The organism is Hymenobacter taeanensis (genome assembly GCF_013137895.1).
GTDB lineage: Bacteria > Bacteroidota > Bacteroidia > Cytophagales > Hymenobacteraceae > Hymenobacter > Hymenobacter taeanensis.
This window is the reverse complement of the sequence record NZ_CP053538.1, coordinates 707944-765614: the sequence shown is the minus strand read 5'-3', so window position 1 is coordinate 765614 and position 57671 is coordinate 707944. Positions and strand designations below refer to the sequence as shown.

At 55.8% G+C, this 57671-nt stretch carries 47 protein-coding genes and 1 tRNA gene (2 of these 48 only partly in view); 22 read left to right on the top strand and 26 right to left on the bottom strand.

The annotated features are described in order from the left end of the window. From HMJ29_RS03200 to HMJ29_RS03190, 3 genes are all read right to left on the bottom strand, one after another. Window positions 1–609 carry the 5' portion of an ABC transporter permease gene (locus HMJ29_RS03200; protein WP_171590128.1) on the bottom strand. 432 nt of this gene lie to the left of the window's left edge, so the window shows 609 of its 1041 coding nt (coding positions 1–609); the start codon lies at window positions 607–609; its stop codon lies off the left edge, out of view. Between the two features lie 19 nt (window positions 610–628). Further along, a complete protein-coding gene (locus HMJ29_RS03195; RefSeq protein WP_171590127.1) occupies window positions 629–2356 on the bottom strand; it encodes an ABC transporter substrate-binding protein in 1728 nt (575 codons plus the stop codon). Between the two features lie 95 nt (window positions 2357–2451). Further along, window positions 2452–2928, bottom strand: a complete 477-nt coding sequence (locus tag HMJ29_RS03190; RefSeq protein WP_171590126.1) for a hypothetical protein — start codon at window positions 2926–2928, stop codon at window positions 2452–2454. Between the two features lie 367 nt (window positions 2929–3295). Between HMJ29_RS03190 and HMJ29_RS03185 the strand changes: the two genes are divergently transcribed. After that, window positions 3296–4837: a phospholipase D-like domain-containing protein gene (locus tag HMJ29_RS03185; RefSeq protein ID WP_171590125.1), complete on the top strand. Its 1542-nt coding sequence runs from the start codon at window positions 3296–3298 to the stop codon at window positions 4835–4837. A 103-nt stretch (window positions 4838–4940) separates the two neighbouring features. Here the strand turns inward: HMJ29_RS03185 and HMJ29_RS03180 are convergent, their stop codons facing one another. The 3 genes from HMJ29_RS03180 to HMJ29_RS03170 form a co-directional block, all read right to left on the bottom strand. Further along, window positions 4941–6977: an OmpA family protein gene (locus HMJ29_RS03180; RefSeq protein ID WP_171590124.1), complete on the bottom strand. Its 2037-nt coding sequence runs from the start codon at window positions 6975–6977 to the stop codon at window positions 4941–4943. A gap of 107 nt (window positions 6978–7084) precedes the next feature. Then, the gene (locus HMJ29_RS03175; protein ID WP_171590123.1) at window positions 7085–8119 is read right to left on the bottom strand and encodes a tetratricopeptide repeat protein; all 1035 of its coding nucleotides are present in this window, start codon (window positions 8117–8119) and stop codon (window positions 7085–7087) included. Window positions 8120–8291: 172 nt separating this feature from the next. Beyond that, window positions 8292–8567, bottom strand: coding sequence for a hypothetical protein (locus tag HMJ29_RS03170; RefSeq protein ID WP_244678750.1), 276 nt, complete (start codon window positions 8565–8567; stop codon window positions 8292–8294). A gap of 269 nt (window positions 8568–8836) precedes the next feature. Between HMJ29_RS03170 and HMJ29_RS03165 the strand changes: the two genes are divergently transcribed. Continuing rightward, entirely contained in the window at window positions 8837–9259 is a 423-nt protein-coding gene (locus tag HMJ29_RS03165) for a BrxA/BrxB family bacilliredoxin (protein ID WP_088844132.1), read from the top strand. Window positions 9260–9367: 108 nt separating this feature from the next. Beyond that, window positions 9368–10084 (top strand): GNAT family N-acetyltransferase, encoded by a 717-nt coding sequence (locus HMJ29_RS03160; protein ID WP_171590121.1) that lies wholly within the window; start codon window positions 9368–9370, stop codon window positions 10082–10084. A gap of 89 nt (window positions 10085–10173) precedes the next feature. On the opposite strand, the gene recQ is transcribed toward HMJ29_RS03160, so the two are convergent. Beyond that, window positions 10174–12375: a DNA helicase RecQ gene (gene recQ, locus HMJ29_RS03155; RefSeq protein ID WP_171593244.1), complete on the bottom strand. Its 2202-nt coding sequence runs from the start codon at window positions 12373–12375 to the stop codon at window positions 10174–10176. A gap of 164 nt (window positions 12376–12539) precedes the next feature. Here recQ and HMJ29_RS03150 point away from each other — a divergent pair, with 164 nt between their 5' ends. The 3 genes from HMJ29_RS03150 (at window position 12540) to HMJ29_RS03140 (ending at window position 15346) form a co-directional block, all read left to right on the top strand. Continuing rightward, window positions 12540–13517 carry a KpsF/GutQ family sugar-phosphate isomerase gene (locus HMJ29_RS03150; protein WP_244678749.1) on the top strand — a complete coding sequence of 326 codons (978 nt, stop codon included), beginning with the start codon at window positions 12540–12542 and terminating at the stop codon, window positions 13515–13517. Between the two features lie 168 nt (window positions 13518–13685). Next, complete coding sequence (locus HMJ29_RS03145; RefSeq protein ID WP_171590120.1) at window positions 13686–14813, top strand: mannose-1-phosphate guanylyltransferase; 1128 nt, start codon at window positions 13686–13688, stop codon at window positions 14811–14813. Continuing rightward, window positions 14813–15346 (top strand): hypothetical protein, encoded by a 534-nt coding sequence (locus HMJ29_RS03140; RefSeq protein ID WP_171590119.1) that lies wholly within the window; start codon window positions 14813–14815, stop codon window positions 15344–15346. Before HMJ29_RS03145 ends, HMJ29_RS03140 begins: the two co-directional genes overlap by 1 nt. Before the next feature lie 68 nt (window positions 15347–15414). Here HMJ29_RS03140 and rlmB read toward each other — a convergent pair whose 3' ends face one another. From rlmB to HMJ29_RS03115, 5 genes are all read right to left on the bottom strand, one after another. After that, window positions 15415–16353, bottom strand: coding sequence for a 23S rRNA (guanosine(2251)-2'-O)-methyltransferase RlmB (rlmB, locus tag HMJ29_RS03135; protein WP_366671037.1), 939 nt, complete (start codon window positions 16351–16353; stop codon window positions 15415–15417). Next, window positions 16317–17591, bottom strand: coding sequence for a GWxTD domain-containing protein (locus tag HMJ29_RS03130; protein WP_171590118.1), 1275 nt, complete (start codon window positions 17589–17591; stop codon window positions 16317–16319). Before HMJ29_RS03130 ends, rlmB begins: the two co-directional genes overlap by 37 nt. Window positions 17592–17787: 196 nt before the next feature. Further along, window positions 17788–20772 (bottom strand): protein O-mannosyl-transferase family, encoded by a 2985-nt coding sequence (locus HMJ29_RS03125; RefSeq protein ID WP_171590117.1) that lies wholly within the window; start codon window positions 20770–20772, stop codon window positions 17788–17790. Between the two features lie 292 nt (window positions 20773–21064). After that, window positions 21065–21592: a T9SS type A sorting domain-containing protein gene (locus HMJ29_RS03120; RefSeq protein WP_171590116.1), complete on the bottom strand. Its 528-nt coding sequence runs from the start codon at window positions 21590–21592 to the stop codon at window positions 21065–21067. Window positions 21593–21880: 288 nt separating this feature from the next. Then, on the bottom strand, window positions 21881–22642 hold the full coding sequence (locus HMJ29_RS03115; RefSeq protein WP_244678742.1) for a biotin--[acetyl-CoA-carboxylase] ligase: 762 nt from the start codon (window positions 22640–22642) through the stop codon (window positions 21881–21883). Between the two features lie 42 nt (window positions 22643–22684). Between HMJ29_RS03115 and rsfS the strand changes: the two genes are divergently transcribed. Further along, window positions 22685–23077 (top strand): ribosome silencing factor, encoded by a 393-nt coding sequence (gene rsfS / locus HMJ29_RS03110; RefSeq protein WP_171590114.1) that lies wholly within the window; start codon window positions 22685–22687, stop codon window positions 23075–23077. Window positions 23078–23177: 100 nt separating this feature from the next. After that, window positions 23178–25298 (top strand): ATP-dependent zinc metalloprotease FtsH, encoded by a 2121-nt coding sequence (ftsH, locus tag HMJ29_RS03105; protein WP_171590113.1) that lies wholly within the window; start codon window positions 23178–23180, stop codon window positions 25296–25298. Between the two features lie 113 nt (window positions 25299–25411). Here ftsH and HMJ29_RS03100 read toward each other — a convergent pair whose 3' ends face one another. Together HMJ29_RS03100 and HMJ29_RS03095 are read right to left on the bottom strand one after the other, a co-directional pair. Beyond that, window positions 25412–26518 (bottom strand): hypothetical protein, encoded by a 1107-nt coding sequence (locus HMJ29_RS03100; protein ID WP_171590112.1) that lies wholly within the window; start codon window positions 26516–26518, stop codon window positions 25412–25414. Between the two features lie 117 nt (window positions 26519–26635). Then, window positions 26636–27622, bottom strand: coding sequence for an alkaline phosphatase family protein (locus HMJ29_RS03095; protein WP_171590111.1), 987 nt, complete (start codon window positions 27620–27622; stop codon window positions 26636–26638). A gap of 161 nt (window positions 27623–27783) precedes the next feature. Here HMJ29_RS03095 and HMJ29_RS03090 point away from each other — a divergent pair, with 161 nt between their 5' ends. From HMJ29_RS03090 to HMJ29_RS03070, 5 genes are all read left to right on the top strand, one after another. After that, entirely contained in the window at window positions 27784–28446 is a 663-nt protein-coding gene (locus HMJ29_RS03090; RefSeq protein WP_171590110.1) for a LutC/YkgG family protein, read from the top strand. Then, window positions 28421–29218, top strand: a complete 798-nt coding sequence (locus HMJ29_RS03085; protein ID WP_171590109.1) for a UDP-2,3-diacylglucosamine diphosphatase — start codon at window positions 28421–28423, stop codon at window positions 29216–29218. The genes HMJ29_RS03090 and HMJ29_RS03085 overlap by 26 nt, the downstream gene beginning before the upstream one ends. Before the next feature lie 76 nt (window positions 29219–29294). Then, window positions 29295–30149 carry an SMP-30/gluconolactonase/LRE family protein gene (locus HMJ29_RS03080; RefSeq protein ID WP_171590108.1) on the top strand — a complete coding sequence of 285 codons (855 nt, stop codon included), beginning with the start codon at window positions 29295–29297 and terminating at the stop codon, window positions 30147–30149. Between the two features lie 199 nt (window positions 30150–30348). Beyond that, on the top strand, window positions 30349–31512 hold the full coding sequence (locus tag HMJ29_RS03075; RefSeq protein WP_171590107.1) for a zinc-dependent alcohol dehydrogenase: 1164 nt from the start codon (window positions 30349–30351) through the stop codon (window positions 31510–31512). A 170-nt stretch (window positions 31513–31682) separates the two neighbouring features. Further along, window positions 31683–34322: a S8 family serine peptidase gene (locus HMJ29_RS03070; RefSeq protein ID WP_171590106.1), complete on the top strand. Its 2640-nt coding sequence runs from the start codon at window positions 31683–31685 to the stop codon at window positions 34320–34322. Window positions 34323–34684: 362 nt separating this feature from the next. On the opposite strand, the gene HMJ29_RS03065 is transcribed toward HMJ29_RS03070, so the two are convergent. Continuing rightward, entirely contained in the window at window positions 34685–35488 is an 804-nt protein-coding gene (locus HMJ29_RS03065) for a M57 family metalloprotease (RefSeq protein ID WP_171590105.1), read from the bottom strand. Window positions 35489–35863: 375 nt separating this feature from the next. Between HMJ29_RS03065 and HMJ29_RS03060 the strand changes: the two genes are divergently transcribed. Beyond that, entirely contained in the window at window positions 35864–37429 is a 1566-nt protein-coding gene (locus tag HMJ29_RS03060) for a PSP1 domain-containing protein (protein WP_216634084.1), read from the top strand. A gap of 4 nt (window positions 37430–37433) precedes the next feature. After that, entirely contained in the window at window positions 37434–37940 is a 507-nt protein-coding gene (locus HMJ29_RS03055; RefSeq protein WP_244678740.1) for a gliding motility lipoprotein GldH, read from the top strand. Between the two features lie 230 nt (window positions 37941–38170). Here the strand turns inward: HMJ29_RS03055 and HMJ29_RS03050 are convergent, their stop codons facing one another. Further along, window positions 38171–38362, bottom strand: coding sequence for a cold-shock protein (locus HMJ29_RS03050; RefSeq protein WP_135431636.1), 192 nt, complete (start codon window positions 38360–38362; stop codon window positions 38171–38173). A gap of 145 nt (window positions 38363–38507) precedes the next feature. Between HMJ29_RS03050 and HMJ29_RS03045 the strand changes: the two genes are divergently transcribed. After that, window positions 38508–39500 (top strand): hypothetical protein, encoded by a 993-nt coding sequence (locus HMJ29_RS03045; RefSeq protein ID WP_171590104.1) that lies wholly within the window; start codon window positions 38508–38510, stop codon window positions 39498–39500. A gap of 66 nt (window positions 39501–39566) precedes the next feature. On the opposite strand, the gene HMJ29_RS03040 is transcribed toward HMJ29_RS03045, so the two are convergent. Then, a complete protein-coding gene (locus tag HMJ29_RS03040) occupies window positions 39567–40388 on the bottom strand; it encodes a hypothetical protein (protein WP_171590103.1) in 822 nt (273 codons plus the stop codon). A 206-nt stretch (window positions 40389–40594) separates the two neighbouring features. On the opposite strand from HMJ29_RS03040, the gene HMJ29_RS03035 reads away from it, so the two are divergent. Further along, window positions 40595–41398 (top strand): phosphatase PAP2 family protein, encoded by an 804-nt coding sequence (locus HMJ29_RS03035; protein ID WP_171590102.1) that lies wholly within the window; start codon window positions 40595–40597, stop codon window positions 41396–41398. A gap of 31 nt (window positions 41399–41429) precedes the next feature. On the opposite strand, the gene HMJ29_RS03030 is transcribed toward HMJ29_RS03035, so the two are convergent. Beyond that, the gene (locus HMJ29_RS03030; protein ID WP_171590101.1) at window positions 41430–42476 is read right to left on the bottom strand and encodes a ComEA family DNA-binding protein; all 1047 of its coding nucleotides are present in this window, start codon (window positions 42474–42476) and stop codon (window positions 41430–41432) included. Between the two features lie 297 nt (window positions 42477–42773). Here HMJ29_RS03030 and HMJ29_RS03025 point away from each other — a divergent pair, with 297 nt between their 5' ends. After that, a complete protein-coding gene (locus tag HMJ29_RS03025) occupies window positions 42774–43358 on the top strand; it encodes a DinB family protein (protein ID WP_171590100.1) in 585 nt (194 codons plus the stop codon). Between the two features lie 38 nt (window positions 43359–43396). Here HMJ29_RS03025 and HMJ29_RS03020 read toward each other — a convergent pair whose 3' ends face one another. After that, window positions 43397–44161 carry a fatty acid desaturase family protein gene (locus HMJ29_RS03020; protein ID WP_171590099.1) on the bottom strand — a complete coding sequence of 255 codons (765 nt, stop codon included), beginning with the start codon at window positions 44159–44161 and terminating at the stop codon, window positions 43397–43399. A 227-nt stretch (window positions 44162–44388) separates the two neighbouring features. On the opposite strand from HMJ29_RS03020, the gene HMJ29_RS03015 reads away from it, so the two are divergent. Beyond that, entirely contained in the window at window positions 44389–50691 is a 6303-nt protein-coding gene (locus HMJ29_RS03015; RefSeq protein WP_171590098.1) for an alpha-2-macroglobulin family protein, read from the top strand. A 212-nt stretch (window positions 50692–50903) separates the two neighbouring features. Further along, window positions 50904–51374, top strand: coding sequence for a DUF1373 domain-containing protein (locus tag HMJ29_RS03010; RefSeq protein ID WP_171590097.1), 471 nt, complete (start codon window positions 50904–50906; stop codon window positions 51372–51374). Between the two features lie 98 nt (window positions 51375–51472). Here HMJ29_RS03010 and HMJ29_RS03005 read toward each other — a convergent pair whose 3' ends face one another. The 7 genes from HMJ29_RS03005 to HMJ29_RS02975 form a co-directional block, all read right to left on the bottom strand. Continuing rightward, window positions 51473–51799, bottom strand: coding sequence for a 2Fe-2S iron-sulfur cluster-binding protein (locus HMJ29_RS03005; RefSeq protein WP_171590096.1), 327 nt, complete (start codon window positions 51797–51799; stop codon window positions 51473–51475). 72 nt (window positions 51800–51871) lie between these two features. Continuing rightward, window positions 51872–52885: an NAD(P)/FAD-dependent oxidoreductase gene (locus HMJ29_RS03000; RefSeq protein ID WP_171590095.1), complete on the bottom strand. Its 1014-nt coding sequence runs from the start codon at window positions 52883–52885 to the stop codon at window positions 51872–51874. A gap of 423 nt (window positions 52886–53308) precedes the next feature. Next, a complete protein-coding gene (locus HMJ29_RS02995; RefSeq protein ID WP_171590094.1) occupies window positions 53309–53716 on the bottom strand; it encodes a hypothetical protein in 408 nt (135 codons plus the stop codon). Between the two features lie 211 nt (window positions 53717–53927). Further along, window positions 53928–54001 (bottom strand) — tRNA-Arg (locus tag HMJ29_RS02990). Window positions 54002–54146: 145 nt separating this feature from the next. Beyond that, window positions 54147–54857 (bottom strand): TVP38/TMEM64 family protein, encoded by a 711-nt coding sequence (locus HMJ29_RS02985; protein ID WP_171590093.1) that lies wholly within the window; start codon window positions 54855–54857, stop codon window positions 54147–54149. 71 nt (window positions 54858–54928) lie between these two features. Next, window positions 54929–55273 (bottom strand): DUF2167 domain-containing protein, encoded by a 345-nt coding sequence (locus tag HMJ29_RS02980; RefSeq protein WP_171590092.1) that lies wholly within the window; start codon window positions 55271–55273, stop codon window positions 54929–54931. Window positions 55274–55290: 17 nt separating this feature from the next. Continuing rightward, window positions 55291–55761 (bottom strand): DUF2167 domain-containing protein, encoded by a 471-nt coding sequence (locus tag HMJ29_RS02975; protein WP_171590091.1) that lies wholly within the window; start codon window positions 55759–55761, stop codon window positions 55291–55293. A gap of 307 nt (window positions 55762–56068) precedes the next feature. Here HMJ29_RS02975 and HMJ29_RS02970 point away from each other — a divergent pair, with 307 nt between their 5' ends. Together HMJ29_RS02970 and HMJ29_RS02965 are read left to right on the top strand one after the other, a co-directional pair. Further along, a complete protein-coding gene (locus HMJ29_RS02970; protein ID WP_171590090.1) occupies window positions 56069–57208 on the top strand; it encodes a cystathionine gamma-synthase in 1140 nt (379 codons plus the stop codon). Window positions 57209–57420: 212 nt separating this feature from the next. Beyond that, a protein-coding gene (locus HMJ29_RS02965; RefSeq protein WP_244678738.1) for an SGNH/GDSL hydrolase family protein crosses the window boundary here: on the top strand, window positions 57421–57671 show its beginning. Its footprint extends 481 nt past the window's final position; only the first 251 of its 732 coding nucleotides appear in the window; the start codon lies at window positions 57421–57423; its stop codon lies off the right edge, out of view.

The following is a 57671-nucleotide window of genomic DNA, read 5'->3' as shown; positions in this document are numbered from 1 at the left end:
ATCTGCCCACGAAGAAACAGTTTCCTGATTAGCCAAGCCATACGCCGGAAACCAAGCCAAGGCATCGGGGTTGGCCAATAGCAGCAGTAGCCCTAGCGCCACCACAAAAAGAGGTACTGACTGCAGGGCGTGCATAAGTGCTAGTACCACGCCGCGCCACTTAAGGTGATAACCCAGCCAGCTACTAAGCTCCAGGGTAAAAACAATGGCAAGAAATGCCGCTAACATGGTAAGCGGAAGAGTGTAGCGCAAGGCGGCGCTCAGAAGCTCCGTTACGGCAGTGCCCTCCCGGTAAGAAGTGCCTAAATCACCGTGTAATAGCCCTTGTAGCCATATGTGGTACTGGTTGGAAGTACCATGCCACTGCCACCCCGTGGCGGGGGGAGAAGTAGAGAAGGAAACATAAAACAAGGGCACATCCAGGCCATAGCGGTGGCGCAAGGCTGTTTCAGTAGCACTCAGGCCTGCGTTGCTGATAGTTGCCTGGGAGCTGAGCTCATCAAGGGCCGATTGAATAACGGCGTTGCCGGAAGTCAGGCGTGTAAGCAGAAAGATGCACGAGACGATAGCCCAGGCCGCCACGGCGGTTCTGCCAAGCCGAAGAAACAAGAATCGGCTTAACTGCATATCAGCGTTCCTGAGCCACAGAATCTGAATGAATGCTGGTAACGATATACCCAGGTTTCAGACCCGATACCGCAATTTTACCCAAACGCCGTGCTGCGGCTATCCGGTATTGTAGGAAATACAGCACCGTAAGTGGCCGCTCCTCATAAATCAGCTGCTGAAACCTACGGAGCAAACGAGCCTTCGCCACCGGGTTGTCTTCCTTAGCAATGGCTTCAATGAGTCGGTCACTCGATGGCGTGCCAAAGCCTGATATGTTATATAGCCCTGTGCTTTGAGAGTGCAGAATAGGGGTGAAGTCGTAGGCAAATGGGTTGCCGCTCAGGTTAAGCAAACTAATCTGAGTGCTCCCTTGCTGTTGCTGCCGGTTAAGCAAAGAGGCCTCCGTAGGGCGCAACTCAATAGGGATACCAACGGCGGCAGCAGCGGCCTGAAACTGTAAGGCCGCTGTTTCAAAGGAAGGCTCGCCGGCACGGTAACTCACGCTGAGCCGCAGTTGCTGCTGAGTGCCGGCCTCGGTAATGCGAGACCAGTTACGTTCGGGTTGCTGCTGCCACCCCGCTTGCCGCAGTAATTGGGCAGTTTGCTCTGGGCTGTACTTAAGCAGGGGCAGACTATCATTATAGAACTGCTTTACACGAGGACTAATGAGGCCAACGCTAGCGTAAGCGTGGCCTAGTTGCGTAGCCTGAATGAGCGCCGGAACGTTGAATAAATGCGTAAGGGCCTGCCGGGTGAGCCTATCTTGTAATAACGGAGCCCTGGTATTGAAATGGGCTGCCAAAAACTCGTAAGAGTCGGCGGTAAGAAACTGCAGGTGCCGCCGGTCAGCGGGCGACTGCTGCAAGCGGGCAAACTCTGTGGCCGGAATCAAGGGGTATAAATCAATATTACCCCGGCGCAGGGCTAATACGGCAGTGGCAGCATCAGGAATGATCTGGTAGTTGATGCCGTGCGGGTAGGCCTGCAGCTGCGGAGGTTGCGGCGATACTCGGTCGGCCCACCACTTTGGTTTTCGGGTAAGAGTGAGCTGCCGGCCGGGTTGCCAACTCGCTAAATTGTAAGGCCCACAGCCCGGAACACGCTCTGGGTGACGGGAAAACTGCGCCGCTAAATACCGCTTCGCGAAGGCTTGCACCACCGGTAGGGGCTTGTGCATTTCGGCTACTGAGACGGCCCGCAATGTATGTTTGGGGTCTAGCGCATACTCAGGCAAAATGCTGAAGTCGCCGGAGCTACGGATGTAGTCAATAGACTGCCCCCGACACAGCAGCGAAAAACGGCGGGGGCTGCCGGGGGTTGGAATTACATCTTCTACGAAACCAAAGCGGGCTTGCGCCAGCTCGATGGGGAGACCCTGGCAGTGCATCAGCTTCACGGTAAATACCACGTCGCTGGCTGATACCGGAGTGCCGTTGTCCCAGGTGGCTTCCGGACGAATCTGGTAAGTAACCAGCATCAGGGAGTCGCCGAGGCGTTTAACGCTCGGAAACTCCTGGGCCAGCCAGGGTAGAAACTCCCCTTTCGCTTCGCTGGGCTGCAACAGACTGCAGTGCAGCAAGCTAATTACCTCAAGTGCCCCTGAAGTTTTGACAATCAGTGGATCGAGGTTTTCTGGGTCACGAGCCCAGCGGATGCGCACCGCATCAGGTGGAGATGAAACTGTTGTGGAGCAGCCTACCAGACCACTCCACAACAGCAGAAACAAACCAAGTATACTTCTTTTCATGAACGGACAACTGTGCAAGCACTGCTGCCGGGCAAGTTACCACGTTTTAGGAGACAACTCGTGCGTGAGAAAAGCACCACAGGTGAAAGAAGATTTTAGGCCGTGAGGTAGCCATCGCCCCAGCCGCTGGTGCCGTGGTCGTTAGCCGCTAAGTAACCATCACCCCAGCCGCTGGTGCCATGGTCGGCCACTGTTAAGTAGCCATCGCCCCAGCCGCTGGTGCCGTGCTCACCACTAACAGCTATGTCGCTTTCGCCCCAGCCGCTTTTGCCGTGGTCAAGGAGGGCTAAATAACCGTCACCCCAGCCGCTGGTACCGTGGTCGTTAGCCGCTAAGTAACCATCACCCCAGCCGCTGGTGCCATGGTCAGCTACTGTTAAGTAGCCATCGCCCCAGCCGCTGGTGCCGTGCTCTCCGGCTGCCAGGTAACCATCGCCCCAGCCGCTCGTGCCATGCTCAGTAGTGCGTGCGGTCTGAACTGTAGTAGCTTGCTCGCTCCGGGCCTGTGAAGGCGTGCTGAACGAAGTGAGGCTGGAAAACTGCAGAAGAGCGAGGGCGAGTAGGTTCAACATGGTATGGAAAATATTTGTGGTTCAAGTGGTTGACTGACACAAATGTGGGGACCAAACCAGCCAGCGTAAAGGAAAGAAGCTGGGTAAACGTGACGTGAAATTCTGCCCTGTCTTGAGCTGTAAAATAAATATAAATGCTTTTTAGACTTAAGAAAGTAAGATCGAGAAAGGAAAAACTATAAATAATCCGGTCGTTTTGCGCCATTGTTGTGACATAGAACGGGTTATTTGAGCAAAATCTATCTGGTACAAAGATGAGTGGAAGTTCATAGTAGCGAAAGGATAGTAATGCTGTTTTTGTGACATGCCTATTACCTCAACTTATATTAGTATAATAGCCGCTATTATCTAAAAAGAGCCTTTTCAAATGGACGAATTAACTACACTGGTAAAAATTGTGACAGATAGGCGCCTGGCCGTGTTACCATTTTTAGACTTTTCTGACCGAAATGGGACTAGCAAAGACTTGCAGTTAGTGCGCTTATTGGAAAGCGACCCTACCATTACTCAGAACAAGATAGTTAAAACCTTATATGGGAGCACGGAAGCAAAAAGCCAGACGACTTTCCGGAAGCTTAAGTCGAGGGTACAGCAGAAACTGTTGAACCATCTGTATTTCCTGGATCATACTGATGCGCGCCACGTGGTGTCTCGCCGCCATGAGCAGCACTGCCTGGGCCTGTTGCACCAGGCCAAAATTTTGAGTGGGGAAGCTGAATATAAGCTGGCGGAAAGACTATACCGCAAAGCGCTAACCCTGGCCACGGAAGCTGAGCTGACCCAGTACGCGGTAATGTGCGCACGTACACTGCGCATTTTATACGCGGAAATGCGTAATCCAGCCCGCTTTAAGGTCATGAACAAGCAGCTCAATGAGCTGCAGAAACTGCTAGAGCTGGAAGATGAGGCGGAACAACTTTACTATGAGATAAAGGTGTTTTCTCAGCACAAGGTGCGCTGGCGGCAGTTTATTCTGAAACAACTTCCTGATTACCTGGAGCGGCTAGAGTTATTGCACAAAAAGGCTAAAAGCTACAATACGTTCTACTTCCTGTACGTGACTAAAATGTCGAGGGAGGAGCTAACCGGGAATTACGAAGAAATCATTCGGCTGACTACCGCCACTGAAAAAGCCCTTAAGCAGGGGAAAATTAACGAAAAGCGGTTTGACAAACGCTTCAACAACTACATGAGCGTGTATGCGCACTTGCAATGCCGAAGAGCTGAAAAGGGCCTGCAGCTTGCCGAGGAGTATTTCAAAGATTTCCATTACTCATCTGGTAACTGGTTTTATTACCTCGAGATTTACCTGTTGCTGGCCATGCACGCGGCGCAGTACGGACAGGCCTACGACCTGTTGCAGCAGGCCCGGCGCAACCCCTATTATCGTAAGCAACGCCCCGCGGCTCAGCAGCGCTGGGAGCTCTATGAAGCCTACATTCAACTGATTCAGCCCGAGCAGTCGCCGCTCAAGATGCGGCACTTTGCGCAGTTGGTGCAAACCGTGCCCGACTACAGCCGGGACAAGCAAGGGTATAACGTGGCCATACTCATTCTGCAGTTCCTGTACTTTCTGCGACGCCGGGATATTGAAGGATTGCTGGCGCGTTTGGAAGGCTTGCGTAAGTACGAGCAACGGCATTTGCGCAACCCCGCTACGCTCCGCAGTCAACTCTTCTTTCGGATGCTGCTGCTGACGGTGAAAGAAAACTTCATGTCGCAGGCTTGTGAGCAAAAGGCACTGCCACTGCTGGAACGGCTCAAAGTTGCGCCGCAGCCGGGAGAGGCCTACGGCGAAATCGAAATCATTCCTTACGAGAATCTGTGGCAGTACACGCTTGATATTTTACGTAAACTGGAAGCGGAACAAACGGCCGCTGAGCACGCTGGCCGCAACTACGTTGGCTAGCCATATTGCTTGGTAAGATGTAGCCATGAGCAAGTAATAGCAAAGAGGCCTAGAAGCAGCTTACACTGCTTCTAGGCCTCTTTGCTGTGATGCATGGGGCGCGTTACTTGCCCGTGACTTTAAACTCAGTGCGCCGGTTGAGCTGGCGGCCTCCTTTTGTGGTATTAGGGGCTACGGGTTGAGTGTCGCCGTACCCCGCAAACGTGAGCCGGTCTTTGGTGATGCCCTTCTGCACCAGGTAATCTACTACCGCTTTAGCCCGACGCTGGCTTAGGTCCTTGTTATAGGCGGCATTGCCTACATTATCAGTATGTCCCGAAATTTCCAGGCGCAGGGCAGGAGTTTCAGTCAACAGCTTCTGGAGGCGCTCCAACTCACTGGTGCTTTCGGCGCGCAGTGTGGCTTTATCAAAGTCAAAGAAGATGTTGTTCAGTACCACCTTCACCCCAATATCAAGCTTCTTCAGGGCAATGTCCTTCACTACTTCAGAGTAAGTGGCGCCAGCAGGCAGGTCAAAATTCTCGGAGTGGAAGAGGTAGCCTTCCTGCCGAACAACAATGCCATAATTAACACCCGAGGGCAACGACACTAAATAGCGCCCCGACTGCGCATTGGCCCTGAACGAAGCAATAACCTCGTTACGTGAGTTGTCAATTACGTCAAGGGTTGCCTCCAGCGGTTCCTTGGTTTTTTCGTCGGTAACCGTACCCTTAAGAATTGTAACCTGGGCCGAGGCAATAGCTACTGGCGGGGCCAGCAGGGTCTCTTTTACTGGCTGCACCCGGGAGGCCAATAACTGGTCCTCCTGGCTTAGCAGGGGCTGCTTCTCGGGGCCCAGGAAAGTAATCTGGTAGATGTCCTTAGAGCCCAGGCCATCGTCGCGGAAGGAAGAGTAATAGCCGTGACGCCCCGATGCCGAAATCACAAAGAATACATCATCATCGGGGGTATTAATGGGCCAACCGAGGTTTTCGGGGGCGCTCCATTTGCCATTTTCATACACCGATTTGAAAATGTCGTACCCGCCCATGGAGTTATGGCCTTCTGACGAGAAGTACATGGTTTTACCATCGGGGTGCAGGAATACGCCTTCCTCACCGTATTGGGTATTGATAACCGGACCTAAGTTTTGGGCTTGGCCGCGGCCGTCAATCTCAATTTTGTAAATGTCGCGGCTACCCAGGCCACCCTCTTTGTCGGTCACAAAATACAGGCTGCGGCCATCGGGTGTGTAGGCTGCTGATGACTCGTGCGAGCGGCTATTGATGCGGGAGCCCAGCTTCTGGGGCTTGCGCCACTGGGCCCCACGCAGGTCTGCCTCGTGCAGGTCGCCGCCGTTGTCTTCCATATACATCAGCATCCGCTGTCCATCGGGCGAGAGGCCTACGGTGGCATCGTGGCCCTCAGTATTCACGGGGTCACCGAGGTTACGGGCCGCCGACCATTCGCTAGGCCCCGTGCGGGTGCTTTGGTAAATGTCTTCGAAAAAACCGCCGGTTTCCGGGTCGCGTTGCCCACCCGTGGAGTTATCTCGCCGAGAAGTGAAGAGAATTACGGATTCATCGGCGGTAATTACGGGGCCGTAGTCGGGGTAGGGGGAGTTTACGCCCGGTCCGGCATTGTCAATGAATACCCGGGTGGGTTTAGCCGCTAGTTTCTGACCGTTTTCGCACTCCCGAATTTTCTTTTGAATATCCTCGGTGAAGGCCGCCGTATTTTTAGAACCGCTGGCCGGAGTAGCCCGCTTATACTCGGCAATAGCCTCCTGCCATTTAGCATTGAGGTGCAAGCCACGGCCCAGCAGGTAATGTATCCGTGGGTCTACATCGGGGTTAAGCTGGTAAGCCTTCTGCAGATAAGCGAGGGCCCGGGGCTTAAACCCAGAGTGCAGGTAGCTGTCTCCGATGCGGAGATTAAGCTCGGCATTATTGGGGTTGAACTTCTGAGCCATCAGGTAGTGCCCCAGAGCCTGCTCATAGCGCGGAGGGTCCATTTCGTACCACTCATTGCCCGCTTTCACCTCCTTAAGGGCTGCCTTAAGACCTTCCTTATCATTGCCAAACCGGTCTTTGCTGAACTCAACATTCTGCGCGTGCGCGGCAGTAGTGAGTAGCAGGAAGGCGAGTAGGTATTTATGCATGGATAGTGTAATGAGAAGTTAGGGTAGGCTTGCGTGCCGATAACTGTGGTGCGCTGCGACTGAGAATGAAGAATGTTTTTGCGCCGCTTTTCCCTTCGCAACGAGGCCTATTGTGCCCCGCAGCCCGAGTTAGCCGCGTACGTGTTGCCTACTTCCAAGCCTAGGTCAGCGGCTTTGCGCCAATCCTGACAGGCTTGGTCGGGGTGGCGCAGCATCTCGCGAGCGTGGCCCCGGTTGAGGTAGGCCTCTGCGTATTGGGCATTCAGACTAATAGCTTTTGAGGCATCGGCCTCCGCTTTGGCAAAGTCCTCCAGCTTGAGATAAGCGGCGGCGCGGTTATTCCAGGCGTAAGCATAATCAGGTTGCAGGGTAACGGCTTTTGAAAAGTCTTCTACCGCCCCCTTAAAGTCGCCTTGTTCAAAGCGGGTGGCACCCCGGTTTGTAAAGGCCAGAGCGTTATCCTGCTTTTTGCTCAAGTAGTCGTTGTAATCCTGGAGGGCGCCTTTTAGGTCACCGGCGCGGCGCTTGGTAGCAGCCCGGTTTAGCAGGGCAGGCAGCAACTCAGGCTGCAGGCTCAGGGCTTTGCTGTAGTCCTGGATGGCGGCAGGTAAATTGTTGAGCTGGCGCTGGGCGCTTCCCCGGTCGTGCCAGGCGTATGCGTAAGCGGGGTCAGCCTTAATGGCCTGATCAAAATCGGCTTTTGCATCTTGATAACTGCCTTTTTCAAACCGCAAAGCCCCGCGGTAATACCAGGAGGGAGCATAATCTGCTTTCAACTCTGCCGCTTTGGTGTAGTCCTGCTCCGCCTCCGCCGACTGACCCAGCGCCTCCCGAGCCTGACCACGCCCGAAATAAGGGCCAAAAGTGGCGGCATCGAGCTTAATGGCGGCGTCGTAGTCCTGCACCGCCGACTGATACTCCTTCAGCTCATAGCGCGTGGTAGCCCGATTGTAATAGGCCTTGGCAAAGTCAGGCTTGGCAGCCAAAGCCTTGTCAAAGTCCAGGATAGCGGCCCGGTAGCTTTTCTGGTTGTACTTCGCCACTCCGCTGTTATAGAGCTTTTCGGCCAGCTGAGCAGGTGGCAGCGTGGTAGCCTTAACAGTATCTACCTGCGCATGAGCAGTGCTGGCAACAGAGGCCATAACTATAACGGCCAGAACATTCCTTAGCATAGCATCCCGCTGATTTGATTTGTGCGGGTAAATATAATTTTTATTAACACAATATGGACCGAAATCCTATTGAATAGCTATGTAATTGAATTAATTGAATAATTAACAGGCCTGTTAGAGGGCCTGACTTCAACCTGCGTGTTTAGGCCGGTAATTGGGTCCTGACCATTTCTTGCCATTCTTCCCGGAGGCCACCAGAATAAACGGTGCGGTTAGCGCGCCGGTACCAGTAGGCGGCATTGCCAAAATCACCTTCTTGGCGGTGCAAAAAGGCGTGCAGCCAGTTGTGCATCGGGTCATGCTCGTTATCCTGGGCAATATCATGAGCGCGGTGCCATTCATCTCGGCCAGCATACCAGAGGGCTTCCAGCAAGGGAGTAAGATGAGCAGGCGCTTCTAACTGGGTCTGAGAATCCATAAATTCTTTGTAAGTCATAACCGGCAACTTGAGCGGAGTAAAAAGGGCACATGACCTATACGGAACCCCGGCGCAGAGGGCTTAAGCGCTTGGCGCACTACCAGCGAGCAGGTATTCATTTGCAAAAAATAGCCTAACCGCAAACTTCCGGCCGCTTATGGGGGTTGATGGGCTGATTGATGGTCTGCCGGAAGAGTTTGCGTATTTTTGCACTCCTGATGGGCTTGATGTCTAGCCCTCGTTTTTACTTAAAAGCCTAGCTTTCTCCTATGGCCACGTACCCAGAATACATGGTAGCCCCGATTCGTCAGGACCTCGTTGAGGCCGGTTTCGAGCAGTTAATGACCCCCGAAGAAGTGGATGCTGTGCTCAATGAGCAGAGCGGCACTGTATTGGTAGCGGTAAACTCAGTGTGTGGTTGCGCCGCCGGTAAGGCCCGCCCCGCCCTGAAAATGGCTGTTTCCAGCTCCGATAAGAAGCCCAACAAGCTGGTAACCGTATTTGCCGGCATGGAAACCGAAGCCGTAGCGAAGGTGCGGGAGCACCTGTTGCCTTACCCACCCAGCAGCCCTTGCATTGCGCTGTTCAAAGATGGTGAGCTGGTGCACATGATTGAGCGCTACCACATTGAAGGCAATGACCTGATGCGCATTGCCAACAACCTGCAGGGCGCATTCGAGGAGTACTGCTAAAAGTGGTAGTGGCCTAGGGCCAAGCTGCCAAGCACCACGTACAAAAGCCGGTCATCCTGTTAAGTGATGACCGGCTTTTATGCTATTTAGTCACGCCTCTTTTGCAGTATGAATTCCATTATCGAGCCACTGGCTTGGGATAGTCGCTTTTTAGGGTTTCCGGTCGGACGCCTCATCAGCCTAAACATGCCGGAGCAGCAGTTGCGCTCTACCATTTGTGGGGCCTGGCAGGAAGGCTGGCGGCTTCTGTACTGGGCCGTAGACCCCGATGATAAGACCTCAAACCAAAGTGCTCAGGTGGTAGGGGCAGTACTAGCCGACCAGAAAGTACGCTTTGTACTTGATGTTGAGTTAACTGCTCAGCCGTTGCCACCTGCCATTCAAGCGGCCACTACCCTAACGCCGGCTTTACATGAACTAGCGCAGCAGAGTGGTATGCACTCGCGCTTTCGCCTTGATCCTCATTTTGCCCCAGGAGTGTACGAACGCCTCTATCGGGAGTGGATTGAGAAGAGCATACAGGGTGAAAGAGCACGCATAGTCCTGCAGTACCAGCCCACACCCACTGCTAATGCCACGGGCCTCTTAACCCTGGGTGTGCGCCCCGGCCGGGCCGATATTGGGCTGCTGGCGGTAGATGCAGGTATGCGCAGGCAAGGTATTGGGCATCAGCTGATACAGGGCGCTAAACATTATGCTGCTGCCTGGTACTTACCCCAACTGCAAGTGGTAACACAACGAGCCAACACAAGTGCGTATCAGTTCTATGAGAGCGAGGGCTTCCGGCTAGAGCATGAGGAGTTAATTTATCATCTGTGGTTGTAACGGCAGTGGCCTAGACATAAGAAGGGGCCTTTCTCACTGGTAGAAAGGCCCCTTCTTATGTCTAGGCCACTGCCGTTTCGTTGAGGCAATTAGTTAGCGTATTCGCTCAGGAATTTAATGCGCATCAAACGCAAATCTTCCTCGGTGTAGTCATCAGAGCCCAGCTCTTTCAGGGCTACCGCAATATTATCGGTACTGGCTTGCAAAAAGTATTCGGTAATTTCTTCCTGGCGGTCTTGGTCCAGCACCCCATCAATATAGTAATCGAGGTTGAGCTTGGTGCCCGAGTAGCAGATGTGCTCAATCTCCTCCATCAGCTCCCGCATATCAATGCCCTTAGAAGAAGCAATTTCCTCCAGGTCCATTTTCTTATCGATCTGCTGAATGATGTAGATCTTGATTTTAGACTTATTAACGGCCGATTTTACTACCACATCGGCGGCTGTTATAATGTCATTTTCATCCACGTATTTCTGGATGAGAGCTAGGAAGGGCGCCCCAAACTTCTGGGCTTTTCCCTGGCCTACGCCACCTACGTGAGCCAGGTCTTCCATCTTCACGGGGAAGGTAGTAGCCATCTCTTTCAAGGACGGGTCTTGGAAGAGAACGTAGGGGGGCAGGTTCTTCTGCTGAGCAATTTTCTTGCGCAGCGCCTTCAGCATCTCGAACAGCGTCTCGTCGTGGCCCGCTGCCTGCTGGACTTCTTCTTGTTCCTGTTCTTCTTTCACCTCTTCCTCGTAGTTGTGGTCCTGAGTGAGCTTGATCGAATGTGGGTTCTCAATAAAGTCGATACCCTTCTGCGAGATCTTAATTACGCCAAAATTCTCGATATCCTTTTCCAGGTATCCTGCCAGCAGTACTTGGCGCAATAAAGAGTGCCAGAACTGAGCATCGTGGTCCTTGCCCTGGCCATATACCGGTAGCTGGTCGTGGCCATAGCTCTCCACGTGGGGGTTATTCATCCCCATCAACACCGTTCCAATATGGTCGAGGCCAAAGCGCTCCTCCGTCTGCACTACGGCTTTAAGGGCCATTACCACCTCGTTCTTGGCCTCAAAACGGGCCCTGGGGTGTTTGCAGTTGTCGCAGAAACCGCAGTCGGTAGGATAGCTCTCGCCAAAGTAATGCAGCAGCTGCTTACGGCGGCACACTGCCGAGTCGGCGTAGTTGGCCATCTCCTGCAGCAACAGCTTGGAGTTATCGCGCTCGGTTACGGGCTTGTCTTTGTTAAATTTCTCCAGCTTTACAATGTCGTCGTAGCTGTAGAACATCAGGCAGTCGCCCTCCAGGCCGTCGCGGCCGCCGCGGCCGGTTTCTTGGTAGTATCCCTCAATGCTCTTGGGCGTGTCAAAGTGAATCACGAACCGCACATCGGGCTTATCAATGCCCATCCCAAAGGCAATAGTGGCCACAATAACGTCGCAGTCTTCGTTCAGGAAGGCGTCTTGGTTAGCCATGCGCACGTGCGGGTCAAGGCCGGCGTGGTAGGGGAGGGCCCGCACGTCATTCACGCGCAGCAGCTCCGCAATTTCCTCTACTTTCTTGCGGCTCAGGCAATACACAATGCCCGCTAAACCCTTGCGCTGCTTCACGTACTGAATCAGCTGCTTCTTGGTGTTGTGCTTGGGGCGCACCTCGTAATAGAGGTTGGTGCGGTTGAACGAGGTCTTGAACACCGAGGCGTCGTCCATCTGCAGGTTTTTCTGAATATCCTGCTGCACCTTGGGCGTTGCGGTGGCCGTGAGGGCAATAACCGGCACCTGCACGCCCAGGCCGTCAATAATGCTGCGAATCTTGCGGTACTCGGGACGGAAGTCGTGGCCCCACTCCGAGATGCAGTGAGCTTCGTCAATAGCCACAAAGGAGATAGTAGCCTTCTGCAGAAACTCAATGGTTTCTTCCTTGGTCAGCGACTCCGGCGCCACGTACAGCAGCTTTACCTCGCCGCTGATAACGTCCTTCTTCACCTTGTTCATTTCTGACTTCGACAAGGTCGAGTTCAGAAACTGAGCATTTACCCCAAACGCATTTAGCTGATCTACCTGGTTCTTCATCAGGGCGATAAGCGGTGAAATCACGATGGCCGTGCCAGGCAACACCAAGGCCGGGAGCTGATAGCACAAGCTCTTGCCTGCCCCAGTGGGCATAATCACGAAGGTATTGTTGCCTCGGATGACGTTTTGGATAATATCCTCCTGCACGCCCCGGAACTGACCGTACCCAAAAACTTCCTTTAACTTGCCTTTCAGATCAGCCTCTTGCTTCACTTGAATTTTCACGGCGGCTGGCATAGACATCCTCACTTGCGCTGATTGGGGTTGCAGACTGGAGTACATACTTGAAGTTGCATTCCTAATCTAGACAAAATTAAGATAGAGAGCACAGTGCGGCCACAGATAAAGCCATTTAGCATCGGTTAGCCGCCTCTTCTTTTCTATTTGATATCAAATTTAGATTGAAACAGCAGAACGACCCCATCCTGATTGCAAAAAAAGTGCTTCAGCAAGAAGCTGAGGCTATTCAGGGAGTAGCCGATGTTATAGGCAACAGCCCGGATTTTGCACAATGCGTAGCTGCTATTCTCTCTTTACGTGGTAGGGTGGTAGTAACTGGCATTGGGAAAAGCGCCCACATTGCAGGCAAAATGGTAGCCACGCTAAATTCTACGGGTACTCCGGCCCTGTTTATGCACGCCGCCGACGCCATTCACGGCGACTTAGGCATGATTCAGGCCGATGATTTCGTCATTGCCATCAGCAAGAGCGGCGACACGCCCGAGATAAAAGTGCTGGTGCCTTTGCTCAAGCGCAAAGGAGTGCCGCTGGCCGCCTTGGTCAGCAACGCTGAATCATATTTGGCAGTGCAGGCCAATTACGTGCTGCACGCCCCCGTAACCCGCGAGGCCTGCCCCCATAATCTGGCACCTACCACCAGCACTACTGCCGCCTTGGCCCTGGGCGATGCGCTGGCGGTATGCCTGCTGGAAAGCCGCGCTTTTAGCCGGCAAGACTTTGCCCGCCTGCACCCGGGAGGTACCTTGGGCAAAGAGCTCTACCTTAAAGTGGGGGACCTCAGCCGCCAGAACCAGCAACCCCGGGTGCGCGATGATGCCGCCCTGAAAGAAATAATTCTGGAGATATCAGGCAAGCGCCTTGGTGCCACGGCCGTGCTCAATACCCAAGAAGAACTGGTAGGCATTATAACTGATGGCGACCTGCGCCGTATGCTTACCACCTTTGAAGGCCGGCTAGACGCCGTCAGGGCCCTTGACATTCTAACCCCCGCCCCCGTTACCATCGATATCGACGACTTTGCCGTGGAAGCACTAGCCCGCATGCAGGCCCGTAATATCACCCAGCTAGTAGTAACCGATGACGGGCGCTTCTGCGGGTTCATTCATCTGCACGATTTGCTGCGGGAAGGACTGGTGTAGCATCTGCCGGACAATAAATGTGCGTGTATGCATGCGAGTTTGTTTATTGCCTGCTTAGTTTGACCGCTCAGTTGGGGTTTGGCTAGCTAGGCCAGTCGGGTTTACTAGTCAGCCGCGGCTACCTTACACTTCATTTTCACCACCGTAGGGACTTTGCGCCCTTCACCTATGGAACAGCACACCTACCTCGTGGTCATGGCCGGCGGCATTGGCAGCCGCTTCTGGCCCTTTAGCCGGACGCATCACCCCAAGCAATTTCATGATGTGCTAGGTATGGGTCGCTCCATGTTGCAGCTCACCGTTGATCGATTTCGGGGAATCTGCTCCCCCGAAAATGTATTCGTGGTCACGAACCGCGACTACACCGACCTGGTGCAACAGCATTTACCGGAGCTGCCCCCCAACCAAATTCTGGGGGAGCCCATTGGGCGTAACACGGCCCCGTGTATTGCGTACGCCAGCTACCGCATTGCGCAGCGCGACCCAGAGGCGGTGATTATTGTGACGCCCGCCGACCACGCCGTGATGCACGAGGAAAACTTCCGGGAGGCTATTCGCACGGCGTTGGGCGCGGCGCAGAAGCACAATGTGCTAATCACGCTGGGCATTCAGCCTTCACGCCCCGACACGGGCTACGGTTACATTCAATTTATTGATGAAGATGTAAACCCAAAGACCGTGGCAGCGGCGAAGGGAGGTGAGCAAAGCACCTTTCCTAAAGGGCTATTTAAAGTTAAAACCTTCACGGAGAAGCCTAATCTGGAGCTGGCGAAGATGTTCGTGTCCAGCGGCGACTTCCTCTGGAACTCCGGCCTGTTCGTATGGCGGGCCGATGCCATCATCAGCGCCTTTCACCATTACCTCAGCGACATTGCTGAGGTGTTTGATGAGGGAGCCAACGACCTCGGTACCGAGCGCGAAGAAGATTTTATTACCCGCGCCTACACGCGGTGCCGCAACATCAGCATTGATTACGGCGTGATGGAAAAGGCCGATAACGTGTATGTGTTGCCCGCCGACTTTGGCTGGAGCGACCTAGGTACCTGGGACTCCCTGCACCGCATGGGCCACCACGATGCCGACGAGAATGTGGTTGATGGCAACGCCCTGCTGTATGACACCCGTGAGTGCGTCATCAAAACCCCCTCTGAGCGCCTCGTGGTAGTGCAGGGCCTAGAGGGCTTTATCGTGGCCGAATACGACAACGTACTCCTGATCTGCAAGCGTACTGAAGAACAGCGCGTGAAGGAGTTCGTGGCCGATGTGAAATCGAAAAAAGGCCTCGGCTATAACTAATGAGCCTGCGAATACTGGTGGTTGCTGCTCCACTATGGCTGGGTATCGGCAACCCGGTCCGTCAGGCAAAACCTGCACCCGACGTGTTACGCCGGCCTGGAGAAACAACCGTATTTTCGTTTGTGACGGGCAGGGGCAAAACCGTTTCGCTCTGTGAGGGCCCGAAAAGCGCCTACCTAGTGTACCGCTTCGGCACGGCATCTAAAACAGAGCTGCAATATCCAGCAGTTCTTGATGCTAGTAGCTGGAGTAAGTTTACGTACTTCAGGTATTTTCGGGGCGGAGGGGTAGCCAACGCCGGGCGTGAGGAGTATAGGCTGTCCTTCCGAAACGGAAATGTTGAATATCAGCTTTATGATCTGACTCACGCGGAAGCTGGCAAAGACGGCAATGAAGAGTACCCGCGCGAGATAGGTATTGATGTTTCTGCTGCTAAGGGTACAATCACTGGGAAGGAGTCTACTTCACGTGGTGGCCTAGGGCTAAGCGAGGAGCAACGCGAGCGGGTGACAATAGATGAAGGAAGCTTTTGAGCAATAAATAAAGCCCGTCACTACAAAGCGTTGCTAAGTAGTGACGGGCTTTATTTGATGGAGCAGCACTATGCTCCCTTCACTAGGCGCTGGCGCAGCACTTCATAGAGCATGATGCCGCTGGCAACCGACACGTTCAGGGAGCTGATCTGGCCCGCCATGGGAATGCGCAGCTTATAGTCGGCTATCTGGAGATACTCGGGGCTGATGCCGTCTTCCTCGCTGCCCATGAGTATAGCAAGCGGGCCGGTAAGGTCAACGGCCCCGGTTTCAAGGCTGGCGTCGGTCTTTTCGGTACAGGCCACCACTTGCACGCCGGATTCGCGAAGGAAAGTAAGCGTGTTCTTAAGGTTGGCCTCGCGGCATACCGGAATAAGGTTTAGCGCGCCGGCAGAAGTTTTAAGCGCGTCGCCGTTAATCTGAGCGGCGCCGTGGCTGGGCACTACAATGGCATGCACGCCTAGGCACTCCGCGTTCCGGGCAATTGAGCCGAAGTTGCGCACATCCGTGATACGGTCTAGTACCAGCAGCAACGGGGTTTTGCCCTCTTCGTACAAACCTGCCAGAATGCTGTCCAGGGGCATGTAGTCGATGGGCGACACGTAGGCCACTGCCCCCTGGTGGTTTTTCTTCGTGATGCCATCGAGCTTCTCAATCGGCACCATCGACATAGGAATATTGGCGGCCTTGGCCAGGGCCTGAATATCCTGCGTCATAGAATTCTTCGTGCCCCGGAGCAGAAAGATCTTGTCCAGCGTGCGGCCCGCATTAAGCGCTTCTAAAATGGGGCGCAGGCCAAAAATCATGTCAATGCTCCGGTCGGCGGCGGGGCGGTGGGGGTAGCGCGGCTTGTCGTCGCGGCCGCCTTCAGGGCGCCGGGCGGGGCGGTCGTCGCGGCCTTCGCCATCCCGGGCCGGGCGGCGCGGCGTCACAGGCCGATTCTCAGAATCAAAAAATTGGCGACGCTCATTTAGCGGCCGGTCCGGACGGTTATTCCTTTTCTCCATTGCTCGACGGCGGCATACCAGAGACGTTCGTACTCGGGGCGGCGCACCAATTCATAGTGTTCAGGAGCAAAGGTACTTGGTTTAGCGCGGAACGTATAGGTCGCTGCTCGTTCTGGGTCGCTGCGGTATACCCATTGCTCCTGGCCCGCTTCTCTGTACACTGATTCAGGTGGCCCCAGCACCAAATACAGTAGGCCCCGATCGGTGAGCCAACCGGCTTTATGCGCTGAAAATAAGCGGTTCGCCTTCATCACCCGGCCGTAGTATGTCCGGATAAGCTGCTTCGCTACGGCTTGGTTGCCGGCCGCTAGATCGAGCCAGAATTTGTCAACGGCTTTCTTAGGGTCGGGCGCGTCAAACAATTTTTTGCGCTCGGCAGAAGTAGTCAGGAAAGTAAGGGGGGCAATTAATTCATCGGCGGAGGTAATTTCCGGGTAGCTGTTGTCTTCCACCAGTAGGCCACTCCAGGGGGCACTGCTGCCCGCTTTCAGTAAGTATAGCCCGCTGGGAAGACGCACTACCTGGTTGGGAGAGAAGGAGGCTGAATCTGTGAGAGCCAGGGTGCGAGGCAGTGCCACTGCCGCCGGGTTCGACATGGGCGGCAGAGCAGGCTGGGAGCTCAGGGGGTAGCGCCGGGTTTGCAGGGGCTGCTCAGGGCCGTAGCTGGCAATTTTAAAGGTTTCGCCAGTGTGCAGGTAGGGCCGAAGTAATGGCCGGTCTAGTGAGTCAGTGAGAATGTAAGGCTTATGTAACCGGGCGGCTGTGATAGTTAACCAAAGAGCGCCGTCGGTATAATCGGGGTTGGCAGGCGGGGTGGCAGAACCGCTGGCTGGTAGCTTACTGGTTGAGGCACTGGCAGCCGCTGGCACCAAGCTGGGTTGTATACTGATGATCTGCCCAACCGGCACGCGGCTCATGGGCACCGCCACATCAACCCATGTACCAGCTGGCTCCTGCCGGAAATGGCCTGGCTGCAGCTGTACGGGGTATTGCCACTTCGGCTGCTTGGCAGTATAGCTGGCCCAGGCTGCTACGTACATCACCTGGCCAGGCCTAAAGTGGTTGCCCGGAAACCGCAGGAACAGGCGTAGGCTGTCGTCCTCGCGGCGGGTGTCTACCACTATCTGGCGGTCGGGCCGATACTGCTCGGCGAAGTCGCGGCGTGGAGCGGCCCACAGGGCCGTAAAGCTGCTCAGACTGAGCACTAGGGATAGCAGGAAGGAGGTAGCAGCTTTCACAGAAAGATAAAATAGGCTTGTAACCAAGGTACGTAACCAATGAGGGACATGGCCAGACTCATAAAGTTAGAGTTTAAGGTGGTACCTGAGTTAGGAGGTGAAACAGCTTTCTTACTAGCGCTCTAGGCCACTCTAAACAACATAAAAAAGCCCGCTCCTGGTTGAGAGCGGGCTTTTTTACAGTAATAAGTCTACCCTACTGACGCATGTACTGCTGAAACAGGCCTAGGGCTTTGGCCGCGCGCTGCTCATCGCCAATTTGCTGGGCGGCGCGCCCCACACTGTTCAGGGAGAGCAGGTAGGTTTGATATTCCTGGTCGAACATGGCGCTGTTATGGGTGCTATAGTACGCCAGGGCTTGCTCAGCGCGGCCCGTCATGGTGTCCATAATTTCAGTGGCGCGCTGCCTTTCGCCTACGGCTACCAACGCCGGAATGAATTGCGGCACATAGTAGTCGTACGGAATGGCTTTGTCGGGCATCACGGCAAAGCACTTGTCAATGGCTTGCTTGGCCCGGGTTTTGTCGCCGGCAGCCAACAGGGAGTTAGCCAGGCGCGAGAACTTGTCGCGGTAGTTGGCCGGGAAACGCAGGTGGTTCTCGTCGTAGAAGATGTTCGGATCATTCAGCCCCCGGTAGGTGAAAGTCTTCATTAGCTTCTCGTACATCAGGTCATTGGTCACGTAGCCTTCTTCGCCGCGGGGCTCGTAGTTCGGGTCGAGGGCCGGCAGGATGCGGTAGGCCATACCTTCCAGCTGGAAGTAGGGCTGCAGGCCCATGAAGTCACGAGAGTCAACGGTGCTGGAGAAGTACACGGGGCGCTGCCAGTTGTTGGTGGCCAGAATATCCAGAATCACGAGGCTTTTCTTCTCGATGGCGCTCTTGCTCACTTCCCATTCCATGCGGGGCACCAGTTGCCTGCGGCGCTCGGCCGGAATGATGCCCATCTTATACACGGCCGCCGTATCAATGGGCAGATAGAACTTGCGTGAGGGGAACGACAGCAAGGACTTTGTGCCGTCGCCGTAAGATACTTTCAGCAGGTCGCTGTTCTGGTTCACGAGCTGCATGAACTGGCGCACGTCTATCTCCTTTACGGCCGGGTTTTCGGCGTAGGGCAGGTAGTCGTTGGTGCCTTGAGCGTAGTTGGCATTGTCCATCGAGATGGGCAACGGCTGCGACTTATAGGCGCGGCGCTTCATCTGATCAATATACCAGTCAGTGTTCAGGTAGCTTAGTACGGCTACGCGCACGTCGGTCCGGATGCCTTCCACTTCCTGCGCGTACCAAAGCGGGAAGGTATCGTTGTCGCCGTTGGTGAACAGAATGGCGTTCGGAGCGCAGGAGTTAAGCAGGTTCTTCGCCGAGTCAACGGAGTTATAGCGGTCAGAACGGTCGTGGTCGTCCCAGCCCTGGGCCGCCATAATGCCCGGAATCACTAGGCCTAGCAGCGTGGCTACAGCAGCCCGGGCAGTATCGGCCTTGAGGGCGGTTTTCAGCAAGTCGGCCAGCGCTAGTACGCCCAGGCCTATCCAGATGGCAAAGGCAAACGTGGCTCCCGCAAAGGTGTAATCCCGCTCGCGGGGCTCAATGGGCGGCTGGTTGAGGTAAAGAACAATGGCCAGACCCGTAAACACGAACAGCAGGCCTACGATGAATGCGTTGCGGCCGTCGCGGCGCACCTGGTAAAACAGGCCCAGGATGCCGAGAATGAGGGGCAGAGCAAAGAAATTGTTACGGGCTTCGCTATCGGCAATACGTTCAGGCAAGCCTGCACTGCTGGCGCCGGGCCACAAAATGCCGGCCTGCTGAATGTCGCTTTCGCGGCCCACGTAGTTCCACATGAAGTAGCGCCAGAACATGTGGCCCATCTGGTAACGCGTCAGGAAGGAGAGGTTTTGGCCCATCGTGGGCTTCACGCCTTCCTGAATATCCACCCACTTCTTGTAGTAGATCATGTGCAGCGGATCGTTGCTGTACAGGCGGGGCAGCAGCATCTTATCCTCGGGGCGGTACTCCAGCTCGGGGCGGTATTCTGCCACCACGTACTTGTCGCCCTTGCGTACGTAGCGAGGAGCCCCCTCATTCTGGGCAACGGGCTGGGCGTTAAACTGCGGGCCGTACAGCAAGGGCCGGTCGCCGTACTGCTCGCGCTTCAGGTAGCTCACGAAGGACAGCACATCCTCCGGATCGTTTTCATTAATAGTGGGGTGGTAGCTGCTCCGGATGGGTACAATCAGGTAAGACGAGTAGCCAATCAGGATAAACACGAAAGCTAGCATGGCCGTGTTCAGCAGACGGCTGCGGCGCTGAAACGACTGCCGGAAGCCAAACCAGATCAGGCCCACGAATACCACCAGGAAAATCACGAGGCCCCAGTTGAAGGGCAGGCCAATGGTATTCACGAAGAACACCTCAAAGTTGCCCGCCAGCGTAGGCAGGCCCGGTATAATCCCGGCCAGAATCAGGCCTACAATTACGCTGCTCAGGGCCAGCGTAATAATGCCGCCCGTGAGGGTGGGGTTGTTGGTACGACGGTAATAGTAAATGAAGCCCAGCGCCGGAATGGCCAGCAGGTTCAGCAAGTGCACCCCAATGCTGAGGCCAATCACGTAGGCAATCAGAATCAGCCACCGGTCCGAGTCGGCCTCGTCGGCGCGGTTTTCCCACTTCAGCATCAGCCATACCACCGCCGCCGTGCACAACGACGACATAGCGTACACCTCGGCCTCCACGGCATTGAACCAAAAAGAGTCAGAGAAGGCGTAGGCCAGGGCGCCCACGGCACCGGCCCCCAATATTAGCCAGGTTTGGCCGCTGGTAGGCTCCAGATTACGGTCATCGTGCATGCCAGGGCGGTGCAGCACCAGCTTCTTGGCCATCATGGTAATGGTCCAGAACAGAAACAGCACCGTGAAGGACGAGCTCAGGGCCGAGAGCATGTTCACGAGCACTGCTACTTTGGTGCCATCGCCAAAGGCCAGCAGCGAGAACAGGCGGCCCAGCAGCAAAAAGGTGGGGGCTCCCGGAGGGTGCGGCACCAGCAGCTTGTAGGAGCAGGCTATAAACTCGCCGCAGTCCCAGAATGAGGCGGTGGGCTCTAGGGTGAGAATGTAGGTGAGGGTGGCAATGGCAAATACCAACCAACCCAGTAGATTATTCAGGCTTTTGTAACTCCGCATAAGGAATGAGTAGGGGCGGGGCGAGGTCCGCCCGTCGCAGCACGACGGGGTTTAAGTCAGAGATAAGGAAATCAGTGAAAGACCAAAAGTAGACAATAACTAGCTAGACAACTCCTATCAATCAACCAACGGGGCAAACGTACTCTACCAACCTGCTGAAGTTGCTCAACCAACCCGAGGGCCCACAAACCAACAGCGCCTCCCAAGGTGGGCAGCAAGCCTCTGAGAGTCAGCAATAAAAAAGGCAGCCCCGGTAAAGGGCTGCCTTTTTTGTAGAGAGCAAGCAACAGGCCTAGTTTTGAAGAACCAGACGCTTGGTGCTCATTACTTTGTTGTCGAGCACGAGGCTGTAGAAATACATGCCAGGGGGCAAATCAGAAAGGTTGAGAGCCATGCCACCATCGGCTGCCTCAGGGCGCAGTGAAACCGTGCGCACCTCCCGCCCAATAATGTTGTTCAGGCGCAATTTGTAGTCGGCGGTGAATTTCTGGCCTAGCGAAACGGTTACAAGGCCACGAGCCGGATTAGGATATACCGATAGCGTGGGAGCTAAACCGCGAGCGGCAGAGCTGGGAACAGCCACTGTTGGAGCTTGGGTAAAGCTCTGCTCAAGATTCAGAAAAGAAACGGTAGGGGTAGTAAAGCTGTATTGAGGCAGCGTGTACCAAGTGCGCGTTTCATGTTTCGTTAGCAGATAGCTTGCCTTGTCAGTGTGCCAGGGCAAAGCTCCTCCCGGACGATGCGTAACGGTAGCCGCCACTATCGGCAACTGCATAAGCAGAAGCAAAGCCAGAGAAAGAGAACGAGTAAATATGTTCATGGCATTAAGTCAGAAAAAGCAGCCGCTAAAAGCGGTGTATAAAAAATAGCAGGCAATATTTTTTGCCAGAATTGGCAACCAACTTTCCTGTGTATTACAATTACAAGCACCATGCCCGTTTTTGCCGAGCCAAGAACTTATAAACCGTAGATGATTAGTTAGAGCGAATAGTTGCCCTTAAGGTTTAAAAACTATACGCTCAGCCAAAACTAATCGTTGGCTTAAGGTATGCAGAAAACTTTGTCATTACCTGCTCTCTCAAAGGTAGAGCGAAAAATTAAGCTTAGCTTATATATACCGGATTTCCTTAAGGTCAAAAAAACGGAGTTGGCCATTGATCTGTACCGCCAGCCGTCCGGCTTCATCCACCCCAACTAGTACGCCACGCACATGGCGCCCATCCACTTCATACTCATGCTCTTCCTGATAGCGGTAAAGTACCCGCAAGTACTCTTGCCGTAGGCCACCTACCCGGCCAGCTCGCAGTTGCAGATAACGACGTTCCAGGCTTTCCAGCAGCCGGGCAGCCATGGCAGCCAGGGAGTAGGCGTGGCCAGTGAGCTGAGCCAGTGAGGTAGCCGTTGTCACACCAAATTCCCGCTGGTTGATATTTAATCCTATTCCTACGATGCTATACTGAATCTTCGGGCCCTGAAGTGTGTTCTCAATCAGGATGCCGCCCAGCTTTTGGCTTCCATAAAAGATGTCATTCGGCCACTTGATTCGTAGGGCAGGATCGGGGCCAAGCAAAGCGGTTGCCCAGTCGTGAATGGCTAGTGCAACGGCTTGGCTCAGCTGGAACTGATCAGCGGCCGGCAAAAATGTGGGCTGCCAGACCACCGACATCGTCAGGTTTTCCCCCGGGGCAGCTTCCCATTGGTTGCCCCGTTGGCCTCGGCCAGCGGTCTGTTTGTCGGTAATGACACAGCAGCCATCCGTGGCCCGGTTTTGGACAGCCAGCTGTTGCGCCTCCGTGTTGGTGGAGGCACATTCGGGCAACCAGACAAGCTGTTGGCCCGTGAAGAGAGTTTGGGGGGATATAGCGTCCACCTGATTTTCGTACTTTGTGACGTTCAAACCTAACAATACCCCATGAAAAGTACCCTGGTTCGGCAGGATTCGGACAAGTTGGCAGATGTAGTAGTACGCGGCATGCAAGAGAAGAAGGCAGCCGATATCGTGGTACTCAACCTAAAAGATTTAAAAAATGCTGTAGCAGACTATTTTATTATCTGCTCAGCTTCCTCTGATACCCAGATTGACGCTATTGCGCGCTCAGTTGAAGAAGAAGTAGAAAAGCTCACCGGCCAAAACCCCTGGCAGACCGAGGGGCGCATGAACCGTGAGTGGGTGTTGCTTGACTATGTGGATGTGGTAGTACACGTGTTCCTGCGCGACCGGCGGCAGTTCTATGCCCTCGAGGAGTTGTGGGGCGATGCTGAAATCACGCACGTAGAAGAAGAAACTGCCGCTTCGGTAAAGTAAACGCTGGCTGTTTGCGTCTAGGTAGCTGAGATGGTTCTGCGCCAACAAACCCAGCGTTGGCGTGTTCCGCTTTTGTTTTTCGCTTTAGTAATTCTTATACATGCCTGATACAAGCCCTAAAAAGAAAAAGCCCATGCTGCCCAACCCCGCGCCACGGCCCGGAATGCAGCTTTGGGTGCTGACGGGGCTGGTAGTCTTCATCCTGGGGATGATCTACCTTAACCGCAGCACCACCCTGATAGAAATTAAACAGCGGGACTTTGAGCAGATGCTGACCGCTGGCGATGTGGCCGACGTAGCGCTGGTGAACGACCGGCAGGTGAAGGTCACGCTCAAGCGCGAGGCCTTGACCAAGCCTGAGTACAAGCAGAAGCTGATGTCTCGGGGCCCGCTGACTACCACTAACGACCCTGGCCCTCAGTTTGGCTTCCGGGTAGTAGATGGTAAAACCTTCAAAGCCGACCTCGACAAGCTGCAGGCTACGCTGCCCGTAGAACGGCAGGTAGGCCTACGCGTAGCCGATGAAACCAGCTATGGCGACTACGTTACCACCTGGGGCTTTATGCTCTTGCTGTTCGTGGGCTTCTGGTTCCTGATGCGTCGGATGAGTGGCGCTGGTGGTCCTGGCGGACAGATATTCAACATTGGGAAATCACGCGCTGCTTTGTTTGAAGGCGGCGACAAGGTGAAGATTACCTTTAAGGATGTAGCTGGCCTGGAAGAAGCGAAAGAAGAGGTGCAGGAAATTGTAGAGTTTCTGAAGAACCCTTCTAAGTTCACCATCCTCGGTGGTAAAATCCCGAAGGGTGCCCTGTTGGTAGGTCCTCCTGGTACCGGCAAAACCTTGCTGGCAAAGGCCGTAGCCGGCGAAGCCGACGTGCCGTTCTTCTCGCTGTCGGGCTCCGACTTTGTGGAGATGTTCGTGGGGGTAGGTGCAGCTCGGGTACGTGACCTGTTTAAGCAGGCCAAAGCCAAAGCGCCCTGCATTATCTTCATTGACGAAATTGACGCTATTGGTCGGAGCCGCTCGCGTGGCAACGTACCCGGCGGCAACGACGAGCGCGAAAACACGCTCAACTCTCTGCTGGTAGAAATGGACGGCTTCGGTACCGACTCAGGGGTTATCATCCTGGCTGCTACCAACCGCCCCGATACCTTGGACTCTGCTTTGCTCCGTCCGGGCCGTTTCGACCGTCAGATCTCCATTGATAAGCCCGACATCAACGGCCGCACGCAGATTTTCAACGTGCACCTGAAGCCCCTGACCTTGGGCCCCGATGTAGAAGCTAAGAAGTTGGCTGCTCAGACGCCTGGTTTTGCCGGTGCTGAAATTGCCAACGTCTGCAACGAAGCCGCCCTGATTGCCGCCCGCCGCGACAAGAAGATGGTAACGATGCTCGACTTCACCGATGCCGTTGACCGCGTAATTGGCGGCCTAGAGAAGAAAAACAAGATCATTAGCCCCGGCGAAAAGAAGATTGTGGCCTACCACGAGGCGGGTCACGCTATTGCGGGCTGGTTCCTGGAGCACGCTGACCCATTGGTGAAGGTGAGCATTGTACCGCGTGGCGTTGCTGCCCTTGGTTATGCGCAGTACTTGCCCCGCGAGCAGTTCCTCTACAACACGGAGCAGCTCATGGACGAAATGTGCATGACGCTGGGTGGCCGCGCTGCGGAAGAGTTGGTGTTTGGTAAAATTTCTACCGGTGCCCTGAGCGATTTGGAGCGCATCACCAAGATGGCCTACAGCATTGTAACGATGTATGGCATGAACACCAAGCTCGGCAACATCTCTTACTACGACTCGAAAGGGCAGAATGAATATGGGTTCTCGAAGCCGTATTCAGAAGCTACCTCGCAGATGATTGATGAGGAAGTACGTAGCATCATCGAAGGCGCGTACATCCGGACGAAGGAACTACTCACGGAGCGCCGTCATGAGCTGGAGGTAATTGCCAAGGAGTTGCTGGAGAAAGAAATTCTGCAGCAAGATGACTTGGTTCGTTTGGTAGGTCCGCGCCCATTTGACAGCCAGACCACTTACCAAGCGCACATGGCCGGCACCGACCGTAGCGAAACGCTGAGCGAGCTGAAGCAGGAGCACCCCGGTGTACCATTGGGCAACGACTTGCCTGATCTGAACCTGCCCGGCATCGATAGCCAGAATGATTCAGCTGGTACTACCACTGAGCCGAGCGGCAGCGCCGTAACGCCGGTTTAGGTGATTGTCAGATTAAGTAATAGAAAAGGGAAGCTCCGTAGAGCTTCCCTTTTCTATTACAGGCCTACGCACAATGGCTCAAGCTGCAAATGGAGTACAGGTCTGCCAGCAACTCAATCATACCCCTTGATGCTGATGTATTGCTTTTCATTGCGACGCCCTACACGCACAATACTTCGCTCAAATTCTTTGGGGTCATTTAGGGTATCGTAGAATTCATCCAAAAACTGAGTGGCGAAGGCTTTTTCATCCCGGTTGAGGTATTCACATGAGAGGTACACATTGTAAAGCGCCGCCCGCCGTTCATTGAAAAGAGCCCGCATTTTCGTGTACAGCTCCTCTGTGAAGTTATAACCCCTAAACAGGCGCTGCCGAACCGAGGTAATACCTAATTGCTGGGGCGGCTCAGCATAGGGGGCCATTACCAGACCGGCATAGTCAAAGTCATAAGGCACTGGCACGGGAGCAGCGTACCCGTCTGCTTTCAGGAGCCGGATGTTGTGGCGGTACGGCACCGACCAGTCGGTATTTCCAATCATGTACTGAAACAGGGTAAGCATCGCCATTGACTCCTGATGCGTGTATTGCATACCGATGATGAGTGGCTTAGGAACAATAGTGGCCTTGTTACGCTGGGCCATAGCGGAGGCCTCTTCCAGCAGAAAGGCCTGATGCACGGTAGCCTTTTGCCGGCTATTCATATCCTGATACGTTACCAAACACAGCCGCACCCGGAAACTCATGTCCGTTAGGGCATTGTAGAGCTTGTATACCAAGTATTCACGCAACACGTAATTATCTGCGCGGCAGTGAGTGGTTAGCTTAAGGTCTGCCATTTTCCCGAACATTGACGGATGCGCCCCATTATCAGGAAAGTGAATGAGCAGGGGCGGAAACTGACAAACGGCAGGGTCTTGGCGCCGATGGCCGCGCAGCTTCACCTGCACCGGTACCATGCGGGTAGCCCCAACCGCGTCCTGATACTGCAAGGCGGCATTGTGCAACACAGGTTTGCGGCCTTTGTCCTTCAGTAGCTCATCCAGCGGGAGGTGCAGGGTAAAGCGAAGCTCTTTTTCATTGGTAAAAAAGGCTTCTTCCGCCGCCGTTTGCGGGTTGGCTAGGCCTGTTGCGGGTGCCTCACTGGTCTGGGCCTGAGCTTGGGCCAATTGCTGCGTGAGTAACCAGCTCAGGCTGGCCAGTAAATAGAGCGCTTTTCTCATCACACACTGAGAAGTAATCCGGCGGAGGCAGCCGATGGGTACCAAGCGAGCAACACGCAAGGATCTGCTGATCTGGCAGATCGTTACTCCGCCTTCTCAGGGCGCGAGGAGAGAAGCTTAGCGCTTAAATAAGCTCTGCATAACCTGGCCTTGCCCTTGCTGAAAGGGAAAGCCGAGCAGGAAGGCCACCGTAGGAGCTATATCTACTAAAGTGTGCTGCTCCGGCAAAGAAATACCCGCTCTGAAATCGGGGCCGAGAGCTAGCAGGCTAATATGGCGGCACCCCTCACAATCGTCGCCGTGGTCGGTAAAGCCATTGCTTATGCCATTTAAGTGGCGCCCGTGGTCGTTGGTGATGAGGAGGGTGGTATTGCCGCGGTAGGTTTTGCTCCGCCGCAAAAAGTCGTAGAGCTGCATCACGTACCGATCATCGCGGGCAATGCCACGTAGGTAGTGCTCCCAGTTACCAGCATGGGCATACCCATCCGGCTCCATAAAATTGATGAGCACTAAGTTTGGCTTGTGCTCGGTGAGAATGCGCTTAACGGCCACCAGCGTCAGAGAATCGGGTCGGTAGCTACTACCGGGGCCACTAATACCACAATCAAGAGAAGGCAGGTACTGGTCCTTCCACTCGGTATTCTGCGTGTTACCCAGAATATGAAGCTTGTCTTTGCTGGTAATTAGCCAGGCTGCGGTGGCGGGTTTACCGGAGGCCTTGCGCCAGTATTGAAAAATGGAAGGCTGTTGTGGCAACTCTTCCCCAAAATTGTCAATAGGTTGATTTAGGCCGGTGGTAATAGCCGTGTGGCCGGAGTTGGTAAAGGTGAAGCCGTTGTTAAAGAAGCTGGAAAGGAAGACCCCGCGGGGCCTCAGCTTCGTGGCCATATTCGGGATGAGCCCAGGAACTGCACCCCAGGTTTCGGAGTAGCGGGGCCCGTCAATGACCACTATAATGACGTTCCGGGTTTTTAGGGCTTTTTTAGGCGCCTCAGGAAAAGTGGGCGCAAAGGCAAGCAACACCAGCAAGCCCAGGGCATACGTCAGCCATTCAGCGCCAGTAAAGAGGCGGCCCCGCCGCTCGGGAGGTACGAGAATAGGCATGGTGCTGAGCGAACTAGCTGGTAGTTACTGCTTTCAATAGTATAAGATACTACTTTGCTCACGGATAATAAAATATTGGCTCTCAATAAATAAGTAGTGCCAAATGACCCGCCTGGCCTGGCCTAGCGCGGCGCATGGGCTCACTCTGTTACCTTTGCCTAATGGGCGATACGTCACGCGATACTATCCTGCGCCGAATAAGGGAGGCGCTGCAGAAGCCGGCTGAGCAACCCGCCAAGCCCGACTTCAGTGCCCCGCTGCACCCTAGGCCAGCTACCGAGGAAGATCTGGCCATTGATTTCGCTCAGAACTTTGTGCGGGTAGGAGGACTATTTTACTACTGCGAGTCGGTGGAGCACTTCTACGATCAGATCTTCACTTATAAAAAGGAAAAGGCGCTGGAACGGCTGTTTGTGTGGGAGCCCGAACTCAAGAAAATGCTGCACGATGGCAACCTGGTTTTCCAGGGTGATGAAGCTGAATTCCTGGCTCACGCCGATGCGGGCCTCACTTCCTGCGAAGCCCTGGTGGCCCGTACGGGCAGCATTTTGGTTAGCGGTGCCAGTAGCAGCGGCCGCAGATTAAGTATTTACCCTGATCAGCACCTAGTGCTGGCCCGCACCTCACAAATAGTAACCGATATTGGGGATGCCCTGAAGCTGGTGCAACAGAAGTACGGACCCGACCGAATACCCTCCATGATTTCCCTGACTACGGGGCCCAGCCGAACGGCTGATATTGAAAAAACGCTGGTACTCGGAGCCCACGGCCCGCGCAGCATTGTGTTGTTTTTGCTGGATGACGCGCCCGCCGCAACTACCTGACCTCGCGCTGCCCCCGGGCCGCAAAGTATATTTCGCCTCCGACTTCCACCTCGGGGCGCCCGATGCCGCCCGTTCCCTGGAGCGGGAGCGACGCATCGTGCGCTGGCTGACCTGGGCCGCCCAGGATGCCGCTGCTATCTATCTGCTCGGCGATATTTTTGACTTTTGGTTTGAATACAAGCATGCTATTCCGCGCGGCTTTATTCGGCTGCAGGGCAAGCTGGCTGAGCTAACGGATGCGGGTATTCCGGTAATTTTTTTTACCGGCAACCACGATATGTGGATGTTCGACTACTTCACCAAGGAGCTGGGCATTCCAATTTACCGGCACCCCGTAAGTCAGCGCATTGGCGGGCACCAGTTTCATATTGGGCACGGGGATGGCCTAGGCCCTGGCGACCATACCTATAAAGTATTGAAACGGGTGTTTGCCTCGCCGCTGGCGCAGTGGCTGTTTGCGCGCCTGCACCCCAACTTGGGCATTGGTATTGCCAACCACTGGAGCCGCCATAGTCGTCTGCAAAATGGCGAGGCCGACAGCACCTATTTTGGCGAGGACGAGTGGCTGCTGCAGTATTGCCGGGAGCTGGAACAGGCCTACCACCACGAGTACTACGTCTTCGGCCACCGTCATTTGCCGCTTGATGTAGCAGTAGCGCCCGGCAGTCGTTACCTTAACCTCGGCGAGTGGGTCAATTATTGCTCATACGGCCAATATGATGGTACTGAACTGGCGCTCCGGCACTTTGAAGCTGAGAAAGGTAAAGGCTGAGGCCTATAACTGGCCTAGCCGCTTAGCTGGGTGGCTGCCGGCTGGCTGCTTGGGGCTGGCTGCCAATTTATGGCTCATGGCTCCTGCGCAGGCCCAAACTACCGCTCCGGCGGCGGGCTCAGTAGCTCCCGCTGCCCAGGCCTCACCGGTGGTAACGGTACCCGCTGATGCCCGGCCCGCCACGCCCGGCACCTGGCAGCTTGTGCGCACCGTGGCTTTGGCCAAACCCGGTCCGGCTTCTCTTGATCGGCGGGGCAACCTCTATGTGACAGATGCCCAGAACAACGTGCACCAGTACGGCCCTGATGGGCAGGCCTTAAACGTATACTCGCCACCGCTGCCGGGCCATACGGCCCAGCTGGAAGCCTGGAACACCACTAAAATTTTGGTCTTCTACGACGACCGACAGGAGCTGGTGCTGCTCAACCGTTTCCTGGCGCCCATCAGCAAGCTTTCTTTGCTTGATTATTTTGATGGGATGGTGCGCACCGCCACGCTGGCGCCCGACGACCGGCTGTGGCTGCTGAATGAGTCCGACCTCACGCTGCGGCAGCTGGATGCGGCTGGCCGGTTTACCATTACTACCCCGCTAGACCTGCTCATTGGGCGCAGCCACCCCGACTTCCGGTTTCTGCGTGAGTACCAGAACAACCTCTACCTGGTTGATAATAAGAATGGGGTGTACGTGTTCGATAATCTGGGTAACTATCGGAAGAGGCTACCTTTCCCGGGGCTGACTACCCTCGGTTTTCGCGGCGACGAGCTGTACTACTTAGCCGCCGACGGGGTGCATTTCTTTCACCTCTACACCCTAACCGAGCGCACCCTAGGGCTGCCTGCACCCCAACCCGCCGGAGTGCAGCAGGTGCTGGTAGGTGAGCAGTATGCTTATGTATTTACCGCTGCCGGCCTACAGGTATACCGGCTCTAGGCCAGGTAGTGAAGGAGTAATCGGCTCATGAGTCTGGCTGGTATGGCGCGTAGCACGCACGTTTTGGCTGCCGTAAGCAGGTAGGGGCCAGGAGCCAGAGCTAAGCTCCGCCATAACCCGTGCCGCAGCTGGACCGTTAGGATACATCAGGCCCTTTGGCTTGTTGTCCGTTCTTCTCCACTACTCCTACTAACTGGCTATGAAAGCACTCGTGTATCACGGGATGAGAGACGTGCGCGTCGATACCGTGGAGGACCCCAAACTTGAAGATGCCCGCGACGCCATTATCCGCGTTACCAGCACCGCTATCTGCGGCTCCGATCTGCACATTTACAACGGGAGTATTCCGCAGCCCCGCCCCATGGTGCTGGGTCACGAGTTTATGGGCATTGTAGAAGAAGTGGGGAAAGGGGTAGGCAACAAGCTAAAAGTAGGCGACCGGGTGGTAGTACCCTTTCCTATTGCCTGTGGTACTTGCTACTTCTGCAATCATCAGCTGCCGGGGCACTGCGAAAACTCCAACCCCGACCATTACGGGCCCGAAGGCGGTCTGTTGACTGAAAAAGGCGGTGCCCTGTTCGGGTATACTGATTTGTATGGGGGCTATAACGGTGGCCAGGCAGAGTACGTGCGCGTGCCCTACGCCGACTTTGGCCCCCGCGTTATTCCCGACTCGCTAACCGATGAGCAGGCACTGTTCCTGACGGATATCTTCCCTACGGGCTACTCTGGCATTGACTGGGGCGAGGTAAAAGGCGGGGAGATGGTGGCCATATTTGGCGCCGGCCCGGTGGGCATTATGGCTGCCAAGTCGGCGTGGTTGCGGGGTGCCGCCCGCGTAGTGGTTGTCGACACGCTCCCGTACCGGCTGGATAAAGCCCGGGATTCTACCTACTCAGAAACCATCCTCTGGGAAGACGCTAGCTCTACGGTAGAGCAAATCAGGGCCATGAGTGGAGGCCGCGGGGCCGACGTGTGCGTGGATTGCGTGGGCTTTGAGCCCGACCGTGACCTGCTGGACCGCGCCAAAGCCGTGATAAACTTGGAGAAAGGCTCTCCTAAAGTACTGGAGGCCTGCATGAGTGCCGTCCGGCGGGGCGGCATTGTATCGGTGTTGGGGGTTTATGCCTCGCCCTTTGATAACTTCCCCATTCACCAATTCTTTGACAAAGGTATTACCATCAGAGGTGGGCAGGCGCCTGCTCAAAAGCACATCGACAAGCTGCTCCAGTATGTGATAGAGGGCAAGGTGGTGCTTGACGATATTATCACCCACCGCTTGCCGCTTTCAGAAGCCGCGCATGGGTACGACATCTTCCGTAACAAGAAAGAAGACTGCGTAAAAGTGGTGCTGAAGCCGTGAGTAAGGGCTTCGCTCATTGAAAAAAGGGCTGGCTTTTGGTCAGCCCTTTTTTGTAGCCTGGTGTCAAGGGCAGGCAGCTGAGCACAAGCGCATTTATCCCTACATTTGGAAAGGACGGTTTTGTGCTGTCCGTTGCGCCGCCCTGCCTCCTTACAACCAAAACCCCTGCTATGTCTGCTGCTCAACCGGCTTGCCGGCTTATCCCTCGTTTGCGTTTCCTTTGCCTGGTAATTTACGGAGTGATTATTGGCTGGGTACCTGACGCGGCCCTTGGGCAAACTAGTTTGCCAACACCGCCCGCGGCCCGGCTTGCTCCCGGGATGCAGGCAGCCAAGGCCGCCCAAACTGTGCGGGTGAGCGTAACGGATGTAGCAGCGTTCCGGAGGTGGCTGGCCACAGAGCAGCCCGGTGCTACGGCAACGGCAGAGGTGCGCTACCCTGGCCTAGTGAGGGTGCAAGGTGCCAGCCCTACGGCACTGGCTGCCTGCCAGTGGGTGCAGTTTGTTGATAAGCCCAACCGCAAACCGCACGATGAGCGGCAGCTCAGCGGCGCCGATTTTGCCGCCAACAAGGTGAGCCCCGTGCACAGCCGGTATCCGCAGCTAACGGGCAGTGGCCTAACGGTCTCCGTTAAGGAGAACCCCCTGGATATACTGGATATCGACTTTAGGGGGCGCTTGGTGAACCCCGATCCGCAGGCGGTAATGCAGTCGTCGCATTCTACTATAATGGCCACCCTCATTGCGGGCGGCGGCAATTCTTCGCCTAACGGCAAAGGTGCGGCCTGGCAAGCCAAAATAGCGCAGTCTGACTATGAAAACCTGCTGCCTGATGATGGCGTGCTACTGGCCCAGCAGGGCGTGACGGTGCAAAACCATTCGTATGGCGTGGGCATAGAAAACTATTACGGTTTAGAAGCCAAAGCCTATGACGAGCAGACCCAGCAGTATCCGACACTGCTCCACGTATTTTCCTCGGGCAATTCCGGCAACCAAGCCAGCACCGAAGGCCCGTATGCCAACCTGCCAGCAGTGGCCAACCTGACGGGGCAATTCAAAATGGCCAAAAATGCGCTGCTCGTAGGGGCCACTGATGCGCTAGGCCAGGTAGCTCCGCTCAGTTCCCGCGGCCCCGCCTACGACGGCCGCGTGAAGCCTGAGCTAGTGGCCTATGGCGACGGCGGCTCCTCAGAGTCAGCTGCGCTGGTATCGGGTATTAGCTTGCTGGTGCAACAGGCCTACCGCAACCAGCAGGGAGCCGTACCACCAGCTGCTCTGGTAAAAGCCGCTCTGCTCAATAGTGCCGACGACACCGGCCGGCCAGCCGTAGATTTTGAGGCTGGCTACGGCCAGGCCGATGCGCTGGGGGCCGTGCAGACTATTTTAGAAAAGCGGTATGCACAGGGCAGCGTGGGGCAAGGGCAGGAGCAGGTAATACCCATTGTGGTGCCGGCTGGCACGCACGAGTTGAAAGTTACGCTGGTGTGGGCTGATCCTGCCGCCGCCGCCAACGCCCCCCAAGCCTTGCTCAATGATCTTGACCTGGTGCTGGTAAGTGCCGCCAGCAAGCAGCGCTGGCTACCCTGGACCCTCAGTGCTTATCCGCATCCTGATTCGCTTAAGCTGCCCGCTCGTCGGCATCCTGATCACCTAAACAACGCCGAGCAGATTACCCTGGAGGTTCCGGAGGCCGGCACATATGAGCTGCACGTACGCGGCTACCAACTGGCACAGGGGCCGCAGGCGTTTAGTGTAGCCTACGAATATGAGCAGGGTTTTACCTGGACGCAGCCTACCGCCGCCCGAAATCTAACAGCAGGCCGGCCGACGGTATTGCGCTGGCAATGGGCGGGAGCACCAGTCTCTGCTCGCCTGGAGTATCGTTTCGTAGGCCAGAGCCAGTGGCAGGTACTAAGCCCCGCGGTAAATCTGGCGCAGCACTATTTTTTCTGGGCCACTCCAGACACCACAGCACCCGTGCAAGTGCGCCTGAGCACCAGCACAGCAGCGTATGAGTCGGATAAGTTTTTTGTGGCTAAACCCCTAGAGTTGCAGGTGGGCTATGCCTGCCCCGATGAAACGCTGCTCACCTGGACGCGTGTGCCCGGAGCAACTCAATACCAGGTGTATACGCTTGGTGCTACCCAATTAGAGCCGTACCGGCTAGTAACGGATACGGTGCTGTTCCTAACGGCCACCGAAGCCACCCAACGCTACTTTGCGGTGGCACCTATTGTGCAAGGCATGGTAGGGGAGCGGGGCAGCACCCCCGACGTAACCCAGCAAACGTACGGCTGCTACATCCGGTCTTTTATTCCAGAGCAGCTAGTTTCCGATACGGTGCAGTTTCAACTACAGCTGGGCACCACTTACCGACTGAAAGCCGTGCATCTGGAGCGCCGCGAGCCTGACGGGTCTTTTCGGAGTGTGCAATCGGTGGCGCCGGCCCTTAACCTGGTGCTGACCGATCCGGCCCCGGTAGTCGGCCGGAGTGAGTACCGGGCCCGGGCAGAGGCGCAAGACGGCCGCTTGTATTACAGCGCCCTCGAAGAGGCCTTTTTTGTGCGCCCGACGGATGTACTGGTTTATCCGGTGCCAGTACTACAGGGGGAGCCGCTCAAAGTTGTGGGGCCTGAAGGAGAACCGCTCCGGGTGCGCATTTATGATATGCTGGGCCGCCTGCGAGGCGAAGCTTCCGCCGATGGGGCCATCAACTCCCTGGTGCTGCCTCCATTGGGCAAAGGTACTTTCCTGTTGCGCATCAGCGCCGGTAATGGCCCTGAGGTTACCCGCCGCATACTAGTGTTGTAAGTGTCTGGGTAACTATTTCAAAGCGCATTTAGCTCTGCTCAGTCAAGCAGCACGGGGCTGTTAAATCGGGCAGAGCCGCCAGCCACCGTAGGCCAGTCTCTGGCTTAGCTCATGGGTTGCGTGGCCGCACTGTACTCTCCAATGCCCCTCCCTACAATTTGCTTTACCTTATGCCCGCCATGAGTAGTTCGCTCATAACGGAGTCGTAACCGGAACTCATCTGTTCAGCTTCGCTAAAGCAAACAAAGCTTCATGGAAAAGGATAACCAGCTAGTCCTGATTCGGGCTGCAAATAAAAAGCCCCCAGCTCAGGTGAGCTGGGGGCTTTTTGCTAAGCTAACGGGCCAATAGTGGCCTAATGCTTAGTACAGGTAGTTAAGCGCTGTGCGGTCGTTGGCATTGAACGGACGGTCTACGCCAGTGCCGATACAAGCCAGCATCCAGGAGTTTGGGTCTGGGCCCGAAGGAGTGCCGGGAATCAGGATAGCCCCTACCGTGCTGGCGCCCTCGTTCACGGCCGAACCACCGCAGCTATACTGGCGGCTCATGTAGTCGGTGTGGCGGAAACCAATGCAGTGGCCAATTTCGTGAGCCAGTACCGAGGCAATGGTAGTTGTAGCATAGCTGGTGCCCAGAGCATCGGAATTAACCAGAACCTGGTTGTAAGGGTTGCCGCCTGAGGGGAAGCCAGCTGAAGCCAGGTACGACGAGCCCGAGGGAGCTTTAGTCAGTACAATGCTGCCCCCCGACGTTACGCGCGAGAAACGAAGCTGCAGGTTCTGAGCATTGTACCGGCGTATAGCTTCATCAGCAGCCGTTACGTAGGCCGAAGGCAGCGTAGTAGAAACGCGTACCGTGATGGTGCGGGGCAGGCCCGTTACCAGGTTAGTAGTGCGGTACTGCTCATCTTCGCCTACGCGCATCACCTTGTAATCGGGCTTACTGGCGAGCATGTCGTTGGTAAGAAGGATGTCACCTTCTACCATTACACCACCTTCAACCTTGCGTGCTTCCGTAGCTGAGAAGCCCAGAGCTTTGATCTGGCTGATGGTGCTTTCAGATACTTCGTTCTTTACTTCAACATTGGCTTTTTCCTGGCACGAGGCAAGGGAGAATGCCGCTGCCGCGAAGAGCGCGAAGGGGGTGAGTACTTTTGAGTGTTTCATGTGTTTTGGTTGTGATAAGTGGAAAGATCGACGAAAAGGTAGTTGTTTATTAATGACTTCTCAAAATATAATGGGTTATTTTGCCAAAATTATATACTAATATCAGGTAGTGCATGTGAAATAATGCGAAGTCTACGAAAATGAGAATTTGAATTTTTCCGTTTTGGGAAATGGCTGCACTGATGAAACCTTAGGTTAAATTATACCGTTTAAGGCGGCTTCTTTATCTTGGAAGATTGAATAAGGGTGCAGATACCGGCGCCAAAAGGGCAAATACTGGTGGTCACCCTTGCGCCGCCTAAATCTGTATCTTTGTAGAAGACCATTTTCGTGCGGACCCCCTTTCCTCCGCCTTACCTATAGATTCTACAAGCCGTGGCTTGCACTTCCTGCTCCTCCGGTGGAGGCTGCTCCACTACATCTGCTTCGGGCTGCGGCTCAAAAGGCAGCTGTAGTAGCGGCTGCACCCGCCTTAATGTATTCGACTGGCTTCAGGACCTTGACCTGCCCAGTGATTTTAAAGAATTTGACATAGTAGAAATCCGCTTCAAGGGCGGCCGCAAAGACTTCTTCCGTAATACCAGCCGCCTGCCGCTCATCACCGGCGACGCCGTGGTGGTAGAAGCCGCCAGCAATGGCTGGCACCTGGGCCACGTTTCGCTGAAAGGAGAACTGGTGCGCCTGCAGATGAAGAAAAAGAAAGTACCTCTTGACTCGAAGGATATCAGGGGTATTCTGCGGGTAGCCACCGACCAAGATGTGGAGCGCTGGAATGCCGTGCGCGACTTGGAAACGGGCACTATGTTCCGGGCCCGCTCCGTGGTAGATGAGCTGCGTCTTAAAATGAAGCTCTCCGATGTAGAGTACCAGGCCGACCGCACCCGCGCGACGTTTTTCTATTCTGCCGAAGACCGCGTCGACTTCCGGGACCTGATTAAGCGCCTGGCCGACGAGTTTCGGGTGCGGGTAGAGATGCGCCAGATTTCGCTGCGCCACGAGGCCGGCCGCCTGGGCGGAATTGGCTCCTGCGGGCGCGAGCTATGCTGCTCTACCTGGCTGACTGATTTTAAGAGCGTAAGCACCACGGCGGCCCGTTATCAGAACCTCAGCCTCAATCCTGCTAAGCTCTCGGGCCAGTGCGGGCGCCTGAAGTGCTGCCTGAACTACGAGCTGGACACCTACCTCGATGCCCTGAAGGACATTCCGCAGGTGCAACGCCCCTTGCTCACCGAGAAAGGCGACTATGTGCTTCAGAAGACCGATATCTTTAAGCGGAAAATGTGGTTTGCCGTGCGCGGCGACAACAATTGGGTGGTGCTGCCTACCGAGCGTGTGCGCGAAGTACAGGAGATGAATAAGCGCGGCGAAAAGCCGGAAAGCCTACTTCCTCCGGTACGGGAAGAAGAAAAAGCGCCCGAAGTTACGGCCATTGTGGAGGGCTCCCTGGAGCGCCTAGACGACAAGATCAAGGGCTCTAAGCGCAGCAAGCGCAAAAAGTCAAAGGATAAGCCTGTTACAGGCGCTGCACCAGCCGCGCCTAGGACCAGCCGCCCCGCAGCCGGCAAAATTGTGCCCGCCGATCCGTCGGTGCTGGATCCGCAGGCTCCGGCCGAAACTTCTGATACTCCGGCCGGCGAAGTTCGGCGTCCGCGCGGGGCGGCGGCCCGCCCGCTAAACCGGCGGGGCCGCGGCCGCAGCGAAGGCAAGCGAAACGACGCATCACGCAACGGCGCTGACGGTGAAAACCCAGCAAATGAAGGGCGCTCATCGCGCGGCACAGAAGGGCGGCCACCCCGTGGTGCCGCGCCTGAAGCCGGCTCCGATGCGCCGCGGCCGGGCGGGGAGCCAGGCAATGAACGCCGCCGCAACCATTCGCGGCGCGGTGGGCGGTCTGGGCGCTCTTCAGAAGGTGGTGCAACTTCTCCAACCCCTGCCTCCTAAGCCTATGCGCGCGTTTTCTCGTTTGATGCCGGTAGTGGCCCTGCTAGGCCTGTTGCTTGCCAGTTGTGACTCTGGTCAGGTGTATGAGAAGAACACCGATCTGAAGTCGCCCTCGGGGGTGCCCTACGTGTGGGCTGTGCAGGAAAAGCCCACGTTTGAGTTTGAAATACCCGACACCACGCAGCGCTACGATGTGTACTTCAATGTGCGCAATGCTTCCGGCTATGAGTATTACAACTTATATGTGAAGCACACCCTCACGGGCCCCGATGGAAAGGTTATTTCGCGGTTGCTGCACCAAATGCTGCTGATGGACCCGCGAACCGGTGAGCCCCGCGGCAACGGTACCGGAGATATTTATGATCACCAGTTCCTGGCCCTGCCTAACCAGCACTTCTCGCAAACCGGCCCATACAAAATCATGCTGGAGCAGTACATGCGCCAAGATCAGCTGCCCAATATTATGGCCGTTGGCATACGTGTAGCCAAGCATACAAACTCACCGAAATAAGCCATAGCCAGTGAAGCGTAATAAGGCCCCCAGTAGCAGGTAAATCCTGGCTACTGGGGGCTTTTATCTGCTGGAGTAGCAAGGCCGCTCGGCTAACACAGCCCTTGGGTTTCGCACTTCTTCTCACCGGCTCTGGCTGGAGGGGCCGGGCTCCTAAAAAAATGCTCCAGCCCGTTACCAAATGGCAGTGGCTGGAGCACAGGCAATAGGCAAGTTGGAAGGGAAAAAGGCTAGATACGCTCTACTTTAACTGCGTTCTGGCCCTTCTTACCGTCGATGATGTCAAAGGAAACCCGGTCATTCTCGCGGATTTCATGAATCAGACCAGTCTGGTGCACGAAGATCTCCTGACCATTTTCATCTTGTACGATGAAACCATAGCCTTTCGACTCGTTGAAAAATTTCACTTTGCCAGTTTTCATAGCTGGTGTTAAGAATTGTGGGTGAAAGAATGCAGTAAAACTAACGGGTATTTCCAAACTACGGAAAACCTTGGCGCGGATAAAGGAACACAGAGCGGGACAGTGCGTATGAATTTGCATATCCCACGCGATACAAGTCTCTCTTATGCCAGACCAACCGACTTCCCCGAACCAGAACCCTGCCACCTCCAGCAATTCACCCGCTGATTCTGAAAATAGCGTAGGCCAGGGTGGCCCCAGCCAGGATCAGCAGCAGGCAGAACGCCCAGACCAAGACGTTAGACCCCAGAGTCTTCAAACACCCGCTAACACCGTCAGCCAGCAGCCCTTCGCCAACGACCTGAACCACGACGAAAACGAGCTCCAAGGCCCCAGCCGGGGTGAGTTCGGGCGGCAGTCGGGCCAGGGTTTCACGCAGGGCGGCTACGGAAATGAGTACAGCCGTGGCGCTGAAACCTACGCCGGTACGCTGAATACTCCTGCTGCCACCACCGGGTATGATGGGGAGCGGGAGCAAAAGCCGGCGGGCTTTGAAGAGCCCATGGGTAGCCGTTACGGTGCCGAAGTAGACCCCGCTATTACCCACGAAAAATCTACGGTAAGCCCCGGCTTTGCCAATGATAACGCTGCTCCTCGGGGCCTAGACTCGGGCTACAGCGAAAATTACGGTACCTCTTCACTGGGGGGCGGAACCACCAACGGCACTGCCGCCGCCCAGCCCGATACCCAGCAGCGCAACCAGGCCGAGGATTACCGCCCGGGCCATCCGGAGCAGGGCCCCAGGGGCCTAGACACCGGGCGTGGTGCCAATGAGCCCGCGCGTGGCCGGCAGGAGGCTGGCACCAGTGACGCAGAAACCACCCGTAGCGGCTATAATGCTACCGGCTCCAGCGCCCAGGGCAGCGACCAGAACGGGTTTGGCTCTAAGGGCGGGTCTTATAATGATGAGTACGATTCGTCATCCGACGACAGCCACACCGCTTCCCCCGCCCGCGGCGACTACGATAAGCAGGACGCAGCTCAAAACTACGGTGGGGCTGCCGGCGACAAAAACAACCGGCAAGACTCGCCGGATTACGGTCCGGCTCCGAGCCGGGCGGAAGCCCACGACGATTCCGCACTACCGAAGCCGGAATAGGGACTAGGCCTAGCAATGCAAGGGGCAGTTTACTCCGGAGTAAACCGCCCCTTGCATTGCCAGGCCTTAGTCTTTCTTCTTGGCATAATACAGGCGGCCCTTCTCGTTGCTAAAGATAAAGTCTTGGTTGCTAGTAAACACAAGGGCTTCCGCTTGGCCGGTAGATGGGATGGGCAGGCAGGTTTTCAGGCCATCAAAAAGGCGCTGGCCGGGTTGGCGCTCAATCAGGTACACGTGGCCGTATCCCATAAGGGCCACCCGGCGGCCGTCGGGGCTAATGTCGGCCGCGGTAATCCAGGTGTTAATTTTGAGACTATCGGCTAGGCGTGCCGTGTGGTGACCGGGTTGCGCAGGCAGTACGTATTGCTTTACCCAGTTGCCCTCGCCCCGGTTTTTGGTGAAGAGATAAAGGCTGTCCTGGTAATAATAGAAGGCTTCGCAATCAAAGTTGCGAGCCGGCTTGCGCGGCGGAAACTTGCGCTGATCGGGATAATCGAACCGGATGGTATCTATCTGCTTTAAGCTGGAGCCGCTCAGCCGGTAAATGCACAGGTTGCGCCGCTTGTTTTGGTTGTTGCCAAAGTCACCGATGTACAGACGTTTCTCATCGTCCTGGGCCAGGTCTTCCCAGTCAATATTCACTAGTGGCGAGAGCTCCAGTGTTTGCAGTAGGTCACCTTGGGGCGTGATTTTGTAGAGACGGGCCGTGTTGCCTCCGTCGGCGTGCGTCCAGAGGTCACCTTCTGCGTCGGCAGCTTCCAGGCCGGAGCTTTCTGCTACCTGCTGGCGGTTAAGGCGCCCCACCGGTTGCACATCGTATTCCTTCTGCACCTTTCTAAACTCACCCCGACCTTTATCGGGGCTGCAGCCACAGATAACGGATTGCAAGAAAATAAAAAGAGGAAAGAGCTTATCGCGTAGCAAAAATAACATAGGCAGAAGGCAGGCCGCTCGTTTAGCATAAAGCAAGGAGGCTATGTCGAGCAGAAATGAATGGCCGCCGATAAATACGGAGAATTTGCCTGAAGGGTATGCCAGAAGCCTCTGAATGTAGGTAACTTGTTAGCCTGCATTCCCCTCGTTACTGCTCCTGCATGCGCTCAGTATTTCTTACACTGCTTTTGTCATTACTGGCCAGCAGGCCACTGCCTGCCCAAACACTGTCAACAACTGCTACGGGTACTGACTCAACGCACCACCAGCTTAACTCGAAGGCTGAGCTGGGCGCATGGCTGAAAAAGCCTGCGGTTTGGCACGCGGCCATTCCGGTTGGTCTTATTGGGCTGGGTTATGTAAGCCGGAATGAAAATATTGTAGATGAGTTCAAGGAAGAAGTATGCGAGGAGACCCGGGAAGCCTTTCCGCGGTTTCATACCACCCTCGACGACTACACCCGGCACATGCCCATTGTGGTGGCTTATGGCCTCTACGCAGGTGGGGTAAAAGGTGAGCGGGGTGTGCTGCCCTTCACTATTATCTATGGCCTCTCACACGCGCTGAGCACGGGCGTAGTCACTAACTTAAAAGAGCTGAGCCACACCGCCCGGCCCGATAACCCGGCTGATTTCAGCTCTTTTCCCTCGGCGCACACTGCCGAGGCCTTCATGACGGCCACCCTCCTGTATGAGCAATTTGGACGCACGCGCCCCTGGGTAGCGGTGGGTGGCTACTCCATTGCTGCAGCCACTGGCGCTATGCGCATGCTCAACAACCGCCACTGGATTACTGATGTGCTGGCCGGAGCTAGCGTAGGGGTGCTTTCGGCCGAAGCCGTATGGCATTTGTACCCGGTTGCGGCGCGCCTGTTGCCGGGGCGCATGGGCCAGAAGCTGTTGCTGCTGCCCACGTACGTGCCCGGCGCCGGGGTAGGGGCGGTGTTAGCCGTGAAAACCTTATAAAAAAATCTGGGTGCTGGTAGCGCTAGGCCACTTACTCAAAGCGCAAGTAGGGCTGGAGTTTGGTTAAGGTTGCCTCATCCAGAATACGGATCGGGCGTAGGTCAGCAGATTGGCGGAATGGGCCGTGCTGCTGTCGGTAGGCCACTACCACCCGCGCCAACCGTTTGCCAATGTAGGGGTGGGCCTGCAGCACCTCAAACGGCTCGGAATTGATATTCACTGTGGCTGGCGTAAAAGCTGAGCCCACAAACGTGTATTTGCGCAGGCTATCAACTAAGTCGGGCGCATCGCGGAGGCTGTAAATTTCGGCCAGCTGCTCTTCCTGCGCGAAGCCACCGAGGCGTTGCCGGTACTCTACCACCCGGCGCGCATAGCCCCGCCCAATGCCCCTGATTTGCATGAGCTGCGTAGTATCGGCCAGGTTTAGGTCAAAAGCCGCCAGGCGCGTAGGTTTGCGCGTAAAGCCCAAACTGCCACCTGCACGTGCCGGAAAGCGGGAGTAGCCGGCTTTGTTAGCGGCGTACTGTTGGCTGTTCTTAGCAGGGAGCAGGTCTGGTAGTTGCATGAAAGGCGCTAGCCGGGCGTACACAGAGTCGGGGAGGCCGTAGGTGCGCTTGATCTGCTCTTTGGCTTTGAAGCCGCCAATTACCTCGCGGTAATGCACCAACCGGCGCGCCAGAAAGGCGGGAAGGCCCCGCGCCTGCCAATCTGTTTCTGAAAGCTGGTTCGGGTTGAAGGGGGCCAGGGTAACCTGCGGCACGCTGGGCTGAGCTGCGTACGCGGGGCGCGGGTATCGAGACGGATAGGAGCGGGGCTGGCGTTGCGCGGCCAGCTCTGCGGCCAGGTTGTTGAGGCGAGCTTGGTCGGCGGCAGGGTTATAGTGCGGCAACGCGGGGCGCAGCAACTCCGGAAGCCAGAGTAGCAGCAGCATGAGGAACACCAACCCAATAAACCCGGAGGTTTCCCGCCGTGAAAACCCAAACCGCCGGCGCACAGCTCGCTGAAGATTAACCAGCAGGGAGCGTTTGGGTGCCCCTGAAGAAGTGGGAGTAGGACGGGCAGTGCGCGGCGCAGCCATCAGAATACGGAGATAATAGAACTAGTTAATAGCTGCTAGGCCATGTACCTATGGCTAAGGGAATAACTTGGCTAATATAGGCAGTAACCAGCAGTAGATAAAAGGTGCTTGTGGCAGTGGCCGCCCTCACAACATAAGTAAGCTGGTTTGCTCGTTAAAGCAAGCTAAGCAGCTGGCTCTGCACGCATGGTAGGCCACTTCACCCGTAATTTATGCGTAGCAAGAGCCCAAGCCGTTGGCTAAACCGCGACGGCCGCGTATCATTACATCAGCAACTGAATTACTTTATCCTCTGCCATGCCTGCCACTACCCGCCGTACTACTGAGTTTCTGGATTCTCTGGCTGCCGACTTGCGCCAGGTGCGCGAAACGGTAGACCGGCGCTTCCGGCCCCTCACCGACGACCAACTCAACCGCGGCCCGGGCCCGGGCAAGTGGAGTGTAGGCCAGTGCCTGGAGCACCTTAATATTGTGGGTGGGCTGCATCTGCCAGTTATTAGCAAAAAGATCAAAGCTGCCCAGGAGCGCGGCTCCAAACCCGCCGATACGGTGGTGCACGGCTTTTTTGGCAAGAAAATGACCGATGCCATGCGGGTGCCAGCCACGGAGAAGGCTATGAAGTCGCCGCAGCAGTATGCGCCCAGCGGTTTCCGGTTGCCCCGCACCGTACTGGAAGTGTTCAGCCGCCAGCTTGATGAACTAGCTGGCCTGATTGAGCAGGCGCGCGGAGTAAACGCTAATTCTATCCGTATTCCTAACCCCCTTGTTCCGCTGCTGCTGCCCCGCCTCACCGATGCGCTGGAACTGCTGGTAGTGCATATGCAGCGCCACATTGCGCAGGCCGAGGCCGTGCTGGATGGGCAGGGGGTAGGTAAAGAATAGCAGCTTTAAGCGCTAGGCCTCTTTGCAATAAAGAGTTCCTAGTGGTGATGCTTTTCGGGCGGAGGGGGAAGTTCTGCCGCCGCCCGGTACAGCAAGGCTGTGGGTACCCGAGGGTAGTAGTGGTGCACGTGGTGGAAAGCGAACGACGATACTACCGGCGTCCAGACCTGAGCAACAGCCGCTGCTGCCCGTGCTGCCGGGTTGCGCGAGGCTACATGGTGCGGAATGTACGAAGCCCAAATGGGCATGGTAGCACTCATAAAGAACGCCACGCCCCAATACACCAGGCCTGCGGCGGAGCCCAGTAGAAAATATAACGCCACAAAGGCCGCTAACAGGAACATTGTGAAGGCGGTTTCCAGCAACTGCATACGCCGCGTGTTAGGCGCGATGCGTAAGGACTTTCGGCGGAGCATCAGAATATGCCAGGGGCCTTGCCAGAGCACCCGAGAAAATTTCCAGTTAGCTGGTGCACCTTCAGGGTCATCTTCGGTGAGGCAGCGGCCATGGTGCCGTAAATGCCTAACCTGCAGGGCATGGCCGCTTTTCAAGATCAACAACCCACTGAGCGTGAGAATCCGCTCATTGATGGGCTTAGAGAGGCCTAGAGCGTTGTGCATGGCATCGTGCATTTGCACAAAAGCGGCTAGGCACACCGCCACGGCTACCGGTACGGCCAGCCACCACCAGCCCGCCACAGCTAGGCCTATATACAGCGCTGCCAGGGTCCAGGGGCGGGCCAGCTCCACGTACCGCTGGCCGGTGGTGAGCTGTAAGTGAGCGGAGGTGGCAGGTGAGGGCATAAGGTAGTTGAGTGAGGCCGATACTTTAAAACTGTTGTAGGCATGGCCAAACATCTGGTATGGGCAAAGGGAAGGTACTGGTATAAGCGCTGGCCGGCAAGAAGCAACCATAGATTTCGCATCTGATTTTGAGGCAGTGAGCAAGTTTTTATTGCCTGCATTATGGAATCAAGCTGAACGAGGCATCTACTTTTTATCAACTTGCTTCCGTTATCTGCTCCATGCCTATGCGCTCCTTCCTGTTTAGCTTACTGCTCCTGCTAATGTTATTCTCTACTGGCTCTTCCCAAACTACCCCACCTGGCAAAGGCGGCGGTGATAATGCCGCTACCTGGAAGAAGATTGATCAGCTCTTGGCCAAAGACCAGACCACTTCCGCCAGCAAATTATTGGAGCCCATTTACCAAGCTGCCCGAAAGCGGCAAGACACCCCAGAATACCTGCGGGCTTTGCTCTACAAGCTGCGCCTGCTGGAAGCCAAGGAAGAGGATGCCGATGCAAAGGCCATTGCGTTAGTAGAAGCCGACCTGAAAACGGCCCAATTTCCGGCTAGGCCTATCCTGCACAGCCTGCTAGGCCAACTTTACGCCACTTATTACCAGCAGAACCGGTACGAGCTCTACGACCGCACTCGCATCGCCCCCACCTCAGCTCCTGCCAGCACCAACGACATCCGCACCTGGGATGCTGCCCGTCTCGGCAGCGCCGTAGTGCAGCATTATCGCGTCTCCCTCACCGATGCGCCGCAGCGCCAGCAGCAGCTGAAGCTAGCGGCACTAGGCTATGCCGTGCGGGGCGGCGACGCCGAAGGGCGGGCCCTACGCCCCACCCTGTACGACCTGCTGGTGCACCGGGCCATTGAGGGTCTTCAGAATGAAGAATTCTACATTACGCACCCAGTAGATCAGTTTGAGCTAACGCGCCCAGCCTTATTTGCTCCAGCCGAAGAGTTTGCGCGCCTAAAGCTAACAGCTCCTGTCGCCGACTCATTAAACGGGCGGTTTCATGCGCTGCGCGCCTTACAGCAGCTCACGCAGTTCCGACTGGCCGATGCCAAGAACCAAGCGGCCCTGGCCGATGTGGAGCTGCAGCGTCTGCGTTTCGTGAAGCAGTATGCTACCATGGCTACCGCCGACTCCCTATACCGGCGGGCGCTAGCCCGCGCTGCTGAAACGTTCGGGGCGCTGCCCATCAGTGCCGAGTTCATAGTGGCGCAGGCAGAGTCCTGGGAGCAAAGCCAACCCGCCAAAGCCCGTGAGTTAGCGCTGGAAGCAGAAAAGCGCTTCCTAAAGTCGAGAGGAGCACAGCTGGCGCGGGCGCTACGGCAGCGTATTGAGCAGGTACAAGTCAGCTTTATTGCTGAGGAAGTGGTGCTGCCCAATCAGCCGTGGCTACTAAAACTCGATGTGCGCAATGCGCCCAAGCTCTACGCCAAGGTGTACCGCCTTACCACTGCCCAGGCCCTACGCCAATTGGAAAGTACCCGCGTAACTGATGGAACAGCCGGCAGCTTCCGCAAAACTTACGCCCGCGCCCTAGCCGCCGCGCCCGTTGCCTCCTGGACCCTAACCGTGCCTGGCCCTACTGACTACGAGGCGCACTCAGTACAGCAGGCCGGGCCGGCATTGCCGCTAGGCCAGTACCTGGTGGTTATAAGTACCGCCGCAGATACTCCTACCAAGGAGCACGCGGGAACAACAACGGTCTACTCTAACCTCTCGGTAAGTGAGCTAAGCCGGGTACGCCGTAACGCGGCCACCACCAATGGCCCGGAAGTGCTGGTGCTGCACCGGCAGAGCGGGCAAGCGTTGGCCGGCGTGCAAGTACTACCGTTCTTTCAATATTACAACCAGACTACCCGCCGCTACGAACAGAGGCGGGGCAAGCCGTTGACTACTTCCGCGGAAGGCCAGGTAGAAATTTCGCTAGGCCTCACCACTGGTGAGAACACGGCTCTTCGCGCGGTCCTGCTAACAAAAGGCCCCGATTCACTACTGGCTGAAACCAATGGCTACTATGGCCCGCGCCGCATTAACCGCGACCAAGAGCAGCCCCAGCGGCGCACGTTTCTCTATACCGACCGCGCCATTTACCGGCCGGGCCAAACCCTTTATTTTAAGGGTATCCTGACCGAAACCCGTGCTGGTAAGTCGCAATTGCTCACCAAGCAGGCTGTATCGGTGCGCCTCGTGGACGTAAACGGCCAGACGGTGCAAACGCTGCCCTTCACTACCTCTGACTTCGGTTCCTTCCACGGCTCTCTGGTGCTCCCAACTGCCCTACTAAACGGCGAAATGAGTCTGCAGACAGACGACGGCAACGTGAGCTTCGCGGTGGAGGACTATAAGCGGCCCACGTTCCTGGTAACGTTTGAACCCGTGAAGGGTACGCCCGTGCTAGGCCAGTCTGTGACTGTGCGCGGCAAGGCAGTGGCCTACGCCGGCCAGCCCATTGATGGCGCCACCGTGCAGTACCGCGTGGTGCGCCGCACGTTCTGGCCGTTGTTTGGACGCGGCTACGGCGGAGGTCAGCCCGAGCTAGAAATTCTCAATGGTACCGCCCAAACTGACTCGGCGGGCAGCTTCAGCGTCACCTTCACGGCGAAAGGAGAGGCCCTAGGCCAGTCGAAGCGTGGGCCCTGGCTTCCTGGCTATGTGTTTGAGGTGACGGCCGACGTGACAGATGCGGCCGGCGAAACCCGCACCGGCGAGCAACGGGTGAACTTGGGTACCGATGCCTTAACGTTACGCTTGGAACTACCGAGTCTGCTCAACCGCGAACAACTGCCCACGCTACGCTTGCTCAGTACCAACGCCACCGGCGAAGCCCTGCCCGCCCGCGGCCAGTTAAAACTTTACCGCCTCACGCCACCCGCTACTGGCCTGCGCCCGCGCACCTGGGAGCGGCCCGAGCGTGAAGCTCTCAGCCGCGCTGAGTTCAAGCGTCAGTTTCCGCTCGATGCCTATGGCCAAGAAGATAACGACAGTACCTGGGCTCGCACGCTAGTGCTGGAACAAGCCTTCGACACTGAGAAAACTACAGGGCTAACTGGCCTACGAACCGCGCTAGGCCAGCAGGAGCCCGGCCGGTATGTGCTAGAAGCCACGGCTCCGCCCGTTAACAACGGACCGCAGGTCAAAGCTGAAGTGCGGTTTACGTTGTACTCGGCCACCGTAAAGGAGCTGCCTGTGCCCACGCCCGACTGGTTCGTGAGTTTGCAGGATAGCGTGGTCCCCGGCCAGGTGGCGCGCTTTCTGATCGGCAGCTCCGAAGCTGGGGCCCGTATTCTGGTACAAGCCGAAGCCAAGGGCGAAACCCTGCGCCGGGAGTGGCTGACGCTGACTGCCGGGGAGCAGCGCGTAGTAGAAATTTCCGTTCCCGCCACTCTGGATGGTAATCAGCTATACGTTCACCTCACGCAGGTGCACGATAATCGGCTTTACCTGCATACAGCTACCGTACAGGTAGCCACACCACCCGCGCCATTGATACTTAGCATCGCCACCTTCCGCGACAAGCTGCAGCCTGGCCAGAAGGAATCCTGGCGCGTTACCATCCACCAAACCGGCGGCCAACCTGCGCAAGCAGAACTACTGGCTACTCTCTACGATAAGTCGTTGGATGTTTTTCGGTCTCATTCATTCACCGAGCTGGAGTTCTCGAAACCCTACTATCCAGCCGTGCTGGCTTGGCAGGGGCAGTTTGAGACAAAGGAATCTGATGGGCTCTTCAACCCCCAGTATGTGGGGGAGGGGATTTCTGAAATCCTTTATCCCCACCTGAATATGTGGGGCTATCAGGGGCAGGATGAAATTCCTGACCAAAGTGATTTGAAAGACAAGGTCGTTTCATCTCAGGCAGGTAAGGATAACACGGACAATCCGGCTGATTTATCTGGCCTAGAATCATCGGCGGCCATGGCAAGTCCTGTGGCTTCTCGCAAAATGTCTGCAGTACGCTTTACGCCTCCCGTTATCAAGAAAGATGAGGAAGTGAAGGCCTACTCTGATTCTGTTATGAGTCAAGGTAGTGGGCAAAAGGCCAATAAGCCTGACCTTTCCACTGTGCAAGCCCGCACCGATTTCCGCGAAACGGCTTTCTGGATGCCCGCGCTGCGCACCAATGCCCAGGGTGAAACCGTGCTGGAGTTCCAGATGCCCGAAGCCGTGACGCGCTGGCAGTTGTTGGCCCTAGGCCACGACCAACAGCTGCACAGTGGACTACTGGCCCGCGAGCTGGTGACGCAGAAGCAGCTCCAGGTAACCGCTAATGCGCCGCGCTTCTTCCGCGAAGGCGACCAGCTGCGTTTCACCGCCAAGCTCAGCAACCTTACCAGCCAACCCATGAGTGGTACGGCTCAGCTTTTCCTCATTGACGCCCGCACCCAACAGCCGCTCGACACCAGGCTGTTGAAAAGCGCCGGTCAGGTTAAATTCGACCTCAAAGCCAACCAAAGCATTGGCCTAGGCTGGGAGCTAACCATTCCTGAAACTGCCGAAGGCCAGATGCCGCTAGAAGCCATAACCTATCGGGTGGTGGCACAGGCCACGCAGATGCCAATTACCAGCCTTCAGTTATCAGGCAAAGAGAAGCGTCAGCAACGCCGTCAGAACAAACAGGCCACCGGCAACGCTGAACTAGCTACCGTATCTGATGGTGAGGAAAACACGCTGCCAGTGTTACCCAACCGTCTGCTGATTACGGAAAGCCTGCCGCTGCCCATTGTGGGGCCAGCTACGCGAGAGTTTGAGCTCAAGAAGCTTACCAGCACTACCTCTGCCACGCGCCGCAACTACTCATTAACGCTGGAGATGACCCAGAACCCGGCCTGGTACGCCGTGCAGGCCCTGCCCTACCTGATGGAGTACCCATACGAATGCTCCGAGCAGGTTTTTAGCCGCCTCTACGCTAATCTGCTGGCAGCCAAAATTCTGCAGAGCAACCCGCGCCTCAAAACTATGCTGGCGGAGTGGAGCCGCGCGGCTCAGGCCGGCGACAAAACCACCCTTACCAGCAAGCTGGAGCAAAACCAGGAGCTGAAAAACCTGCTGCTCCAGGAAACGCCCTGGGTGCGCGATGCCCAAACAGATACCGAGCGGATGCGCCGCCTCACGGAGCTGTTCGATGAGCCCCGCCTCCAGACCGAAACGGCACGTGCCCTCACTAAGCTGGCCAAAATGCAGCAGCCCAACGGCGCCTTCCCATGGTTTGAGCATATGCCCGACGACCGGTACATCACTCAGCTCATTGTGGCAGGCTTCGGTAAGCTGAAAAAGCTAGGGGCCTTTGATGCCAACAGCAACCAGGAAGCCCGCGAAATGCTGAGTAGGGCGCTAGGCTACTTAGATGCGCAGCTAGAGCGCGACTACACCAGCTTGCGCAAGCAGCCCAAGGTTGAGTTGAAGCAGAACCACTTATCGGCGCTACAGGTGCAAGCCTTGTATGCCCGCAGCTTTTGGGTATCTATAGAGGTGCCTAAAGCCACCCAACCGGCCCTGACTTATTATCAGCAGCAAGCGGCGGCCTATTGGCAAGCCCAGACGCGCTACTTACAGGCCCAACTGGCCCTAGGCCTGCATCGGTACAAGACGCAGCCCGCGGCGGTGCGTATGATCATGCAGGCCCTCAGCGAAAACGCTCTTCACTCCGCGGAGCTAGGTATGTACTGGAAAGAAGTGCGCGGCGGATACTATTGGCAAGAAGCCCCCACCGAAACCCAAGCCACCCTCATAGAGGCCTACGATGAGGTGCAGAACGACCAGAAGTCAGCGGATGAAATGAAGCTGTGGCTACTCAAGCAGAAGCAAACTCAGAATTGGGAAAGTACCCGCGCTACTGCTGATGCGTGCTACGCCCTGCTGCTGCGCGGCTCCGACTGGCTGCAACCCACCCAGCCCATTCAGGTAACGGTAGGAGGGAAGTCCGTTACGCCACCCGCGCTCCAGGCAGGTACTGGCTACTTCAAAACCACCTGGGCTGCCGCCGATGTACAGCCCGCCCAAGGTAACGTGACGGTAAAGAAAACGGATGCCGGAGTGGCCTGGGGAGCACTGTATTGGCAGTATTTTGAGCAGATAGATAAGATTACACCTGCCGCCACGTCCCTGCGCCTGGAGCGCCAGCTCTACCGTGAGCAGCGCACCGCCGGCGGCCCCGTGCTTCAGCCCATAACCACCGCCACGCCCCTGCGCGTGGGTGATGTACTGGTGGTGCGCCTCGTGCTGCGCTCCGACCGGGATCTGGAATACGTGCATCTCAAAGACCAGCGCGCGGCGGGGCTGGAGCTTATCGGCCAAACCTCTGGCTACCGCTACCAGGGTGGCCTAGGCTATTATGAAAGCCCCCGCGATGCGGCCACTAACTTTTTCATGAGCTATTTCCCCAAAGGCACGCACACGTTTGAGTATCGGTTGCGGGCCGCCCAGAGCGGCAATTTCAGTGGTGGCCTCTCGCAACTGCAGTGCCTATACGCCCCCGAGTTTTCCGCCAATTCCGCGGGCACCCGGGTACAGATTACCCCGCAGCCATAAGCCAGGCCAGGTGCAGTATGCATGTGTGCCAAGTAAGTTTTCCGAGAGGAAATAAACTAAGGCCAAGTTTCATTCTGTAAAGAGATGACAACGCTATTTTGAAGGTAAACACCCTTATTCAGCAGACGAAGGGCACATTGGGCACGGTCGAAATAACTTAGGGTTGAGTCTGACGGTTATGAGCCGTACCTTTGCAGCCTTTCTATTTCAGAATGATGATGATGCGTAAGCTATATGTGTTGATGGCCGGGCTGCTGTTGGGCAGCGTTCCGGTGCTGGCTCAAGGCGAAAAACAGCCTTCGGTTTCTGCTACCGTTACCCCCACGGCTTTACCTGGGGAAGAAAAGCTCTCAGCCCAAGAGCGAGCCGAGCGCGACTTTTTGATGCCCGTGCGGCGCAAGCAGGCGGCTGCTCTGCGCGCCGCAGCCCATGAAGAAGCTACTACCCAGCCGGCCGTAGAAACTGCAGCCCGTGCCCTAGAAGCAGTTGAGGCTCCTAAGCCTGAAGAAGCAGAGGCCAAACCTGCTTATCACCGCCCTACAACCTCCTCTCACCGCACGAGCCATAGCACGCACAGAACCAGTTCGTCGCACAGGAGCAGCAGTAGCTCAAAGCGCAAACCCAGCAGCTCGGCCAAAAAGAAAACTACCAGCGCCAAAACCAGCACCCGTCGTCGGCGCTAGGCCCCCTGGGGTATATAAAAGCCAACGGGCCCACCTTCTGCAAAGTGGGCCCGTTGGCTTTTATGACGTTTAAGAGCTGTAGCTTCGGCAGAGTAACGCTAGGCCTGTTGGGGCATTAGGCGCAGCACCAAACCATCGAGGCGCGGCGTAACGCGTACCTGGCAGGAGAGGCGGCTGCCCTGGCTCATTACGGGCAGGCTTTCCAACATATACAGTTCCTCATCCGAAGGCTCATCGAGGGCCGGGCCAGCCAGCACTTCAATGTGACACGTGCCACACAAAGCCATACCGCCGCAGGTAGCCTGAATATCGTAACCCGATGCTTTCAGCACTTCCATCAGGCTCAGGCCCATGTCGGTGGGCGCTACTACCTCGCGCCGATGACCGGGCGCCTCTTCTACATATACGCGTACTTCGTCAGTCATAAGTTATCAGTTACCGGTTACCAGTTGCCAGTTGGTGCAGCCTGAACTGGCAACTGGCAACCGGCAATTGAATTACAAGGTAGGCACCCCGTTTACCGTAGTGTACTTGAGCACGTACTTTTTATCGGGGTTGATGTATTTGAAGGCACCTTGGCACATTAAGGCCGCCTCATGGAAGCCGCAGAGAATGAGTTTCAGCTTACCGGGGTACGTGTTGATGTCGCCGATAGCAAAAATACCTGGCTCTGAAGTAGAGTAGTCAACGGTATTCACTTTCACGGCATCATCTTCCAGCTCCAAGCCCCACTCACCAATTGGACCCAGTTTGGGGGTAAGGCCAAACAGCGGGATAAAGCTATCTACGTGCAGCGTTTCCGGCTCGCCACTGTTAGGCGTGATAGTTACGGCTTCCAGTTGCTCGGGGCCGTGTACGTGCGTAACGTTGGAAGAAAGCACCAGGCGAACTTTGCCGGCATCATGCAGATGCTTTACTTTCTCGGCTGAGTCGGCGGCGCCGCGGAAGGTGGTGCCCCGGTGTACCAGGGTTACCTCTTTCGCTACGTCAGCCAGGAAAATAGTCCAGTCGAGGGCTGAGTCGCCGCCGCCGGCAATTACCAAGCGCTTATCACGGAACGTCTCGGGGTCGCGCACCATGTAGTACACACCCTTGCCGCTCTCATAGTTCTCCAGGTTTTCGATGGCCGGCTTGCGGGGCTCAAACGAGCCTAGGCCACCTGCAATAGCAATAGCCTTGCACAGAATCTCGGTGCCATCAGTAGTAAACAGTTGAAAGGAGCCATCCTCGAGCTTGGCAAAGCGCTCTACCCGCTCACCTAGCGTAAACGTAGGATGAAAGGGCTCAATCTGGCGCATCAGGTTGCTTACCAAATCACCGGCCAGCACTTCCGGAAAACCCGGAATATCATAAATAGGCTTCTTCGGGTATATCTCAGAGAGCTGACCGCCCACCTGGGGCAGCGCATCTACCACGTGGCAGCGCAGCTTCAACAATCCGGCTTCAAATACGGCGAACAGCCCCACCGGGCCGGCCCCGATAATGCAGATATCGGTGGAAATGGAATTCATCAGCGAAAAGTGAGAATAAACAAATGGCCCAGGGCCATGCTCATAACAGCTAGCTAGCCTAAAACGTTGGGTTAGCGCGCAAATGCGGGTGCAAAGATAGGCAAGGGCGCGTCAGTGGCACAGCTTTCAGTTACATCTGCTTCCTATTAGCTGCCTACAACCCAGAAAGCCCCTCTGCGTGGAGAGGCTTTCTGGGTTATAGGGCTTCCTGACCACAGACTGATACTCGTTTCCAAGTGTATTGTCATCGTGTAAAACGGGCTGACGAAGCACTAAAATCGGTGGTGAACTGATGCCCAGACCTGCCAACCTATAGCCAGAATGCACTGGACGCAGCTACTAGGAGCGAACAATAGCTTCAGAGTAACTCAATAATATAAGGAGCACAAGTACGCGCTAACATCAGGAGGCTGCAACAGATTTTTAAGAGGCAACGGACGTGCCGTAGCTCTGTAAGAAGTTCTCAGCGGCGGCTAAGTCAGTAAACTGGCGGGTAGGCAAGGAAGAAAGCTGATTCAACATGCGGCTTACCGGCATGCGCGTCGGGCCAGCCGGGTACACCTCTGCCATAATAGCAACGCCCGCCGCCAGCATGAGCTGGTGGCTGCGCAAAAATGTAGGCAGCAAATCCACGTTGGGGCCTAGTGTGCGCCGAACATCGCAGAGAACCGTAAAGCCGGGCTGCATATGCTCTAACGCTCGCTGGCAGTCGCCCAAGTAATAGGGGAGTTGCTTTACAAAAGTCATTTCCTCTAGCTGCTCATAGAGCAGCATGTTGAGGCGCGTATCCAGGTAGATACGGTATTCAGGGCGGTAAGCAACTAATTGCATGAGGTGTGTTACGAAGAGCAGGGCAGTACCTGATAACACACTTGCCACGAAATAAATCCCCATGCCATAAAACTCGTGTAGGAACACAAGATACTTGCGGCACTTAATAGAATATAGCCTTTAGCTAAAAAGTCAGATTAGGCTCTACGATTGTTACACCACAATAAAAGAATAAAAAAAGGCCCTCAGCATGTTGCTGGGGGCCTTTTAGTGGTCGTGTAAGGAGTCGAACCTTAAACCTTCTGATTCGTAGTCAGATGCTCTATCCAATTGAGCTACACAACCATTTTTACCTTTTAGCGGAGCGTTTCTCCGTTTTGGTTGTGCAAAGATAGCGGGTAAATTTCCGGCCGTGCAAGCTAGCTGCTGTATTTTCTCTTCAATCTGTTAGAGAAAGACTGCAAGGTGCTGAATTTCAGGGAAATTTTTTTTATTTTTTTCCTGCGTCTTTACTTAAGGTGCGTTGCAAAGCGCGGTTGAAGAGATAATAAAGGCCAAACAGCGAAATGGCCACCAAGCCTATTACCAAGAGCTTGCCCATGGTACCGGTGTCGGGGTCTTGGAGTAGGGCAACTACATCCTGGGCTTTGGTGCCGAGCCAGTAGAAGAACAAGCTGCGCGGTAGCATCCCGATAACGGAAGCCACCAAAAACCGCCGAGCATCAACGCGCATGACCGCCAGCACAAACGTCATGAGCGCAAAGGGGAGTACCGGCGAAATGCGGGTTAAGATGATCAGCTGCCAGCTCTGGGTTTTCAGCTCTTTCATCACGGCATCGGCTTTGGGGAAGTGGTGCAGAAAGTGCAGCATCTTGCCATGGTCGAGAGAGGCAGCAATGTGGTAGCCAATGAAGGCCGCCAGGGCGTAGGCCAGTACCATGCCGGGCAGCCCAGGCCACCCCAGGTAAAACCCGGTAACCAAGGCCACAAAGGTGGTGGGGGTAAGAGCAAAGGCCATAGTAAAAGCAATAACTACAAAGTAGAAAATGCTTTGCCCGGGCGTGAGTTGCTCTAATAAGGCCTGGTTACGGTAGAGCACATAGCTGAGCGAGGAGCTTCCTAAAACGGGAAGAGCCACGAGCAGAAACATAGAGAGCAGGGTGGAAGCGTTCTTCTGAAATAGCTCCTTGAGAAACAACATAGGCAGCAAAAACAATCGGGCCGGCTTGTTATGCCGGCCCGAAGGTAAGAACGTAATATTGCTGCCGAAGGCTACGCTTCGGGTTCAGTATCGGGGGCGGGGCCGCCTGCCAGGGCTGGCTGTGCAGCCTTATCCCTGGGGCTTTTGGCCCCAAAGAAGCGGCGAATGGCCGTCCAGGCCGCTGCCAGCAGCGCCAGCAGAATTCTCCAAAACTTCAGAATCAGGGCAAAGAAGCCCACTTTCGCCAGAACCTTACCGGCAATCAGGCCACCAGTGCCATACGCAGCCATTTCACCCAGTTTGGGGTCGAAGTCGGTGTAGCGGAGGCCCTTGCTGAAGCTCACGCCCTGCATAACCCCCGGAATACTGCTCCGAACTTCCGCTAGCTGGTTGGGTGTGCCTACCGCATTCAGCACGAGTACTCCCTTGCGGCCTAGTAGGCGCGCACATTATAATTCAGGGTGTTTTCGTCTTCGCCGTTAAACTTCAGCTCCTTAGCCCAGTGTAGGGCATTGAGCTGCTTGTCGTAGAATGATTTGGCAGCCCAGCCCACCAGAGTTACAGTGCCATAGCCGGCCTCAGCGCGCTCTTTGTTGGTCGCTACCAAATCCGACTGCATATCCTTGAGCAGGTCGTCGTAGTTGATATCGTCGGCGTCATCATCCTTCACGTAGCCCATCTCATCGTACTGCACCACAAAGGCCCAGTTGTTTTCATCCAGCGGACCACGGTCGGCGGGGAAGAGCATGCCCAGGTTTTCGGCGGTAGGGTTGCCCCACAGCTTAGTCAGAACCTTAGTGCTTTGGGCTACATCAAGATAGCGAAAACCTTTCGGGACGTTGCTTTCACCCACGCCGTTAGGAAGCGTAACGTGGCCCGTCTGGTAGTGCAGTGAGTCTTGCACGGCCTGCACGTAGGCTTAGTAGAGAGCCACAGAGTCAGGAGGGGTGCTGGCAGTGTGGGCGGCAATGTGGAAGCACACAAAAGCCCCCAGGAACAGGAGTTTTTTCAAACGGATAAAGTGAAAAGTATGAATAGAATTTTGTCGTTAAAGAAAGACGCTGCCAGTAGAACCGCAAACAAGACGCGTCCGAATCTGCTTCTACAGCTAAGGGCCCTAGGCCGCTGCTGCGGGGCTGCACGTACATGCCCTACATTTTTACCTTTGCGCTTCATATCCACCAGTCTTTAATCTCCCGCGTCCCGCCCTTATGAAATTCGGAACCAAAGCCATTCACGCCGGTGTGCATCCTGACCCCGAAACTGGGGCCATCATGACGCCCATCTATCAGACCTCAACCTATGTGCAACGCTCGCCCGGCGACCACAAAGGCTTTGAATACTCCCGTACCCACAACCCCACCCGCACCCAGCTGCAGGATGCGCTGGCGGCCCTGGATAATGGTAAGCACGGCCTGGCCTTTGCCTCCGGTATGGCTGCCATCGACTGCATTGTGAAGCTGCTGCAGCCCGGCGATGAAGTAATTTCCACTAACGACCTGTATGGGGGCAGCTACCGCCTTTTCACGAAGGTGTTTGCCAATTACGGCATCAAGTTCCATTTCGTATCCATGCACGATATGACGCAGGTGGAGGCCGTAGCCAATGAGCGCACCAAGCTTATCTGGGTAGAAACGCCCACCAACCCGCTGCTGAACATTATTGATATTGAAGCGGCGGCGGCAGTAGCCAAAAAGGTAGGTGCCCTACTGGTGGTGGATAACACCTTCTCTACGCCGTATCTGCAAACCCCACTTGATTTGGGCGCTGATATGGTGATGTACTCGCTCACCAAATATATGGGCGGCCACTCTGATGTGGTGATGGGCGCCATTGTGGTGAAAGATGATGAGCTGCACGAGCGGTTGCGCTTCCTGCAGAATGCCTGCGGTGGTACGCCCGGTCCTCAGGATTGCTTCCTGGTGCTGCGAGGCCTGAAAACGCTGCACGTGCGCATGCAGCGCCACTGTGAGAATGGCCGTGCCGTAGCTGAGTTCCTCAAGAGCCACCCCAAAGTAGGTAAAGTGTACTGGCCTGGCTTCCCCGATCATCCGAACCATGAAGTGGCAGCCAAGCAAATGCGTGGCTTTGGCGGCATGATTTCCTTTGTGCTCGAGGGCGACCGGAAAGAGGATGCCATTGCGGTGCTGGAGAAGTTTGAGCTGTTCTCGCTGGCCGAGAGCCTTGGAGGTGTAGAGAGCCTCTCGGGGCACCCCGCCACCATGACCCACGCCAGCATTCCGGCCGAGGAGCGCCGCAAGGCAGGCTTGTCTGATTCGTTGATACGCTTGAGTGTAGGCATTGAGGATGCCGAAGACCTAATAGAAGACCTCAAGCAGGCCATTGGCTAACTATAGGCCTAGGGCTTCTAAACTGCCAGAGCTAGGCCACTTTGCGGTTTAGCTACCCGCTGAAAACAAGCAACCAGAACCCGCCCGGTGCTAAGCGCCGGGCGGGTTCTGGTTTTAAGTGGTCTAGCTACTGAATGTGCTGAGCGCTGAACCAGGAGCCCGGAACTATACTCAATCTGCTTTGGCTATTGGTCCGTACATAATTTACCCTCATGCCTACTGCTCCCCTGCCCATGCGCTTCCTTCTGCTTCTATCCATGCTGCTCAGCTTCGGCTGCGGGCAGCATACCTCCGACCCGGCCCCGAGTAATAGTACTACAATGCCCACGCCGCCGGCGCCTATGAGCGCGGCAGTGAGCTTCCTCTCCCTCGGCGACTCGTACACCATTGGGCAAAGCGTGAGTGAAGCCGACCGCTGGAGTGTGCAGCTGGCTCAGCTAGGCCAGGCTGAGGGGCTGGCAAA

Bases quoted from the DNA above. Each gene is read 5' to 3' on its own strand.
- HMJ29_RS03195 (WP_171590127.1), bottom strand. From the start codon at position 2,356: ATGAAAAGAAGTATACTTGGTTTGTTTCTGCTGTTGTGGAGTGGTCTG.
- HMJ29_RS03190 (WP_171590126.1), bottom strand. From the start codon at position 2,928: ATGTTGAACCTACTCGCCCTCGCTCTTCTGCAGTTTTCCAGCCTCACT.
- HMJ29_RS03185 (WP_171590125.1), top strand. From the start codon at position 3,296: ATGGACGAATTAACTACACTGGTAAAAATTGTGACAGATAGGCGCCTG.
- HMJ29_RS03180 (WP_171590124.1), bottom strand. From the start codon at position 6,977: ATGCATAAATACCTACTCGCCTTCCTGCTACTCACTACTGCCGCGCAC.
- HMJ29_RS03175 (WP_171590123.1), bottom strand. From the start codon at position 8,119: ATGGCCTCTGTTGCCAGCACTGCTCATGCGCAGGTAGATACTGTTAAG.
- HMJ29_RS03170 (WP_244678750.1), bottom strand. From the start codon at position 8,567: ATGGATTCTCAGACCCAGTTAGAAGCGCCTGCTCATCTTACTCCCTTG.
- HMJ29_RS03165 (WP_088844132.1), top strand. From the start codon at position 8,837: ATGGCCACGTACCCAGAATACATGGTAGCCCCGATTCGTCAGGACCTC.
- HMJ29_RS03160 (WP_171590121.1), top strand. From the start codon at position 9,368: ATGAATTCCATTATCGAGCCACTGGCTTGGGATAGTCGCTTTTTAGGG.
- recQ (WP_171593244.1), bottom strand. From the start codon at position 12,375: ATGCCAGCCGCCGTGAAAATTCAAGTGAAGCAAGAGGCTGATCTGAAA.
- HMJ29_RS03145 (WP_171590120.1), top strand. From the start codon at position 13,686: ATGGAACAGCACACCTACCTCGTGGTCATGGCCGGCGGCATTGGCAGC.
- HMJ29_RS03140 (WP_171590119.1), top strand. From the start codon at position 14,813: ATGAGCCTGCGAATACTGGTGGTTGCTGCTCCACTATGGCTGGGTATC.
- rlmB (WP_366671037.1), bottom strand. From the start codon at position 16,353: ATGGAGAAAAGGAATAACCGTCCGGACCGGCCGCTAAATGAGCGTCGC.
- HMJ29_RS03125 (WP_171590117.1), bottom strand. From the start codon at position 20,772: ATGCGGAGTTACAAAAGCCTGAATAATCTACTGGGTTGGTTGGTATTT.
- HMJ29_RS03120 (WP_171590116.1), bottom strand. From the start codon at position 21,592: ATGAACATATTTACTCGTTCTCTTTCTCTGGCTTTGCTTCTGCTTATG.
- rsfS (WP_171590114.1), top strand. From the start codon at position 22,685: ATGAAAAGTACCCTGGTTCGGCAGGATTCGGACAAGTTGGCAGATGTA.
- ftsH (WP_171590113.1), top strand. From the start codon at position 23,178: ATGCCTGATACAAGCCCTAAAAAGAAAAAGCCCATGCTGCCCAACCCC.
- HMJ29_RS03100 (WP_171590112.1), bottom strand. From the start codon at position 26,518: ATGAGAAAAGCGCTCTATTTACTGGCCAGCCTGAGCTGGTTACTCACG.
- HMJ29_RS03095 (WP_171590111.1), bottom strand. From the start codon at position 27,622: ATGCCTATTCTCGTACCTCCCGAGCGGCGGGGCCGCCTCTTTACTGGC.
- HMJ29_RS03090 (WP_171590110.1), top strand. From the start codon at position 27,784: ATGGGCGATACGTCACGCGATACTATCCTGCGCCGAATAAGGGAGGCG.
- HMJ29_RS03085 (WP_171590109.1), top strand. From the start codon at position 28,421: ATGACGCGCCCGCCGCAACTACCTGACCTCGCGCTGCCCCCGGGCCGC.
- HMJ29_RS03080 (WP_171590108.1), top strand. From the start codon at position 29,295: ATGGCTCCTGCGCAGGCCCAAACTACCGCTCCGGCGGCGGGCTCAGTA.
- HMJ29_RS03075 (WP_171590107.1), top strand. From the start codon at position 30,349: ATGAAAGCACTCGTGTATCACGGGATGAGAGACGTGCGCGTCGATACC.
- HMJ29_RS03070 (WP_171590106.1), top strand. From the start codon at position 31,683: ATGTCTGCTGCTCAACCGGCTTGCCGGCTTATCCCTCGTTTGCGTTTC.
- HMJ29_RS03065 (WP_171590105.1), bottom strand. From the start codon at position 35,488: ATGAAACACTCAAAAGTACTCACCCCCTTCGCGCTCTTCGCGGCAGCG.
- HMJ29_RS03055 (WP_244678740.1), top strand. From the start codon at position 37,434: ATGCGCGCGTTTTCTCGTTTGATGCCGGTAGTGGCCCTGCTAGGCCTG.
- HMJ29_RS03050 (WP_135431636.1), bottom strand. From the start codon at position 38,362: ATGAAAACTGGCAAAGTGAAATTTTTCAACGAGTCGAAAGGCTATGGT.
- HMJ29_RS03045 (WP_171590104.1), top strand. From the start codon at position 38,508: ATGCCAGACCAACCGACTTCCCCGAACCAGAACCCTGCCACCTCCAGC.
- HMJ29_RS03035 (WP_171590102.1), top strand. From the start codon at position 40,595: ATGCGCTCAGTATTTCTTACACTGCTTTTGTCATTACTGGCCAGCAGG.
- HMJ29_RS03030 (WP_171590101.1), bottom strand. From the start codon at position 42,476: ATGGCTGCGCCGCGCACTGCCCGTCCTACTCCCACTTCTTCAGGGGCA.
- HMJ29_RS03025 (WP_171590100.1), top strand. From the start codon at position 42,774: ATGCCTGCCACTACCCGCCGTACTACTGAGTTTCTGGATTCTCTGGCT.
- HMJ29_RS03020 (WP_171590099.1), bottom strand. From the start codon at position 44,161: ATGCCCTCACCTGCCACCTCCGCTCACTTACAGCTCACCACCGGCCAG.
- HMJ29_RS03015 (WP_171590098.1), top strand. From the start codon at position 44,389: ATGCGCTCCTTCCTGTTTAGCTTACTGCTCCTGCTAATGTTATTCTCT.
- HMJ29_RS03010 (WP_171590097.1), top strand. From the start codon at position 50,904: ATGATGATGATGCGTAAGCTATATGTGTTGATGGCCGGGCTGCTGTTG.
- HMJ29_RS03005 (WP_171590096.1), bottom strand. From the start codon at position 51,799: ATGACTGACGAAGTACGCGTATATGTAGAAGAGGCGCCCGGTCATCGG.
- HMJ29_RS03000 (WP_171590095.1), bottom strand. From the start codon at position 52,885: ATGAATTCCATTTCCACCGATATCTGCATTATCGGGGCCGGCCCGGTG.
- HMJ29_RS02995 (WP_171590094.1), bottom strand. From the start codon at position 53,716: ATGCAATTAGTTGCTTACCGCCCTGAATACCGTATCTACCTGGATACG.
- HMJ29_RS02985 (WP_171590093.1), bottom strand. From the start codon at position 54,857: ATGTTGTTTCTCAAGGAGCTATTTCAGAAGAACGCTTCCACCCTGCTC.
- HMJ29_RS02970 (WP_171590090.1), top strand. From the start codon at position 56,069: ATGAAATTCGGAACCAAAGCCATTCACGCCGGTGTGCATCCTGACCCC.